Source organism: Ottowia sp., from assembly GCF_047975795.1.
Taxonomy (GTDB): Bacteria; Pseudomonadota; Gammaproteobacteria; order Burkholderiales; family Burkholderiaceae_C; genus Ottowia.
In genome coordinates this window covers 1-56,985 of record NZ_JBKEEE010000028.1, presented here as the reverse complement: position 1 = coordinate 56,985, position 56,985 = coordinate 1, and the positions used below count along the sequence as shown (strand labels likewise).

At 61.0% G+C, this 56,985-nt stretch carries 51 protein-coding genes and 1 pseudogene (1 of these 52 only partly in view); 29 read left to right on the top strand and 23 right to left on the bottom strand.

Going from position 1 to position 56,985, the window contains the following annotated elements; all coding sequences use genetic code 11:
• Nucleotides 1-1,183, bottom strand: the 5' portion of a protein-coding gene (locus ACK5NW_RS04165) for a leucyl aminopeptidase (RefSeq protein ID WP_416925341.1). 356 nt of this gene lie to the left of the window's left edge; 1,183 of the gene's 1,539 nt are visible here — the first part of the coding sequence; the start codon lies at nucleotides 1,181-1,183; its stop codon lies beyond the left edge, outside the window.
• Nucleotides 1,184-1,224: 41 nt separating this feature from the next.
• On the opposite strand from ACK5NW_RS04165, the gene lptF reads away from it, so the two are divergent.
• Genes lptF through ACK5NW_RS04150 form a run of 3 tightly spaced genes read left to right on the top strand, consistent with a single transcriptional unit; the run spans nucleotide 1,225 to nucleotide 3,859 of the window.
• Nucleotides 1,225-2,331 (top strand): LPS export ABC transporter permease LptF, encoded by a 1,107-nt coding sequence (gene lptF, locus ACK5NW_RS04160; protein ID WP_416925339.1) that lies wholly within the window; start codon nucleotides 1,225-1,227, stop codon nucleotides 2,329-2,331.
• Nucleotides 2,328-3,437 (top strand): LPS export ABC transporter permease LptG, encoded by a 1,110-nt coding sequence (lptG, locus tag ACK5NW_RS04155; RefSeq protein WP_416925337.1) that lies wholly within the window; start codon nucleotides 2,328-2,330, stop codon nucleotides 3,435-3,437. The genes lptF and lptG overlap by 4 nt, the downstream gene beginning before the upstream one ends.
• 23 nt (nucleotides 3,438-3,460) lie before the next feature.
• The gene (locus tag ACK5NW_RS04150) at nucleotides 3,461-3,859 is read left to right on the top strand and encodes a sirohydrochlorin chelatase (RefSeq protein WP_416925335.1); all 399 of its coding nucleotides are present in this window, start codon (nucleotides 3,461-3,463) and stop codon (nucleotides 3,857-3,859) included.
• A gap of 74 nt (nucleotides 3,860-3,933) precedes the next feature.
• On the opposite strand, the gene ACK5NW_RS04145 is transcribed toward ACK5NW_RS04150, so the two are convergent.
• From ACK5NW_RS04145 to ACK5NW_RS04130, 4 genes are read right to left on the bottom strand one after another with little or no spacing between them, the layout of a single operon-like run.
• The gene (locus ACK5NW_RS04145; RefSeq protein WP_416925333.1) at nucleotides 3,934-5,496 is read right to left on the bottom strand and encodes an NAD(P)H-hydrate dehydratase; all 1,563 of its coding nucleotides are present in this window, start codon (nucleotides 5,494-5,496) and stop codon (nucleotides 3,934-3,936) included.
• Between the two features lie 40 nt (nucleotides 5,497-5,536).
• Nucleotides 5,537-5,875, bottom strand: a complete 339-nt coding sequence (locus tag ACK5NW_RS04140; RefSeq protein ID WP_416925331.1) for a DUF6616 family protein — start codon at nucleotides 5,873-5,875, stop codon at nucleotides 5,537-5,539.
• An 11-nt stretch (nucleotides 5,876-5,886) separates the two neighbouring features.
• Entirely contained in the window at nucleotides 5,887-6,657 is a 771-nt protein-coding gene (locus ACK5NW_RS04135; RefSeq protein WP_416925329.1) for a DNA alkylation repair protein, read from the bottom strand.
• Nucleotides 6,654-7,148, bottom strand: coding sequence for a MarR family winged helix-turn-helix transcriptional regulator (locus tag ACK5NW_RS04130; RefSeq protein WP_416925327.1), 495 nt, complete (start codon nucleotides 7,146-7,148; stop codon nucleotides 6,654-6,656). The genes ACK5NW_RS04135 and ACK5NW_RS04130 overlap by 4 nt, the downstream gene beginning before the upstream one ends.
• 410 nt (nucleotides 7,149-7,558) lie before the next feature.
• Here ACK5NW_RS04130 and rpsB point away from each other — a divergent pair, with 410 nt between their 5' ends.
• The 16 genes from rpsB (at nucleotide 7,559) to ACK5NW_RS04050 (ending at nucleotide 23,055) form a co-directional block, all read left to right on the top strand.
• On the top strand, nucleotides 7,559-8,317 hold the full coding sequence (gene rpsB, locus ACK5NW_RS04125) for a 30S ribosomal protein S2 (protein ID WP_416925325.1): 759 nt from the start codon (nucleotides 7,559-7,561) through the stop codon (nucleotides 8,315-8,317).
• Between the two features lie 131 nt (nucleotides 8,318-8,448).
• On the top strand, nucleotides 8,449-9,342 hold the full coding sequence (gene tsf / locus ACK5NW_RS04120; protein ID WP_416925323.1) for a translation elongation factor Ts: 894 nt from the start codon (nucleotides 8,449-8,451) through the stop codon (nucleotides 9,340-9,342).
• Between the two features lie 112 nt (nucleotides 9,343-9,454).
• Nucleotides 9,455-10,177, top strand: coding sequence for a UMP kinase (pyrH, locus tag ACK5NW_RS04115; protein WP_416925321.1), 723 nt, complete (start codon nucleotides 9,455-9,457; stop codon nucleotides 10,175-10,177).
• Nucleotides 10,178-10,202: 25 nt separating this feature from the next.
• Nucleotides 10,203-10,763: a ribosome recycling factor gene (gene frr / locus ACK5NW_RS04110; protein WP_416925319.1), complete on the top strand. Its 561-nt coding sequence runs from the start codon at nucleotides 10,203-10,205 to the stop codon at nucleotides 10,761-10,763.
• Between the two features lie 63 nt (nucleotides 10,764-10,826).
• Entirely contained in the window at nucleotides 10,827-11,573 is a 747-nt protein-coding gene (gene uppS / locus ACK5NW_RS04105; protein ID WP_416925317.1) for a polyprenyl diphosphate synthase, read from the top strand.
• Between the two features lie 4 nt (nucleotides 11,574-11,577).
• Nucleotides 11,578-12,456 (top strand): phosphatidate cytidylyltransferase, encoded by an 879-nt coding sequence (locus tag ACK5NW_RS04100; protein ID WP_416925315.1) that lies wholly within the window; start codon nucleotides 11,578-11,580, stop codon nucleotides 12,454-12,456.
• Complete coding sequence (locus ACK5NW_RS04095; protein WP_416925313.1) at nucleotides 12,453-13,631, top strand: 1-deoxy-D-xylulose-5-phosphate reductoisomerase; 1,179 nt, start codon at nucleotides 12,453-12,455, stop codon at nucleotides 13,629-13,631. Before ACK5NW_RS04100 ends, ACK5NW_RS04095 begins: the two co-directional genes overlap by 4 nt.
• Before the next feature lie 59 nt (nucleotides 13,632-13,690).
• Nucleotides 13,691-15,067 (top strand): RIP metalloprotease RseP, encoded by a 1,377-nt coding sequence (gene rseP, locus ACK5NW_RS04090; protein WP_416925311.1) that lies wholly within the window; start codon nucleotides 13,691-13,693, stop codon nucleotides 15,065-15,067.
• A gap of 64 nt (nucleotides 15,068-15,131) precedes the next feature.
• Nucleotides 15,132-17,429 carry an outer membrane protein assembly factor BamA gene (gene bamA, locus ACK5NW_RS04085; protein ID WP_416925309.1) on the top strand — a complete coding sequence of 766 codons (2,298 nt, stop codon included), beginning with the start codon at nucleotides 15,132-15,134 and terminating at the stop codon, nucleotides 17,427-17,429.
• An 8-nt stretch (nucleotides 17,430-17,437) separates the two neighbouring features.
• A complete protein-coding gene (locus ACK5NW_RS04080; protein ID WP_416925399.1) occupies nucleotides 17,438-17,950 on the top strand; it encodes an OmpH family outer membrane protein in 513 nt (170 codons plus the stop codon).
• Between the two features lie 53 nt (nucleotides 17,951-18,003).
• Nucleotides 18,004-18,993 carry a UDP-3-O-(3-hydroxymyristoyl)glucosamine N-acyltransferase gene (gene lpxD / locus ACK5NW_RS04075; protein WP_416925307.1) on the top strand — a complete coding sequence of 330 codons (990 nt, stop codon included), beginning with the start codon at nucleotides 18,004-18,006 and terminating at the stop codon, nucleotides 18,991-18,993.
• Nucleotides 18,994-19,057: 64 nt separating this feature from the next.
• On the top strand, nucleotides 19,058-19,501 hold the full coding sequence (gene fabZ / locus ACK5NW_RS04070) for a 3-hydroxyacyl-ACP dehydratase FabZ (RefSeq protein WP_416925305.1): 444 nt from the start codon (nucleotides 19,058-19,060) through the stop codon (nucleotides 19,499-19,501).
• Nucleotides 19,446-20,297 (top strand): acyl-ACP--UDP-N-acetylglucosamine O-acyltransferase, encoded by an 852-nt coding sequence (lpxA, locus tag ACK5NW_RS04065; protein ID WP_416925303.1) that lies wholly within the window; start codon nucleotides 19,446-19,448, stop codon nucleotides 20,295-20,297. The genes fabZ and lpxA overlap by 56 nt, the downstream gene beginning before the upstream one ends.
• A 16-nt stretch (nucleotides 20,298-20,313) precedes the next feature.
• Nucleotides 20,314-21,516, top strand: a complete 1,203-nt coding sequence (lpxB, locus tag ACK5NW_RS04060) for a lipid-A-disaccharide synthase (protein ID WP_416925301.1) — start codon at nucleotides 20,314-20,316, stop codon at nucleotides 21,514-21,516.
• Entirely contained in the window at nucleotides 21,488-22,123 is a 636-nt protein-coding gene (rnhB, locus tag ACK5NW_RS04055; protein ID WP_416925299.1) for a ribonuclease HII, read from the top strand. The genes lpxB and rnhB overlap by 29 nt, the downstream gene beginning before the upstream one ends.
• 167 nt (nucleotides 22,124-22,290) lie before the next feature.
• Nucleotides 22,291-23,055, top strand: a complete 765-nt coding sequence (locus ACK5NW_RS04050; RefSeq protein WP_416925297.1) for a TrmH family RNA methyltransferase — start codon at nucleotides 22,291-22,293, stop codon at nucleotides 23,053-23,055.
• A 26-nt stretch (nucleotides 23,056-23,081) separates the two neighbouring features.
• On the opposite strand, the gene ACK5NW_RS04045 is transcribed toward ACK5NW_RS04050, so the two are convergent.
• Nucleotides 23,082-23,957 carry a hypothetical protein gene (locus ACK5NW_RS04045; RefSeq protein WP_416925295.1) on the bottom strand — a complete coding sequence of 292 codons (876 nt, stop codon included), beginning with the start codon at nucleotides 23,955-23,957 and terminating at the stop codon, nucleotides 23,082-23,084.
• A 357-nt stretch (nucleotides 23,958-24,314) separates the two neighbouring features.
• On the opposite strand from ACK5NW_RS04045, the gene carA reads away from it, so the two are divergent.
• The 5 genes from carA to ACK5NW_RS04020 all read left to right on the top strand — a co-directional run bounded on the left by carA (nucleotide 24,315) and on the right by ACK5NW_RS04020 (nucleotide 32,131).
• Complete coding sequence (gene carA, locus ACK5NW_RS04040) at nucleotides 24,315-25,490, top strand: glutamine-hydrolyzing carbamoyl-phosphate synthase small subunit (protein ID WP_416925293.1); 1,176 nt, start codon at nucleotides 24,315-24,317, stop codon at nucleotides 25,488-25,490.
• Nucleotides 25,491-25,850, top strand: a complete 360-nt coding sequence (locus tag ACK5NW_RS04035) for a hypothetical protein (protein WP_416925291.1) — start codon at nucleotides 25,491-25,493, stop codon at nucleotides 25,848-25,850.
• A gap of 66 nt (nucleotides 25,851-25,916) precedes the next feature.
• Nucleotides 25,917-26,534 (top strand): hypothetical protein, encoded by a 618-nt coding sequence (locus ACK5NW_RS04030; protein ID WP_416925289.1) that lies wholly within the window; start codon nucleotides 25,917-25,919, stop codon nucleotides 26,532-26,534.
• A gap of 10 nt (nucleotides 26,535-26,544) precedes the next feature.
• Complete coding sequence (gene carB, locus ACK5NW_RS04025) at nucleotides 26,545-29,817, top strand: carbamoyl-phosphate synthase large subunit (protein WP_416925287.1); 3,273 nt, start codon at nucleotides 26,545-26,547, stop codon at nucleotides 29,815-29,817.
• 127 nt (nucleotides 29,818-29,944) lie between these two features.
• On the top strand, nucleotides 29,945-32,131 hold the full coding sequence (locus tag ACK5NW_RS04020) for a TonB-dependent receptor (protein ID WP_416925285.1): 2,187 nt from the start codon (nucleotides 29,945-29,947) through the stop codon (nucleotides 32,129-32,131).
• Between the two features lie 30 nt (nucleotides 32,132-32,161).
• On the opposite strand, the gene ACK5NW_RS04015 is transcribed toward ACK5NW_RS04020, so the two are convergent.
• The gene (locus tag ACK5NW_RS04015) at nucleotides 32,162-32,863 is read right to left on the bottom strand and encodes a type 1 glutamine amidotransferase domain-containing protein (RefSeq protein WP_416925283.1); all 702 of its coding nucleotides are present in this window, start codon (nucleotides 32,861-32,863) and stop codon (nucleotides 32,162-32,164) included.
• A gap of 117 nt (nucleotides 32,864-32,980) precedes the next feature.
• On the opposite strand from ACK5NW_RS04015, the gene ACK5NW_RS04010 reads away from it, so the two are divergent.
• Entirely contained in the window at nucleotides 32,981-33,907 is a 927-nt protein-coding gene (locus tag ACK5NW_RS04010; RefSeq protein ID WP_416925280.1) for a LysR family transcriptional regulator, read from the top strand.
• A gap of 80 nt (nucleotides 33,908-33,987) precedes the next feature.
• Here the strand turns inward: ACK5NW_RS04010 and ACK5NW_RS04005 are convergent, their stop codons facing one another.
• The 15 genes from ACK5NW_RS04005 to ACK5NW_RS03935 form a co-directional block, all read right to left on the bottom strand.
• Nucleotides 33,988-34,245, bottom strand: coding sequence for an NTP transferase domain-containing protein (locus ACK5NW_RS04005; protein WP_416925278.1), 258 nt, complete (start codon nucleotides 34,243-34,245; stop codon nucleotides 33,988-33,990).
• Nucleotides 34,242-34,808 (bottom strand): GNAT family N-acetyltransferase, encoded by a 567-nt coding sequence (locus tag ACK5NW_RS04000; protein ID WP_416925276.1) that lies wholly within the window; start codon nucleotides 34,806-34,808, stop codon nucleotides 34,242-34,244. Before ACK5NW_RS04000 ends, ACK5NW_RS04005 begins: the two co-directional genes overlap by 4 nt.
• A gap of 24 nt (nucleotides 34,809-34,832) precedes the next feature.
• Nucleotides 34,833-35,984 (bottom strand): GTP 3',8-cyclase MoaA, encoded by a 1,152-nt coding sequence (gene moaA / locus ACK5NW_RS03995; RefSeq protein ID WP_416925274.1) that lies wholly within the window; start codon nucleotides 35,982-35,984, stop codon nucleotides 34,833-34,835.
• Between the two features lie 107 nt (nucleotides 35,985-36,091).
• Nucleotides 36,092-36,865, bottom strand: a complete 774-nt coding sequence (locus ACK5NW_RS03990; protein ID WP_416925272.1) for an SDR family oxidoreductase — start codon at nucleotides 36,863-36,865, stop codon at nucleotides 36,092-36,094.
• Nucleotides 36,866-36,937: 72 nt separating this feature from the next.
• Entirely contained in the window at nucleotides 36,938-37,834 is an 897-nt protein-coding gene (locus tag ACK5NW_RS03985) for a transporter substrate-binding domain-containing protein (RefSeq protein ID WP_416925270.1), read from the bottom strand.
• A 72-nt stretch (nucleotides 37,835-37,906) separates the two neighbouring features.
• Nucleotides 37,907-38,776, bottom strand: a complete 870-nt coding sequence (prmB, locus tag ACK5NW_RS03980) for a 50S ribosomal protein L3 N(5)-glutamine methyltransferase (RefSeq protein WP_416925268.1) — start codon at nucleotides 38,774-38,776, stop codon at nucleotides 37,907-37,909.
• Nucleotides 38,777-38,794: 18 nt separating this feature from the next.
• Nucleotides 38,795-39,970, bottom strand: coding sequence for a succinyl-diaminopimelate desuccinylase (dapE, locus tag ACK5NW_RS03975; protein WP_416925266.1), 1,176 nt, complete (start codon nucleotides 39,968-39,970; stop codon nucleotides 38,795-38,797).
• An 8-nt stretch (nucleotides 39,971-39,978) separates the two neighbouring features.
• Complete coding sequence (locus ACK5NW_RS03970) at nucleotides 39,979-41,268, bottom strand: PilT/PilU family type 4a pilus ATPase (RefSeq protein ID WP_416925264.1); 1,290 nt, start codon at nucleotides 41,266-41,268, stop codon at nucleotides 39,979-39,981.
• Nucleotides 41,269-41,311: 43 nt separating this feature from the next.
• Nucleotides 41,312-42,145, bottom strand: coding sequence for a 2,3,4,5-tetrahydropyridine-2,6-dicarboxylate N-succinyltransferase (gene dapD, locus ACK5NW_RS03965; RefSeq protein ID WP_416925262.1), 834 nt, complete (start codon nucleotides 42,143-42,145; stop codon nucleotides 41,312-41,314).
• Between the two features lie 26 nt (nucleotides 42,146-42,171).
• A complete protein-coding gene (dapC, locus tag ACK5NW_RS03960; RefSeq protein ID WP_416925260.1) occupies nucleotides 42,172-43,377 on the bottom strand; it encodes a succinyldiaminopimelate transaminase in 1,206 nt (401 codons plus the stop codon).
• Between the two features lie 237 nt (nucleotides 43,378-43,614).
• A complete protein-coding gene (locus ACK5NW_RS03955) occupies nucleotides 43,615-43,824 on the bottom strand; it encodes a hypothetical protein (protein ID WP_416925258.1) in 210 nt (69 codons plus the stop codon).
• Nucleotides 43,825-43,919: 95 nt separating this feature from the next.
• The gene (gene gorA / locus ACK5NW_RS03950) at nucleotides 43,920-45,305 is read right to left on the bottom strand and encodes a glutathione-disulfide reductase (protein WP_416925256.1); all 1,386 of its coding nucleotides are present in this window, start codon (nucleotides 45,303-45,305) and stop codon (nucleotides 43,920-43,922) included.
• A 50-nt stretch (nucleotides 45,306-45,355) separates the two neighbouring features.
• Nucleotides 45,356-46,225, bottom strand: coding sequence for a bifunctional methylenetetrahydrofolate dehydrogenase/methenyltetrahydrofolate cyclohydrolase FolD (gene folD, locus ACK5NW_RS03945; protein ID WP_416925254.1), 870 nt, complete (start codon nucleotides 46,223-46,225; stop codon nucleotides 45,356-45,358).
• 256 nt (nucleotides 46,226-46,481) lie between these two features.
• Entirely contained in the window at nucleotides 46,482-47,126 is a 645-nt protein-coding gene (locus ACK5NW_RS03940) for a response regulator transcription factor (RefSeq protein WP_416925252.1), read from the bottom strand.
• Nucleotides 47,123-49,609 (bottom strand): PAS domain-containing sensor histidine kinase, encoded by a 2,487-nt coding sequence (locus ACK5NW_RS03935; RefSeq protein WP_416925397.1) that lies wholly within the window; start codon nucleotides 49,607-49,609, stop codon nucleotides 47,123-47,125. The genes ACK5NW_RS03940 and ACK5NW_RS03935 overlap by 4 nt, the downstream gene beginning before the upstream one ends.
• Before the next feature lie 260 nt (nucleotides 49,610-49,869).
• On the opposite strand from ACK5NW_RS03935, the gene aceE reads away from it, so the two are divergent.
• The 3 genes from aceE to lpdA are packed head-to-tail and all read left to right on the top strand — an operon-like array spanning nucleotide 49,870 to nucleotide 56,108.
• Entirely contained in the window at nucleotides 49,870-52,575 is a 2,706-nt protein-coding gene (gene aceE / locus ACK5NW_RS03930) for a pyruvate dehydrogenase (acetyl-transferring), homodimeric type (RefSeq protein WP_416925250.1), read from the top strand.
• 15 nt (nucleotides 52,576-52,590) lie between these two features.
• On the top strand, nucleotides 52,591-54,249 hold the full coding sequence (gene aceF, locus ACK5NW_RS03925) for a dihydrolipoyllysine-residue acetyltransferase (RefSeq protein WP_416925248.1): 1,659 nt from the start codon (nucleotides 52,591-52,593) through the stop codon (nucleotides 54,247-54,249).
• 17 nt (nucleotides 54,250-54,266) lie between these two features.
• Nucleotides 54,267-56,108, top strand: coding sequence for a dihydrolipoyl dehydrogenase (lpdA, locus tag ACK5NW_RS03920; RefSeq protein WP_416925246.1), 1,842 nt, complete (start codon nucleotides 54,267-54,269; stop codon nucleotides 56,106-56,108).
• Nucleotides 56,109-56,343: 235 nt separating this feature from the next.
• Here lpdA and ACK5NW_RS03915 read toward each other — a convergent pair.
• Nucleotides 56,344-56,523: pseudogene (locus ACK5NW_RS03915) on the bottom strand (IS1 family transposase); the annotation flags it as partial.
• On the opposite strand from ACK5NW_RS03915, the gene ACK5NW_RS03910 reads away from it, so the two are divergent.
• Nucleotides 56,470-56,814, top strand: coding sequence for a hypothetical protein (locus ACK5NW_RS03910; protein WP_416925245.1), 345 nt, complete (start codon nucleotides 56,470-56,472; stop codon nucleotides 56,812-56,814). The pseudogene ACK5NW_RS03915 and the gene ACK5NW_RS03910 overlap by 54 nt on opposite strands.
• Nucleotides 56,815-56,985 lie beyond the last annotated feature (171 nt).

Genomic DNA, 56,985 nt, shown 5'->3' with positions numbered 1-56,985 from the left:
GCGCTGCGGCCAGGCCGTCGTCAGCAGTGAACAGGCCCGATCGCAGGTGCCCCAGGGCGATCACGCAGGCCCCCGTGAGGGTGGCGATGTCAACCAGCGCGCGGGGTTTGAAGCGCTCGGCGTAGGTCAACGCATCACACAGCACCAAGCGGCCTTCGGCGTCGATGTTGAGGATTTCGATGGTTTGCCCGCTCATGCTGGTGACCACGTCGCCAGGCTTGACGGCCCGGCCATCGGGCATGTTTTCGCAGGCGGCGATCAGCCCCACCACGTTGACGGCGGGCTTGACCTCGGCCAGCGCGCGGAACACGCCCAGCACGCTGGCCGCGCCACCCATGTCGAATTTCATCTCGTCCATCTCGGGGGCAGGTTTGAGCGAGATACCACCCGTATCAAAGGTGATGCCTTTGCCCACCAGAGCTACCGGTGCGCTGGATTTGGCCGCACCGTTGTAGCGCAGCACGATGAAACGCAGTTCCTGCTCAGAGCCTTGCGCCACGGCGCGAAAAGCGCCCATGCCCAGTTTGGCGACTTCTTTCGGACCCAACACCTCGCAGCCGATGCGGGGCAGTTTGCTCAGTGCGCGAGCGGCTTCGGCCAGCATGGTGGGCGTGGCGTGGTTGGCCGGGCGGTTGGCCCATTCGCGCGCCATCGCCACGCCCCGGGCAACGCCGACGGCCTGGGTGAATGCGGGTTGTATCGAGGCGATGTCAGAGACGGCACCGGGGACACCGATCGTTATTTGGGTCAACGGCGTGCCGTCTTTTTTGGAAGGCTTGCTCTTGGTGGTGGTGTAGGTGTAGGCGGCCTCGGCGGCCCCCTGGACGGCAGCAGCAGCCACATCAGGCGCGGGTGTTTGCGCAAAACACAGAATGGCCGACCGCGCAGGCCCGCCTTTCAAAGCGCCGACGGCGGCGGCCGCTGCCTTGCGCACCTCTGCAGGCGTGGCGCCGCCGGTGCTGGCCAGAACGACGCGCTCGGCTTTGATGCCCGCCGCGCCAAAGCTGGAAAGCAGCTGGCCCGCAGGCGTGGTCAAAAAATGACCGCTGGCCTGCGCGTGCTGGATCAGTGCAGACAAGGCGTCGTCTGCGGGAGAAAACGATGCGGGCACCAGCACCACCAGCGCTGGCGTACGGATGGTGGCGGCTTGCGCAAGGCGCAGGGGTTTGAGCTGAAAGTCCATAATCTCGGCCTGGTGATTGACGGTCTATTGACGATCAAGCAATGTTATTCGATTCCTCTTTGCGCAAGGAGCTGGGCCGCAGCTTTGGGGCGACGCTGGTGGTGCTGATTACCGTGGTCATGACGGTGATGCTGATTCGCACCCTGGGGCAGGCCACGGTGGGCCGCGTCAACCCGTCCGAGGTGGTGCTGGTCATGGGCTACACCGTGCTGGGCGTGTTGACCACCATCCTGACGCTGAGCCTGTTTGTCGCCATCACCGCCACGCTGACCCGCATGTACACCGCCAGCGAAATGGTGGTGTGGTTTTCCAGTGGGCAGGGGTTGGCGGCGTTTGTCAAACCCTTGATGCGTTTTGCCTTGCCCATATTGGTGGTGGTGGCCGTGATGGCGCTGATGGTGTCACCCTGGGCCAACCTGCAAATCCGGGAGCTGCGTGACCGCTACCAGGGGCGCGGCGATATCGAGCGGGTGGCACCTGGTCGCTTTATTGAATCGTCTGGTGGACGGCGGGTGTTCTTCATTGACCGCAATGCGTCTGACGAGCGCAGCGGATCGAACATCTTTGTGGTGTCGACCGAGCACGGCAAGGAATCAGTGATTTCAGCCAAGAGCGGCGAGATCAAGTTCATCGATGACGAGCGCTTCATTGTCCTGAACAACGGCTATCAACTGGATACGGATTTGGCCACGGGCGAAAGCCGGGTCAGCGAATTTGCCCAATACGGCCACCGCATCGATGCGCGAGAGGTGGGGCCATCAACCAATCAGTCGCCCCGCATCAAAACCACGTCGGCCTTGCTGGTCGAGCCAACGCCGCGCAATCTGGCCGAGCTGTCCTGGCGCATCGGGCAGGCGCTGATTGCCTTCAACTGCGTGCTGATTGCGCTGGCGGCCACCCGCGTCAACCCGCGCGTGGGGCGCAGCGCCAGTTTGATCTTTACCTTGCTGGCCTTTGCCGCTTATTACAACCTGATCGGCATTGGCGAGAGTTGGATCACCGATCGAAAAATTGGCGCTGCGGCCTACATGCTGCTGCTGCACGGCGGCATTTTCGCGCTGGCCATGGTGTGGCTGGTGGGGCGGCATGAGGACTGGCTGATGCGCTGGTCGCGCCGCCGCACTGGCAAGCAGGAGGCAAGCGCATGAAAACCATTCGGCGTTTGATTTACGCAGAGATTGTGCGTGCGGTGGGCTTCATCGCGGTGGCTTTTTTGCTGCTGTTCTTCTTTTTTGACCTGGTGGACGAGCTGGGCAACCTGGGGCAGGGCGCGGCGCGCGGCTACAGCCTGTCTTATGTGCTGCTGCACGTGGCTTTGCAGGTGCCCAGCCACTTGTACGAGCTGTTGCCCATTGCAGTGCTGATCGGGGCCATCTACGTCATGGCGCGTCTGGCAGAAAGCAGCGAATACACCATCTTGCGCACCAGTGGCCTGGGGCCGCGCCGCGCGCTCAATACGCTGCTGGTGCTGGGGCTGGGCTTTGTGGCATTGACTTTTGTGGTGGGCGATTACATCGCGCCTGCGGCCAACCGCGCGGCCCAGTCGATTCAGATGCGGTTTGTGTCGGACATCAGCGTGGGCCGCACGGGCGCGTGGATCAAGGACCGGCAAGGTGCCAGCAGTTATTCGGTCAACGTGGGTTCGATGAGCGCCAATGGAGTGATGAATCAGATTCGAATTTTTGAATTTGACGACGCCAGCGGCCGCCCGCTGGCCATCACCAAGGCCGCGCACGGGCGCTTTGATGCGAGCAACACCTGGGCGTTGGAGAGCGTACGCCGCACCAGCTACAACAGTGCCGATGCGGCCGAGCCAACCGTGCAGACCGAGAACCTGCCCGAATGGCGCTGGCCGAACAGCATCTCGCGCGACATGGTGGCGGCGGCCTTGCTCAGCCCCGAGCGCATGCAAACCATTGATTTGTTTCAGTACGTGCAGCACTTGCAAAGCAACGGCCAAAGCGCGCAGCGCCACCAGATCGAGTTTTGGCGCAAGGTGTTTTATCCCTTGAGTTGCCTGGTGATGATGATTCTGGCGCTGCCCTTTGCCTACCTGCACTTTCGCTCCAGCAATATCGCCGGGTACGTGTTTTTGGGCGTGCTGGTGGGCATCAGCTTCTTTTTGCTGAACAACGTGTTCGGCTTTATCGGCAACCTGCGCAACTGGGAACCGTGGATGGCCGCCGCTGCGCCGGGGTTGATTTACACCGGCTTGTCGCTGGGGGCTTTCTGGTGGTTGGTGCTGCGGCAATAGAACAGGCGAGGCCAAGTCACATCATGACCGCAATACCCCGCCACGCCATCATTTTGTTTGCGCACGGCTCGCGCGACCCCGCCTGGCGCGTGCCCATAGAGGCCGTGGCTGCTCGCATGCGCGAGCTTCAGCCGCAAGCTTTGGTGCGCTGCGCTTATCTGGAGTTGACCGCGCCCGATCTGGCCACGGTCATGCATGAGGTGCACGAGGCCGGTGCGCGCGCGGCCACCATCTGGCCGCTTTTTTTTGGCGCAGGCCGTCATGTGCGTGAAGATCTGCCACGGCTGGCAGCGCAATTGCGAACAAACTTTCCCGCGATGCGCATTTCAGTGCAAGCACCGATCGCTGAAAACGCCCAGGTGCTCGAAGTGATGGCGCGTACCGCGCTGCTGTCTGCCCAAAATCAAGAGCAGCCTGTCTAGCAGCCGTTGAGCAGCGGGCTTTGACGACCTGGCTTTTATGCCCGGCTTGTGGTCTGTCACGCGCTTGCAGTCTGTCATGCGCTTGCCAGCAAACTGGCCGTTAATTTTTCTGGTTTTGCCCAACGGTCAGCTGCTGCACCGTGTTGCCATACCGCCGCACATGCTGCCTCGAAAGCGGGCAAGCCCGCTGCCAGCCGCGCACCGATCAAACCGGCCAGCACGTCGCCCGTGCCCGCTGTGGCCAGACGGGCATTGCCGGTGGGGTTGATGTGGGGCACGACGTTGGGTGCGGCAATGATGGTGCCGGAACCTTTGAGCACGACCACGCATTCAAACCGCTCGGCCAGCGCTTGCGCGGCGTGCAGACGGTCGGCCTGTACGTCAGCGGCATTGATGCCCAGCAGGCGTGCGGCTTCCAGCGGGTGTGGGGTGAGCGCGGTGGCGTGGCCGTGTACAGCGCGGGCGCGCAAGCGGGGTTGCAGGTCGGCCGGATCGGCGGCGATGGCGTTCAGTGCGTCGGCGTCCAGCACCAGGCGGGGTGTGGTGTGCAGCACGGCAGGCAACATGCTGGCGACCGACGTGCCGCCGCCGCAGCCGCAGACCACGGTGAGCTGGGCCAGCGGCAGGACAGTGGGAGGGCGGAACATCAGTTCAGGCTGCGCCACGTCGCACGTCAGATTGGGCTGCCCCAACAGACTGACATACACCCGGCCCGCACCGCCGTGCAGCGCCGCGCGGGCGGCCAGCAAGGCGGCACCGGCCATAGCGGTGCCGCGTGTGTGGTCGTTGTGGGCAGCATGGATTTCACCGCCGATCACGGCCACGTCGCCGTGCGTGCCTTTGTGGCTGGCGTGCAGGCGCGGCGCGGGGGAGGGTGCGCCGTTCAACCAGGCGGTGGGTACTTCATCGCCTGAATCTGCGCCCAGATCGTCGAACCAGATTTGCCCGCAGGCATCGCGCCCGTGGGCGGTGAACAGGCCGGGTTTGAGCGTGAGCAGGCTGAGGGTGTGGCGCTGGGGTGATGGGTGATTTGAGTATTTTTGGCCTTTAGCGCTGGTGTGAAAGGCACCGCCAGCTATTGATTCAGGAGTTTTTTGCGGTGATTCAGGCGTATGCCATGCACCGGTGTCGGCGTGCAGCCCGGTGGGCAAATCCACCGCCAGCAATGGGGCAGGCACCGCATGCAGCGCATGCAGCCAGTCGGCCATACGGCCTTCGGGCGGGCGGGTGGTGCCGATGCCCAGCAGGGCGTCGATACACAGGTCTTGCGCGGCCAGCTCCCCGGGGGGAGTGTCGGCAAAGCGCACACCGATGTCCATCGCACGCTGCCACGAGGCGCGGGCATCGGCTGGGGCAGCGTCGGGCGTGCCCAGCCAGGTCACCACGGGTTGCAGGCCCCAGCGCTGCAGGTGCATGGCCGCTTCCAGCCCGTCGCCACCGTTGTTGCCGGGGCCGCAGGCGATCCACACGCGGCGTGCGTGCGGTGCCAGTGCCATTGCCAGCCGTGCGATGGCCAGTCCGGCGCGCTGCATCAGCGTGTGCGGTGGCAGCGCGGCGGCCACAGCTTGCTCCATGCGGCGCGTGGCGGCGGTGTCGTAAAGAGGCAGGGCGCGGGTGATGTCCAGGGTTTGGGGCATGAACGCATTGTGCGCCGCTGGCGGCAACGCGGCCAGGATTTCAAACGGCGATCAGGGCGTTCAGGTGCTGGGCAAAGTCACCTTCTGCGCCTGCGGCGTTCATATGGTCGAAGTAGGTGTACCAGCCGCTGGCCTGAATGCCCGCCAGCAGCGCCTCGCGTGCGGCAGCGTCGGGAAAGCGCCAGATGCCCAGATAACGGTGGCCGCTGCCGTGGTCAGTGCCAAGTTCAATTTCAGTCAGGGTGAGGGCTTGCACGCCCAATTGAGCCAAGCCGCCCATGGCCTCGCCAATGGCGGCCAGAAACTGTTGACGCTGTTCGGTGCTCAGTGCGTGCCAGGCGGCGTTGGGGGTATAGAGTTCAACGAGATAGTGGCTCAAAGGGATCTCCTTTACTTGAGATTGCGCAGCGCGCGTTGGCAGATGCGGTGGGTGGCTTCGGTGGATGGGGCTTGCAACCATTGAGCGCACAGGCTGCGCACCCAGTCAGGCTGGTCTTTGGCAGCGTCGTTGAGCCAGTTGGCCACCGAATCCTGCACATAGGCGGCAGGGGCGGCACGCAGCGGGGTCAGGATGGGCAACGCCAGCTGCGGCTGGCGTTTGAGCGCTGTAATGTGGGCGCTCCACACGCCACGTGGACGCAGCGCTTCGCTGACAAAGCGGCGCAAACGCTCAGATGGCGCAGCCGTCCATGGCACCAGGTGGTCGATGGCCGCTTCCAGCTCAAGGCTCAGGTGCGGGCGCACGGCCATCCAGGCCCATTCGCGCACGCCGAAATGTGCGTCGTCGGCCAGAGGGCGTATGGCGGCCAGGCGTTCGGACAGTGTCAACACAGGCTGTGCACCGATCATGAAGCAGGCCCAGCCGCGCACCGTGTCGGCGTGGTGGGCCTGACAGGTGGCGATGCCGTCGGTGCCCAAAACTTCCAGCAACGCGGCACCGATGTGTTTCATGCGCTTGAGTACGCCCAGCGTGCAGGCGGTGTCGACGGCTTGCAGCGCTTTGGCTGGCAGTTGGGGAAAGACGGTGCGCACCAGTTGGGCTTGGTTGAGCGCCAGACATTCCGTCAAGGTAGCGCTGGCGATTTCGCCGTGCGATAGGGCGCGCAGCACGTCGGCAGGGATGTCGGCGGCGCGGCTTGCGCCTTTGCGGGCCGTGGTCATGGGGCTGCGCCTTGCAGGTTGCGGGCTACTTTGGCCAGCAAGGCCGTCAGTTGCTGGCGTTCTGGGTCGGAGAGGTTGCCGTACAGGCTGGCGATCCAGCGACTGTGCTGTGCAAACACGGTTTTGGCCATTTGCTGACCTTTGCGCGTCAACTGAATGCGCAGTGCCCGGCGGTCACCAGGGGCGGCATGTCGCTCGATCAAGGCTTCGCGCTCCAGACCGTCAAGCAAACCGGTGACGGTGGCGCGCGTGACGCCGGCTTGTTCAGCCAGCGCCGCAGGAGCCAGCCCACCTGGCGCAGCATCCAGCAAAAACAGCAGGACGAAGCGGCCTTCCGACAGGCCGTGCGGTGCCAGCAGGGTCGCGCAATCGCGGTCAATGCGGGCTGCCAGCGAGAGCGTTTGAAAACACAGGCGAATGCCTTCAATGTCAGGCAATTGGCGCTGCTGTGCCTGTTGAAGAAGCGCTTGGTATTTTTGCTCAAGAGCCATGGGTGTGTCAGCGCATGCCATTTAATGTTGCCATATAGTATGGCGGCTAATTTTATTGCAAATGTTTATTGCAAATCAACGACGCGTTGCAAATATCTGCCGGGCAATGGTGGGTTGCGTCTGCGTCGGTGCTGTGACCGGGCGGGGGCATAGATGCAGGTGTTGTGGCTTTAACTACAGCTTTGAATGGTCGAGCATGCTAAAATTCATAGGTTTTTCTGCTTCTGGTTGGAAGGTGTTGGGTAATCCAGCGGTCAACTTTGGAGTATGTGGCTGGCTTTATCGGCTGCCTTAGAGGCAAAACAAATCCCAAACCAGTCCTGACGAGGTGTCGTCACCAGCTTTTATTGCAAGCGGTTGGTGACGATGAGCGGACTGGCTTTCAGACTTAACTTCGACAAGGAAAAACCATGTCCGTGACCATGCGTGAAATGCTGGAAGCCGGTGTCCATTTTGGCCACCAGACGCGCTTTTGGAACCCCAAGATGGCCCCTTTCATCTTCGGCCATCGCAACAAGATCCACATCATCAACCTGGAAAAATCGCTGCCGATGTTCCAGGAGGCGCAAAAGTTCGCCAAACAGCTGGCGGCCAATCGCGGCACCATTTTGTTTGTGGGCACCAAGCGCCAGGCACGCGAAATCGTGGCCGAAGAAGCGCGCCGTGCGGGCATGCCGTTTGTCGATCAGCGCTGGCTGGGCGGCATGCTGACCAACTTCAAGACCGTTAAAACGTCGATCAAGCGTCTGAAAGACATGCAGGCCCAGCAAGAGGCTGGGCTGGACAGCATGAGCAAGAAAGAGCAGCTTATGTTTACCCGCGAGATGGCCAAGCTGGAGCGCGACATTGGCGGCATCCAGGACATGAATGCGTTGCCCGACGCCATCTTTATGATTGACGTGGGTTTCCACAAGATTGCCGTGGCCGAAGCGCAGAAGTTGGGCATTCCGCTGATCGGCGTGGTGGATTCCAATCACAACCCCGATGGCATCGACTACGTGATTCCGGGCAACGACGACTCGGCCAAGGCTGTAGTGCTGTACGCCCGTGGCATGGCCGATGCCGTGCTGGAAGGCAAGGCGAACGCCGTGAACGATGTCGTCAAAGCCGTGCAGGCGGCTGAAGGCGGGGACGAATTCGTCGAAGTTGAGGACGAAAGCGCCGCCTGATATCTGCCTGCATCAGCTAATGTTTACGGCTGATGTCATCGCAAAGGGGGCGCAAAGCCCCTTTTTTTCAAAAATTTTCGGCAAGCATCCCAACAAACTGATGCTTGCCATTGAACCTGACGGAGTTACACATGGCAGCAATTACCGCAAGCATGGTCGCCGAGCTGCGCGCCAAGACCGATGCCCCCATGATGGAGTGCAAAAAAGCCCTGACCGAAGCCGATGGCGACATGGTCAAGGCCGAAGAGTTGCTGCGCGTCAAGCTGGGCTCCAAGGCGGGCAAGGCCGCCAGCCGCGTGACGGCAGAAGGCGTGATCACTGCCTACATGGGCGGAAATACCGGCGCGATCATCGAAGTCAATTGCGAAACCGATTTCGTCACCAAGAACGACATGTTCCTGAACATGGCGCAGGCTGCGGCCAAGCTGGTGGCAGAAAAGAACCCAGCCGACGTGGACGCCATGGCTGCGTTGACTTACGAACAAGACGGCTACGGCCCTACGTTGGAAGATGTGCGCAAGGGCCTGATCGGCAAGATTGGCGAAAACATGAGCTTCCGCCGCTTTGTGCGCAAAACGGGTGGCGGCCAGCTGGCCAGCTACCTGCACGGCACCCGCATTGGCGTGTTGGTTGAGTACGAAGGCGACGAAGCTGCAGCCCGCGATGTGGCCATGCACGTGGCAGCCATGAAACCTGTCGCATTGACCAGCGCGGATGTGCCTGCCGACTTGATTGAAAAAGAGCGCAGCGTGGCGACTGCCAAGGCGCAAGAGTCTGGCAAGCCTGCTGACATTGCGGCCAAGATGATCGAAGGCTCGGTGCAAAAGTTCTTGAAAGAGGTGTCGCTGTTCAATCAGCCCTTCGTCAAGAACGACAAGCAATCCGTCGAGCAAATGCTGAAAGAAAAAAACACCACGGTGAAAAGCTTCACTCTGTACGTGGTGGGCGAAGGCATCGAGAAAAAGGCCGACGACTTTGCCGCTGAAGTGGCCGCACAAGTGGCGGCGGCTCAAGGCAAGGCTTGATACGCTGAACATGTGGTGCCGTGCAGGTGCATGGCACCACGGTTTGCCGAAAGGCCAATAGCGCTTGGGCCGTTAAACTTGCAGCGCTTTTTAATATCCCGACACCCTGCCGATGACCAAAGCCAAACCCGCCTATCAACGTATTCTGCTCAAGCTTTCTGGCGAGGCGTTGATGGGTGATGATGCCTTTGGCATCAACCGGGCGACGATTGAGCGCATCGTGGGCGAGGTGGCTGAAGTTACCCGCTTGGGTGTTCAGGTGGCGGTGGTGATTGGCGGCGGCAACATCTTTCGTGGCGTGGCAGGTGGCTCGGTCGGCATGGACCGCGCCACCGCTGATTACATGGGCATGCTGGCCACCGTGATGAACGCGCTGGCCCTGGCTGATGCCATGGATCAGCAAGGGCTGACGGCGCGTGTGATGTCGGCCATTGGCATCGAGCAGGTGGTTGAACCTTATGTGCGACCCAAAGCACTTCAGTACCTGGAAGAGGGCAAGGTGGTGGTGTTCGCTGCGGGCACCGGCAACCCGTTCTTTACCACCGACACTGCTGCGGCGCTGCGCGGCGCTGAAATTGGCGCTGAGATGGTGCTCAAGGCCACCAAGGTCGATGGCGTGTACACAGCCGACCCAAAGAAAGACCCCAAGGCCACGCGCTACGCCGAACTCAGCTTTGACGAAGCCATGACGCGCAATCTGGGCATCATGGATGCCACGGCTTTCGCACTGTGCCGCGACCAGAAACTGCCGATCAAGGTGTTCTCTATTTTCAAGCCTGGCGCGCTCAAAGCCGTGGTGCTGGGGGCCGACGAAGGCACCCTGGTTCACGCCTGAACATCGCCAGCACTGGAGCCACAACATGAGTATTGCCGATATCAAGAAAAACACCCAAAACAAGATGGATCAGTCCATCGCTGCTTTCAAAAACAACTTGACCAAGATTCGCACTGGCCGCGCCAACCCGGCACTGCTGGACACTATCCATGTCGAGTACTACGGCAACCACGTACCGCTGTCGCAAGTGGCCAGCGTGTCGCTGCTGGATGCGCGCACCATCAGCGTGCAGCCGTGGGAAAAAGGCATGGGGGCCAAAATAGAAAAAGCCATTCGCGAGAGCGATCTGGGTCTGAACCCGGCCAGCATGGGCGATTTGATCCGTGTGCCAATGCCGCCCATGAGCGAAGAGCGCCGCAAGGAGATGACCAAGCTCGTGCGCCAGGAGGGTGAGCAGGCCAAAATCGCTATCCGCAACCTGCGCCGCGATGCCAACGACGCGATCAAGAAACTGGTCAAAGACAAAGAGGCCACCGAAGACGATCAAAAACGCAGCGAGACCGAGATCCAAAAAGCCACCGACAACCACATTGCCGAGATCGATACGCTGGTGGCTTCCAAAGAAAAAGACATCATGGAGGTTTGAGGCGCGGTCTTTTGACCTTTGACCTCAACCGGATCGTCTGATTCGTTGCCCAAGTTCGTTGCCATGGCGAAACCGCCTGCACCAACCATTCCCGTAGTGCCGCACCACATTGCCATCGTGATGGATGGCAATGGCCGCTGGGCCAAGCGCCGCTTCATGCCGCGCGTGGCCGGGCACCGCCAAGGGGTGGAATCATTGCGACGCTGCATTCGCGCCTGTTCGGCCCGTGGGGTGCGTGTGTTGACGGTGTTTGCTTTTTCGTCGGAAAACTGGAGTCGCCCGGCAGACGAGGTCAGTGGTTTGATGGACTTGATGGGCAAGGCGTTGGCGCGCGAAGTGCCTGAATTGCGCCAAGCCGGTGTGCGGCTTTACTTTGTGGGCGAGCGGCAAACGCTGTCGCCCCGTTTGCGTGACGATCTGGTCAAAGCAGAGGCGGCCACGGCGACAGACGATGCGCGCATGGTGCTGAACGTGTGCTTCAACTACGGTGGCCGATGGGACGTGGCCCAGGCGGCGGCGCAGCTGGCGGCGCGAGGCGAACCGATTACGGAACAAACCCTTAACAACGCGCTGGCGCTGGCCCACGTGCCCGACCCCGACTTGCTGATCCGCACTGGAGGCGAGCAGCGCATCAGCAACTTCTTGCTGTGGCAGTGCGCGTACAGCGAGCTGTTTTTCAGCAACAAGCTGTGGCCTGAGTTTGATGAAGCCGCATTGGATGAAGCCTTGATGGCCTATACCAGCCGGGAGCGGCGTTTTGGTTTGACTTCCGCACAGGTGTCCGGCGCGCCAGGTGCCGCAGCGGGGTAAGGGCATGCTAAGACAACGTGTGATCACCGCACTCCTCATGTTGGCTGTGTTGGTGGCGGCGCTGGCGTCTGCATCGCCCATGCCCTTTATTGCATTGGCTATGGTGATGATGGGCGCTGCCGCCTGGGAATGGGCGCGGCTGGCAGGTGTCACCAAAAATGGTGCCGTCGCGGTGGGATGCGGGCTGTTTTTGGCCTGCATCGGCACAGGGATGGCGGGCTGGATAAGCCAGCCTTTTGGCGCTTGGTGGGTGGTGGCTGCGTTGTGGGTCACGCTGGGTGGCACGTTGATTGGCGCGGGCGTGCCTGCATGGGGCAAATTACCTAAAGCTCTGCGCTTGGTGCTGGGCTTGTTGATGCTGTGGGCTGGCTGGCTGGCGGTGGTGCAGTCGCGCCTGCTGGGGGTGAACTATTTGCTGTCGGTGCTGTCGCTGGTGGCGGCGGCCGACATTGCGGCTTATTTTGCCGGACGCGCCTTGGGCGGCAAGCTGGTGGCGCGCAAGCTGGCACCGTCGATCAGCCCCAATAAAAGCTGGGAAGGGGTGATGGGCGGCATGCTGGGCGTGCTGGTGCTGGCGGTGCTGTGGATCGCGTTGGACCGCTGGGCAGCGCCTGCAGATTGGAGCCGTAGCCTGTACACCCAGCTGCTGCAAGCCGGAGGCTGGGTGGCTTTGGTGCCGTGCGTGATGGCCTTGTCGGCACTCAGCGTGGTGGGCGATCTGGTGGAGTCGCTGGTCAAGCGCGCGGCGGGTTTCAAGGATTCCAGTCAATTGCTGCCAGGACACGGTGGTGTGCTGGACCGCATTGATGCGCAGTTGCCGACACTGCCTTTTGCCTTGGCGCTGTTGAGCTGGGTGGCACCCGCAGCAGGGGTGGGCGGATGAAGCAGCGGCTGGCGATTTTGGGTTCTACCGGGTCGATCGGCGTCAACACGCTGGATGTGGTGGCGCGACACGCCGACCGGTTTGAGGTGGTGGCGCTGACCGGGGCCACCCAGGTCGACGCGATGCTGGCGCAATGCGAGCGTTTCTGCCCACGGATAGCGGTGATGGCCAGTGCGCCGCATGCGCAACAGCTGGCTGAAAAAATCAAACAAAAACGCCTTTTGACGCAGGTTGAGTCAGGCGCATCAGCTATTGAAAGCATAGCTGGATCGACCGATGTCGATGCCGTTATGGCCGCCATCGTTGGCGCAGCGGGGTTGGCCCCCTGCCTGGCGGCGGCGCGCGCAGGCAAGCGGCTGTTGCTGGCCAACAAAGAGGCGTTGGTGGTCGGTGGCGAGGTGTTTTTGCGCGCCGTGCGCGAAGGTGGGGCGACGCTGCTGCCCATCGACAGCGAGCACTCGGCCATCTTTCAATCCCTGCCCGAGGACGCTGCCACTTGGGGCGAGCGCGTGGACAAGATATTGCTCACCTCATCAGGCGGGCCGTTTCGCACACGCGATCTGGCCACGCTGCGCGATGCCACGCCCGAACAAGCCTGCGCCCACCCCAACTTTGCGATGGGGCGCAAAATTTCGGTCGACTCGGCCACCATGATGAACAAGGCGCTGGAAGTGATCGAGGCGGGCTACCTGTTTGGCATGCCGCCTGAGCGCATCGAGGTGGTGATTCACCCGCAGCAAATCATTCATTCGATGGTGCAGTTTCGTGATGCATCGGTCATGGCGCAACTGGGTACGCCCGATATGCGCGTACCCATTGCCTACGGCCTGTCGTGGCCTGAGCGCATCGAAAGCGGCACGCCGCGGCTGGATTTCAACACCCTGGCGGCGATGACGTTCGAGGTGCCCGATCCGCAGCGTTTCCCCGGCCTGCAACTGGCCTGGGACGCCCTGCGCGCGCCGCCCGGCACCTGCGCCGTGCTGAACGCTGCCAACGAGGTGGCAGTGGCCGCGTTTTTAGAGCGGGCGATTCGCTTTGACCAGATCCATGCGGTGAACCTGATGACGCTGGAGTGTGTGCAACCTCACGCGCCAGACGGGCTGGAAGCGCTGCTGCATCTGGACGCCCGCGCCCGTGCTGCTGCGCGTGAGGTGGTGCACGGCTTGGCGTTGTGATGGCGCAGCGCCACGCCTGTCATGCCTGAACTTTTGTTGCTGTTCGATACCTGACCCCCATGCTGTTGACTTTGATTGCTTTTGTGGTGGCGCTGGGCGCGTTGATTGCCGCGCACGAATGGGGTCATTACCGCATGGCCGTGGCGTGTGGCGTCAAGGTACTGCGATTTTCGGTGGGGTTTGGAAAAACCATCGCACGCTACAAACCCAAGCGCCAGCACCCAGGCCAGGACACTGAGTTCGTGATCGGAGCTTTGCCATTTGGCGGCTACGTCAGCATGCTGGACGAGCGCGAAGCCCCAGTGCCTGCCGATCAGCGGCATCTGGCTTTTAACACCCAGCCGCTGCGATCGCGAGCGCTGATTGTGGCCGCAGGCCCGGTGGCCAATCTGGTGCTGGCGGCATTGTTGTACGCCGTCATCAACTGGGTGGGCGTGGACGAGCCGCGCGCCATCTTGTCACCGCCGGTGGCCGGATCGGTGGCTGAAAAGGTCGGCTTGCAAGGTGGCGACCTGGTGCGCCGTGCGGCTTTGACGGGCAACGATCTGGCACCTGTGGCGTCATTTGAATCCCTGCGCTGGCTGCTGACCCAAGGGGCGTTGAACGGCCAGGATGTGGTGCTGGAAGTGAGCCGGGGCGAAGATGGTCGACTGCGCGAAATCAGTTTGCCTTTGAGCGCGCTGAGTACGTCTGAGCCTGATGCGCGCCTGTTCCGCGAGATGGGCATCGTCTCGCCGCTGAGCAAACCGCGTATTGGCGAGGTGTTGCCCGGCGGTGCGGCCGAGCGCGCGGGGCTGCGCGATGGCGACATGGTGCTGCGCATGGGCAGCCACGCCGTGCAAGACGGTCAGCAATTGCGCGAGCTGATCCGCGCATCAGGCGCAGGAGGCCAGCCCGCTGCGTTGGACTGGCAGGTGCGGCGCGATGGCCGCGTGCTGTCTATCAAGGTGCAGCCCGATCGGGTGCAGGACAAAGACCAGCACGTCGGCCGCATTGGCGCGGTGGTGGGCAGTGCCCCTGAATTTGTGTTGGTGCGGCAGGGGCCATTGCAGGGACTGTGGTCGGGCGTCAAGCGCGTGTGGGAAGTGTCGGCTTTGTCAGTCAAGCTGATCGGGCGCATGGTGATGGGCGATTTGTCGCTGAAAAACTTGAGCGGCCCGATTGCGATTGCCGACTACGCTGGCAAATCGGCGTCCATGGGATGGACGTATTACCTGGGGTTTATGGCTTTTCTCAGCGTCAGTCTGGGGGTGCTGAATCTGATGCCGGTGCCGGTCTTGGATGGGGGGCACCTGATGTATTATCTTTGGGAGGCCGTGACGGGTAAGCCCGTTGCAGGCGTTTGGCTTGAGCGACTGCAATACGTTGGCGTGTCTCTGCTGGTGGCCATGATGGCCGTGGCGGTGTTCAACGATGTGGCAAGTCGGCTGGGCTAGCGCTTTTCGTGTCTTTCTTGGTGGCCCTTGCGGCCACATCTGTCCTACCTCTCTCACACGATTCATGATTTCCATCGCACAACGATTCCGCTTGCGGACTGTGGCTTCTGTGGTGTCGCTTGCACTGGCGTCGCAACTGGCCTGGGCGGTTGACCCGTTCACGGTGCGCGACATCCGCGTGGAAGGCTTGCAGCGGGTGGAGCCTGGCACCGTGTTTGCATCGCTGCCGGTGCGCGTGGGCGAGGTTTACAACGACGACAAGGGTGCGGCGGCCATTCGCGCGCTGTACAGCCTGGGTGTGTTCACTGATGTGCGCCTGCAGGTGTCGGGCGATGTGCTGGTGGTGGTGGTGCAAGAGCGCCCGACGGTAGCGGCGGTCGAGTTTGCAGGCAACAAGGAATTCACCAACGAAATTTTGCAAGGCGCGCTGCGCGACGCTGGTCTGGCCGCAGGCCGCCCTTACGACCGGGCGCTGGCCGATCGGGCCGAACAAGAGTTGAAACGCCAGTACATCAACCGCAGCTTGTATGGCGCGGAGGTGGTGACCACAGTCACACCGATGGAGCGTAACCAGGTGCGCCTGACCTTCAACATCACCGAAGGGCAGGCAGCGCGCATCAAAGACATTGAAATCATTGGCAACCAGGCGTTTTCAGAATCTGATCTGAAAGACCTGTTTGACCTGGACGACGGCAATTGGCTGTCCTGGTACACCAAAAGCGATCAGTATTCGCGCTCCAAGCTGAACGCGGCGCTGGAAACGCTGCGTTCTTACTATCTGGCGCGTGGCTATTTGGACTTCAAGATCGATTCGACCCAGGTGGCCATTTCGCCCGACAAAGAATCGATCACGCTGACCATCAACGTCACCGAGGGTGACCGCTTCGTGGTTTCTGGCGTGTCGCTGCAAGGCAATTACCTGGACAAAGACGATGAGTTCAAGTCGCTCATCACCATCAAGCCGGGCGAAGCCTACAACGCCGATCAGGTGGCCGAAACCACCAAGGCGTTCACAGACCATTTTGGCAACTACGGCTTTGCTTTTGCGTCGGTGGAAACGGTGCCTGAGATAGACCGGGCCAACAACCGCGTGGCGATGGTGCTGCGCTCTGATCCGTCACGCCGTGTGTATGTGCGGCGCATCAATGTGCTGGGCAACACGCGCACGCGCGATGAGGTGATTCGCCGTGAATTTCGCCAGTACGAATCGTCCTGGTATGACGCCGAAAAGATTCGTCTGTCGCGTGACCGAGTAGACCGTCTGGGTTACTTCACCGAGCTGTCGGTGTCCACGGCCGAGGTGCCGGGTGCGCCAGACCAGGTGGACCTGAACGTGGACGTGAAAGAAAAGCCGACCGGCAACGTGTCGATTGGCGCAGGCTACTCGTCGGCTGAAAAACTGTCGTTCACTTTCGGGCTGTCGCAGGAGAACGTATTCGGCTCTGGCAACAAGCTGGATTTGCAGTTGAACACGGGTAAGTACAACCGTACGGTGGTGGTCAGCGCCACCGACCCGTACTTCACCATCAATGGCGTGTCGCGCACGCTGGACGTGTATTACCGTACGCAAAAGCCTTATCAGGATCAAGGCGGGAACTACACCCTGGTGACGGCCGGAACGGGCTTGAAGTTTGGCGTGCCAGTGACCGAGCTGGATCGGGTGTATCTGGGTATGAACATTGAGCGCACGCGCATCAAGCCAGGCACGGCCATTCCTGCCGCATATCTGGTGTATGCCGAGCGCTTTGGCTATGTCAGCTACGGGTTTCCGTTCACCTTGGGCTGGTCGCGCGACTCACGTGACAGCGCGCTGGCCCCTACGGATGGCCGTTATCAGCGCTTGATGGGCGAGCTGAGCCTGTTTGGCGATGCGCGCTACGCCAAAGCCAATTACCAGTACCAGCAGTTTGTGCCACTGAGCAAGCAATACACACTGGCCTTCAATGGCGAAGCGGGCTGGGGCAAAGGTTTGAGCGGGCAACCGTTCCCGGTATTCAAGAACTTTTACTCTGGCGGCCTGGGTTCGGTGCGCGGTTATGAGCAAGGCACTTTGGGGCCGCGTGACGTGACCGGGGCTTTTATCGGCGGCACGCGCAAGTTCACGGTCAATACGGAATTGATGGTGCCGTTTCCAGGTGCGGGCAATGACCGTACCTTGCGGTTGTTTGGCTTTTTCGACATTGGGGCCTTGTACGGCGAAGGGCAAAGCATTGACAGCGAAGCCTTGCGTTATTCGGCCGGCGTCGGCATGAGCTGGATATCGCCATTGGGGCCACTGCGCTTTGCGCTGGCATTTCCCCTGCGCAAGAAGCCTGGCGATAGAATTCAAAAGTTGCAATTTCAAGTTGGGACATCATTTTGAGTCAGTTGATTTGGCGCACTATTTCAGGCGCAGCAGTGCTAGGCACTGCACTGTTGGTGGGGTCGTCTGCTTGGGCGCAAGAGGCGGCAGTTCGCATTGGTTTTGTGAACACCGACCGCATGTTGCGTGAGGCAGATCCTGCCAAGACGGCGCAAACCAAGCTGGAGCAAGAATTCTCGCGGCGCGAAAAAGAAATCGACGATGCGGGTGCAGCGCTGAAAACGGCATCAGAGCGCTTTGAACGTGAATCGCCGACCATGAGCGAGTCGCAGCGCGTGACGCGCCAGCGCCAGTTGATGGATCAGGATCGCGAGTTTCAGCGCAAGCGGCGCGAATTTCAGGAAGACCTGAACGCGCGTAAGCAAGAAGAGCTGCAACATATTCTTGACCGCGCCAACCGCGTGGTCAAACAGGTGGCTGAAGCCGAGAAGTACGACGTGATCCTGCAAGAGGCGGTGTACATCAATCCCCGGCTGGACATCACCGACAAGGTGCTCAAGGCTCTTAACGCCAGCAAATAAGTGCCAGACGGGTTTGACCAATGCCGTGTGCAGCGGCGGGCGAGGGCAAGACCATGACACTGCGCGCAGGTGACATTGTCGAGTCGTTGGGCGGAGAGCTTTTTGGCGACGCTGATCGCGTCATTGAGCGGCTGGCCTCTTTGGAGCGGGCGACAGACACCGATCTGAGCTACCTCGTCAACCCCAAGCTGACACATCTGCTGGGCAGCAGCCAGGCAGGTTGCGTGATTGTGGGCACTCCTATGGCTGATGCCGCGCGCAGCCGAGGCGACTGCATCGTGGCGGACAACCCGCACCTTTACTTCGCCAAGGTCACCCAGCTTTGGAAGCGTGTGCACGGGGATATGCCTCGCCCAGGCATTCATCCCAGCGCAGTCGTTGAAGACGGTGCGGTCATTGATTCCAGCGCCAGCATCGGAGCCTTGTGCTTTGTAGGCCGCAACGTGCGCATTGGGGCGGACACCGTACTGCATCCCCGTGTGACCGTCGGCGATGGCTGCGTCATCGGTGCGCGCTGTGTGATCCAAAGCGGCGCAGTGATCGGCGGCGATGGTTTTGGCTTTGCGCCTCATGACGGCATGTGGGAGAAAATTGAACAACTGGGCGCGGTGCGTCTGGGCGATGACGTCGAAATTGGTGCCAATACCTGCGTTGACCGTGGGGCGCTCGACGACACGGTGATTGAAGACGGCGTCAAGCTCGACAACCAGATCCAGATTGGCCACAACTGTCACATTGGCAAGCACACAGCCATGGCCGGATGCGTGGGCATTGCGGGCAGCGCGCACATTGGCGCTTATTGCACCGTGGGCGGCGCAGGCATGATTGCCGGTCATTTGACCATTGCCGATCATGTGCACGTCACCGCCGCGTCGGTGGTGCTGCACTCCATAGACAAACCGGGGCAGTACACCGGGTTTTTCCCCACCACTGACCACCGCACGTGGGAGAAGAACGCCGCTACGCTGCGGCACCTTCATGCTTTGCGTGACCGGGTCAAGCGGCTGGAGCGCCTGCTTCCGCGCAACGACGACGTGGCATAAAATCACACGTTTGCCGCCAGTGCAGGGGCATCAACAGCGACCAGAATAGAAGCAAATCATCGCCATGATGGACATCCACCACATCCTGACCAAGCTGCCGCACCGCTATCCCTTTTTACTGGTGGATCGTGTGCTGGATCTGGATATTGACGCCAAGACCATACGCGCGGTCAAAAACATCACTTACAACGAGCCATGTTTTACTGGCCATTTCCCAACCCGGCCGGTGTTTCCCGGCGTGCTGATGCTTGAGGCCATGGCGCAAACCTGCGCCTTGTTGTCGTTTGAAGTCACCGGCATGTCGTTGGGTGATGATTCGGTGTTTTATTTTGTCGGCATTGATGGCGCGCGCTTCAAGCGCCCGGTCGAACCGGGCGATCAGTTGATCATGCACGCTACCATGGACCGCGTGCGTGGCGGCATCTACAAGTTCCAGGCGCGCTCAGAGGTCGATGGCGAGCTGGCCAGCGAAGCCGAAATCATGTGCACCATGCGCCGCGTGGTGTGAGGTGGCAGCGCCCTTGATTCACCCCAAGGCGCTGGTCGATCCTGCGGCGCAGATCGATTCCAGCGTCAGCGTCGGCCCCTTTGCCGTGGTGGGGCCGCATGTGCGCATCGGGCGCGGCACCCAGATTGGTCCCCACTGCGTGATCGACGGGCACACCACCATCGGCGAAGACAACTGCATCTTCCAGTTCGCCAGCATTGGCGCGGCCCCGCAGGACAAGAAATACGCAGGCGAGCCGACGCGGCTTGAAATCGGCAACGGCAACACGGTGCGTGAGTTCGTCACCATCAACACTGGCACGGCGCAAGACGAAGGCGTCACCCGGCTGGGCGACGACAACTGGATCATGGCGTATGTGCATATTGCGCACGACTGCCGCATCGGCTGCCACACCATTTTGGCCAACGCTGTGCAACTGGCGGGCCATGTGCATTTGGGTGACTGGGCTTTTTTGGGCGGCTTGACCGGCGTGCACCAGTTTGTGCGCGTGGGCGCGCACGCCATGGCAGCTTTTCAGACCCGTTTGACGCAGGACTTGCCACCGTTCGTCACGGCGGGCGGCAACCCAGCCGAAGCACAAAGCATCAACGCCGAAGGACTGCGTCGGCGCGGCTATTCGGCCGAGCGCATCACCTTGATCAAGCAGATGTACCGACTGCTGTACCGCAAGGGCCTGACGCTGGAAGCCGCCAGCCAGCAAATCGACGCCCTGCGTGGCGAAGTGGCCGAGGCTGATGCCGATATCGCCCTGATGCAAACGTTTCTGTCCACTGCGGCGCGCGGCATTGTCCGCTAGCGCCCAGTCAAACCCTGTGACGCAACGTTTTGCCCTGGTGGCTGGCGAAGCCTCTGGCGATTTGCTGGCCGGGCATTTGCTGGCAGACATGCGCAGCCGCTGGCCGGAACTGTCGGCGGTGGGTATTGGCGGGGCGCACATGGTGGAGCAGGGCTTTCAGCCCTGGTGGCCGGTCGAAAAGCTGTCTGTACGTGGCTATCTGGAGGTGCTACCGCGCCTGCCTGAGTTGCTGCGCATTCGCCGCCAGTTGGGTGATCGCCTGCTCACCCAGCGACCTGACTTGTTCATTGGCGTGGATGCCCCGGACTTCAACTTTGACCTCGAAGCGCGCCTGAAAAGCGCAGGAGTCAAAACGCTGCATTTCGTCAGCCCCTCGTTCTGGGCCTGGCGCTCGGAAAAACTGCGCAAGCTCAAGACGGCGGCCGATCATGTGCTGTGCCTGTTCCCGTTTGAGCCGGATCTGCTGGCGGGTGCAGGCATCGCTGCCACTTATGTGGGACATCCGCTGGCCAGCGCCATCCCCCTGATGCCTGATCGGGTCGCTGCGCGGCGCGCTTTAGGCTTGCAAGACGGCGACACCGTGGTGGCTTTGTTACCGGGCAGTCGCGCGGCTGAAGTCAAACACCTTGGTCCGAGATTTTTTCAGGCGGCAGCGCAGATCCAGAAAGCACAGCCAGCTATTAAATTCATAGTTCCCGCCGTGCCTTATCTGCTGCCGCAAGTGCAGACATTGGCCCGTGCCAGCAGTTTGGGTGATGCGGTGCAGGTGCTGGCCGGACAGTCGCACACCGCATTGGCTGCGTGCGATGTGACGCTGATCGCCAGTGGCACCGCCACGCTGGAAGCTGCGCTGTTCAAGCGCCCCATGGTGGTGGCCTACGCCATGCCTGCGCTCAGCTTCAGGCTGATGTTTGCCAAGCGCCAGTTGCCCTGGGTTGGTTTGCCCAATATTTTGTGCGCACCGCGCGAATGGCTGCACCGCCCAGCCCACCTGACGGGCCACCAGATGTCTGACCGCAAAGATGCACCTTTTGTCGTGCCCGAGCTGCTGCAAGACGCCGCCACGCCCCAGGCGCTGGCCCAGGCCGTGCTGGGCTGGCTGGACGCGCCTGAGAAAATAACGGCTGCGCAAGCGCGCTTTACCGCGCTGCACCACGAACTTCAGCGCGACACCGCGCGCTTAGCCACCGATGCGATCCAAGCCTTACTCGAGCGTTGAGCAAACCCGTTTGAACTGGGACGTGCCCGGCCTGCTGGCGGGCGTCGACGAGGCAGGCCGTGGCCCGCTGGCTGGCCCTGTGGTGGCTGCGGCGGTCATTCTTGATCCACGCCAACCCATCGCCGGACTGGCAGATTCCAAAAAACTCACCGCCTTGCGGCGCGAGAAGCTGTACGACCAGATTCGTGCCAAGGCCCTGTGCTGCTCGGTGGCTGAGGCATCGGTGCAAGAGATCGACCAACTCAACATTTTGCAGGCCACGCTGCTGGCCATGCAGCGCGCGGTGGCCGGGCTGCGCCTGCCACCGGCTTTGGTGCTGGTCGATGGCAACCGCCTGCCCAAGTTGGCCGTGCGTGCCGAGGCCGTGGTGGGCGGTGATGCCAAGGTGGCTGAGATATCCGCCGCCTCCATCCTCGCCAAGGTGCACCGTGACCGCTGGTGCGCAGAAGTGGGTGCCGCTTGGCCGCAGTACGGTTTTGCGACGCACAAAGGCTACGGCACAGCGGCGCACCTGGCGGCGCTGCGTGGGCACGGGCCGTGCGAGCACCACCGGCGCACGTTTGGCCCGGTGGCGGCGCTGCTGGCCGCAAAGGGGGCGGCACCATGACCGCGCGCCGTCAAAACCTGCGTCAACGGCAATCCCCAAAGTCCACAGACGCTCCAAGTCGCGGCGCAGGCCAGACCATGACCCCCGTGGTCGGGGTTTCCCAGGCCAGTGGGGAGGATCCCTTGCAGGGGAGGGGAGAAACATCGCGCAGCGAGTGGGGCCTGGGGGTGGTCCACATCACTTCGCGCGACAACGCGCTGGTGAAAGATCTCAAGCGGTTGGCGCAAGACAGCCATGCATGGCGCAAGCAAGGCCGCATCTGGGTCGAGGGCGATCACCTGTGCCGCGCCGCACTGGCCCGTGGTCAGCGCCCGCAGATGGCGGTTTTTTCTGAATCGTTTGGGCCTTTGGCGCAAAGCGAGCTTGCGCAAGCAGCGCTCAAAAACATCGTTGTTAGCGATGCGCTGATGGCTCACATCAGCGAATTGCCATCGTCTGCACCGATGGCGTTTGTGCTGGATACGCCGCCTGCGCCATCCCTACAAGCCCATGCACCCACAGTGTTGCTCGATCGTGTGCAAGACGCGGGCAACGTCGGCTCTATTTTGCGCAGCGCCGCCGCCTTTGGCTTTGCGCAGGTGCTGGCCTTGCAAGGCACGGCGCTGCTGTGGTCGCCCAAGGTGTTGCGTGCAGGCATGGGCGCGCACTTTGGCCTGCACCTGATCGAGGGGCTGGTGCCCGCCGATCTGAACGCACTGCAAATACCGCTGCTGGTGACCAGCTCGCACCAAGGCCAATTGCTGCACCGCACCTCCTTGCCCTGGCCTTGTGCCTGGGTCATGGGGCACGAAGGGCAGGGCGTGTCGCCCGAAATCGAAGCCCAGGCCACCTTGCGTGTGCGCATCACCCAGCCGGGAGGGCAAGAGTCGCTTAATGTGGCTGCCGCTGCGGCTGTTTGCCTGCATGCCAGCGCCGCAGGGCAAGGCGGATAGCAGAGAAAGCGTGGTGAATTTTGTGGCTACGACGCTTGTGGGGGATTCAACGCATTTGCCGAAATTAAAACGTACCCATCCAGGTAATTTAGGGTGCTGCCCTTGATGACGTCCTCGGCTGTGCGCAGCCGAAAAACACCCGCAGACAAATCTTTCTGCGCGACCTGCGTCCAGCGCAAAACCGTGCGGGCGTACGTTTTTGATAGGTCGGCAAAGGTCAGCCCCTGAAGCATCAATTCCTGAAGCTCAGCAGCAGAAAGAGGAATTTCCTCAAAGTTCAGCTCACGATATTCGCCCTCAATGACGCCACAAGCACGCAAAAATCGTTTGGCCTGAGGCAGATTACCCATAGCACCAGCCAGCGCCATGATGACCTGGGGAAAACGCAAGAGTTTTTGTGAAGGACGGATGTTCAGCGCGAGAAAGTCGCTGTTGGCGGGGTCGTTGGGTTTGCTGTAAGCGCCAATGTAGCGGTAAAAGTCGTAAAGCCGCTTAAGATCGGCCCATACAGAAAGTGCGGGCAACGCAGCACTGGAAAGCGAATGGGCCAACTTGCAAGCGTCATCAGCGCCGAAGCGGGCGAGAGGCGCATCGGTCAGCCGCAGCGACGGCCACGTCTCATAAAGTGCAAACGGCAATTCGCGTAAAAGCCAGGCCGGTGCGTCATAACCGCTGGTGACCGCAAGGTAGAGGCTGACCTCGTAGAAGCTGGCTTCGTCTTCACCACTTTGTTCACAAAGGTCGATATCAACGCATTCGATCAGATAGGGGCAGCGGCTTGAAGGGCGGTCAAAGCATTCGCCTTCTTCAGAAGAAAACGGCGCTGTCCGGTTGGAGGCGAGAAATCCTTGATGGAGCAACCATTGCGTGATGTCGCGGCGAAATTTTGCGCCTTCAGACATGGTGTGAGTCAGTGCAGGTGATGATGCATGCGTCCATCGTTATCGACAACCCAACCAGTGCGATGAAGAGTTCTCGGTTCATATTGATTCTTTGCATTAATGCGGTGCCGAGAGAGTGTAGGCGATGGGCTTGATGCGAGAAGCCGGGCACGGCACGGGCGCAGTGCACGCAGGGCACCTGTTAGAGGCGGTTTCGGCGTTCATCTCGGTGTGGCTGACGGTTATACTTAGCGGCTTTTCTCGCAACCGCGTCGCCCTGACCGCAGCCGAAGCACATTTCTTCTTCAAACCGCCGCTCGCGACTTGCTAGTTGCGGATTTGCGCGCACGGGCGACCGAAACCAAACCGGAGAACCCTGTGCTTTCGTCTCTCGAGGGGAAATTCCCGCCCGCCATCCTGGCCCTCGCCGACGGCAGCGTCTTTATTGGCCAGTCGATTGGCGCTGTAGGCACCACCGTTGGCGAGGTGGTGTTCAACACCTCGATGACGGGCTATCAGGAAATCCTGACCGACCCCAGCTATTGCCAGCAAATCGTCACCCTGACGTACCCGCATATCGGCAATTACGGCATCAATGATGAAGACGTGGAGTCGGCCAAGGTGCAGGCGGCAGGCCTGATCGTCAAAGACCTGCCGCTGCTGCAAAGTAATTTCCGCAGCCAGCAGACGCTGAGTGACTACCTCAAGGCATCCCAAACCACCGCCATTGCGGATATCGACACCCGTCGGTTGACCCGCATTTTGCGCACCCAGGGCGCGCAAAACGGTGCCATTGTGGGCCTGGCCGAAGGTGAGGCGGTGACGCAGGCGCATATAGACGCGGCTTTGTCTGCGGCCCGCGCCGCGCCTTTGATGGTGGGGCTGGATCTGGCCAAGGTGGTGAGCGTGCCACAGCCCTATGCATGGACGCAGACCGAATGGCAATTGGGCACCGGCTACGGCAGCCAAGAAGCGCCCAGGTTTCATGTGGTGGCCTATGACTTTGGCGTCAAGCACAACATCTTGCGCATGCTGGCCGAACGGGGTTGCAAAGTCACTGTGGTGCCTGCGCAAACGCCCGCGGCGGAGGTGCTCAAGCACACGCCTGACGGCGTGTTTTTGTCCAACGGCCCGGGCGATCCCGAGCCTTGTGACTACGCCATTGCGGCAGCCCGCACCTTGATCGACAGCGGCTTGCCCGTGTTTGGCATCTGCCTGGGTCATCAGATCATGGCGCTGGCCGCAGGCGCTCAAACCTTCAAGATGAAATTTGGCCACCACGGTGCCAATCATCCGGTGAAAGACCTGGACAGTGGCCGCGTGTCGATCACCAGCCAGAACCACGGCTTTGCCGTGGATGAAAAAACGCTGCCCGCCAACGTGCGCGCCACCCACGTCAGCCTGTTTGACGGCACGCTGCAAGGGCTGGCTTATGTGGACAAACCCGCGTTCTGCTTTCAGGGCCACCCCGAGGCATCGCCCGGCCCGCACGATATTGGCTACTTGTTCGACAGGTTTGTGCAGTTGATGCAAACCACCCAGGGAGAAAACTGAATGAAACTCTACGCCTTTCCCCAAGCCGCTTTGGAAAAAGCCATTGCCAAGCGCATGCTGTCTTTGCAGCCGCCACACAAAGAATGGTTTGCCGACCGCTGGTCGCAAAAACCGTATAAAAAATCGTTCATGGAGCACAAAGCCATGCCGCTGATCACGCTGCTGGCCAAAGGCAAGACCTGGACTGATGAGGAGTTCAATGGCGAATTGGCTGCCTGGGCCGTCAAGTTTTACGACGCCGAGGCCCAAGTGCTGCGCCCCATGATCGAGGGCGATGGCCTGGTGCAGTTGATGCAAAAGAACATGCCCGCCGAGCGTGCTGCCGCCTTGTTGGCCAAGCTGGATGAGCGGCATGATTGATGATCGGTGTATCCAGACTGCTTGCAAAGTGTGCGCGTTCAGGAGCACTTTTTGAATCTGAGTGCTATGCGAACAGGCGTCGGGGCCGTGGCAGCGCCTGCGGTGGTGGCCCTGGTATCCGGCTGTGTGCGCCTGCCAGCCGCTGAGTTGCTGGCCGCTCAGGAGAATCGCTTTGCCGATGCTTACATGCAATTGCTGCCCGTGGGGCCGGTGATGGACGCGGCGGCTGAACAGGACTCTCGCTGGCCGCTCGATAAGCGCTCGGCGCTGGTCAGCACGCGGCAACTCAATTGCGTGCGCAGCGGACTCACATCGGCCCAGATCACACCACGCCAGCGTCAGTCTGCACTGGCCTATGCCAAAGCGCATCCTGATACCCTGATGGGCGACCTGCGCGTGCTTGAAAGCGGCGCTGCGCGATTGTTTGGCCAATCGGTGATGCAAGGCGCAGGCGTCGGCCCGGAACCTGTGGCCGCCACATCGCAAGAAAAAGCGGCCATCACTGCGCTGTCCACTGCGCCTGAGTTTGCGCCACTGCGCCGTTTTACAGGCATCGACCAACTGGTCGATGGCGCGGCCCAGGATGCAGGGCAGCGTGGCCGCCAGTTTGGTCAGCGCCTGCTCGTTCCTTACTTAACTGACGCTTTCGTGCGTTGTCATATTCCGGTCAAGCTGCTTTTCTGATTTTTTCGCCATGCCTAAACGTACCGACCTTAAAAGCATCCTCATCATCGGCGCTGGCCCCATCGTCATCGGCCAGGCTTGCGAATTCGACTATTCCGGTGTGCAAGCCTGCAAGGCGCTGCGCGAGGAGGGCTACCGCGTCATCCTGATCAACAGCAACCCGGCCACGATCATGACCGACCCGGCCACGGCGGACGTGACCTACATCGAGCCGATTACCTGGCAGACGGTGGAAAAGATCATCGCCAAGGAGCGGCCCGACGCTATTTTGCCCACCATGGGTGGACAGACGGCGCTGAACTGTGCGCTCGACCTGTGGCGCCACGGCGTGCTGGCCAAACACAACGTCGAGCTGATCGGTGCCACGCCCGAGGCCATCGACAAGGCCGAAGATCGTCTGAAGTTCAAGGACGCGATGACGCGCATTGGTTTGGGCAGCGCCCGCTCGGGCATTGCCCACAGCATGGACGAAGCCTGGGGCGTGCAAAAACACGTCGGCTTTCCGACCGTGATTCGCCCCAGCTTCACCCTGGGCGGCACTGGCGGCGGCATCGCCTACAACCCGGAAGAGTTCGAGACCATCTGCAAGCGCGGCCTGGAAGCCTCGCCCACCAACGAGCTGTTGATCGAAGAATCGCTGCTCGGCTGGAAAGAGTACGAAATGGAGGTGGTGCGCGATAAGGCCGACAACTGCATCATCATCTGTTCGATCGAAAACCTCGATCCAATGGGTGTGCACACTGGCGACTCGATCACCGTGGCCCCGGCGCAGACGCTGACCGACAAGGAGTATCAGTTGATGCGCGACGCCAGCATTGCGGTGCTGCGCGAGATTGGCGTGGACACCGGTGGCTCCAACGTGCAATTTTCGGTCAACCCGAAAGACGGGCGCATGATCGTGATCGAGATGAACCCGCGCGTGTCGCGCTCCTCGGCATTGGCGTCCAAAGCCACAGGTTTTCCGATCGCCAAGGTGGCAGCCAAGCTGGCCGTGGGCTACACGCTGGACGAGTTGCGCAACGAAATTACCGGCGGTGCCACGCCAGCGTCGTTCGAGCCTTCGATTGACTACGTGGTGACCAAGATTCCACGCTTCGCGTTCGAAAAATTTCCCGCCGCCGACAACCGCTTGACCACGCAGATGAAGAGCGTGGGCGAAGTGATGGCCATTGGCCGTACTTTTCAGGAAAGTTTTCAGAAAGCCTTGCGCGGGCTGGAAGTCGGCGTTGACGGCATGAACGAGAAAACGCAAGACCGCGAATGGCTCGAAAAAGAGCTGGGCGAGCCGGGGCCAGACCGCATTTGGTTCGTGGGGGACGCTTTCGCTGCGGGCTGGTCACTGGACGAGGTGCACCAAATCACCAAGATCGACAAGTGGTTTCTGGTGCAGATTGAGCAGATCATCCAGATCGAGCTGGATATTGATCGCCACACCGAGCAGCATGGAGGCGAGGCGCTGGCCAAGCTGTCCAAAGACGAGCTGCTGGCGCTGAAGAAAAAAGGCTTTTCCGACCGCCGCTTGGCCAAGCTGCTGCGCACCACTGACAAGGCCGTGCGCGAAGCACGGCGTGCGCAGGGTGTGCGCCCGGTGTTCAAGCGCGTGGATACCTGCGCCGCCGAGTTCGCCACCAACACCGCCTACATGTACTCCACTTACGAGGAGGAGTGCGAGGCCGAGCCTACGCAGAAGCAAAAAATCATGGTGCTGGGCGGTGGCCCCAACCGCATCGGCCAGGGCATCGAGTTCGACTACTGCTGCGTGCACGCGGCGCTGGCCATGCGCGAGGATGGTTACGAGACCATCATGGTCAACTGCAACCCGGAGACGGTGTCGACCGACTACGACACCTCAGACCGCCTGTACTTCGAGCCACTGACGCTGGAAGACGTGCTGGAAATCGTCGACAAGGAAAAGCCCACCGGCGTCATCGTCCAGTACGGCGGCCAGACACCGCTGAAGCTGGCGCTGGGGCTGGAAGCCGAAGGCGTGCCCATCATCGGCACCAGCCCCGACATGATCGATGCGGCCGAAGACCGTGAGCGTTTTCAGAAGCTGCTGCACGAGCTGAAACTGCTGCAACCGCCCAATGCGACGGCGCGCACCGAAAGCGATGCCCTTGAAAAAGCCGAGGCGCTGGGTTACCCGCTGGTGGTGCGCCCCAGCTACGTGTTGGGTGGCCGCGCCATGGAAATTGTGCACGAGCAGCGCGATCTGGAGCGCTACATGCGCGAAGCCGTGAAAGTCAGCAACGACTCGCCGGTACTGCTGGACCGCTTTCTGTCTGACGCGATCGAATGCGACGTAGATGCGGTGCGTGACACCTCAGGCCGGGTGCTGATCGGCGGGGTGATGGAGCACATCGAGCAAGCGGGCGTGCACTCCGGCGATTCAGGCTGTTCGCTGCCGCCGTATTACCTGAAGGCTGCCACGGTGGATGCGCTGAAGCGCCAGACGGCGGCCATGGCCCAGGCACTCAACGTGGTGGGCCTGATGAACGTGCAGTTCGCCATTCAGGAAGGCAAGGGCGGCACTGACGACACCATCTACGTGCTGGAAGTCAATCCGCGTGCCAGCCGCACCGTGCCTTTTGTCAGCAAGGCCACTGGGGTGCCGCTGGCCAAAGTGGCCGCGCGCTGCATGGCCGGGCAAACGCTGGACGCGCAAGGCATTCAAGGTGAAGTCACGCCGCCGTATTTCAGCGTCAAAGAAGCGGTGTTCCCGTTCGTCAAGTTCCCCGGTGTGGACACCATTCTCGGCCCCGAGATGAAATCCACCGGTGAAGTCATGGGGGTGGGAAAGACTTTTGGCGAGGCCTACATCAAGGCCCAGATGGGCGCGGGCGAGCGCCTGCCGCGCCCGCTCAAAGCCGACGGCACGCCCAGCGGCAAAGTGTTCCTCACGGTCAAAAACACCGACAAACCGCAGGCGGTGCACATTGCGCGCGAGCTGGTGACGATGGGTTTTCGGCTGGTGGCCACACGCGGCACGGCTACAGCCATTGAAGCGGCGGGTGTACCTTGCGAAACCGTTAACAAAGTGACCGAAGGTCGCCCGCACATTGTCGACGCGCTGAAAAACGGCGAGATCGCCATGGTCATCAACACCGTCGAAGAGCGCCGCAACGCCATTGCCGACAGCCGCGCCATCCGCACCAGTTCGCTGCTGGCGCGGGTGCCCACCATCACCACCATTGCGGGTGCTGAAGCGGCGGTGGAGGGCATGAAATTCATGGACAAGCTGGGCGTGATATCGGTGCAGGAAATGCACGCGGCCTTGTCCTGACCTGACGTTGGTTGCGCTGTAGCAACAAGCGTGGCTTTGCAGGCCGCTTTACAGCGGCAGCATAGGGAGCACGTTGCAAATTTGTCTTAAACTTTAATGGTTTTAATTCTTATTTGCATAATTAATCATGCTACCCCATACTGACAAGTTTTCGTTGCGCGCGGGTTTCGACCTGTTTCGCTTGCATTCATTGGCGTTGGCCAGCACTTGCATGCTGATGGCGATCAGCACATCGGCCTCGGGACAGACCACTGATGCCACATCGGCCTCATTGCCTGAAGTTACGGTCAAAAGCCAAGCCGAGTCGCTGTCCGACTTGCCGCCTGCCGTACCAGGGGGCAAGGTGGCTACCGGAGCGCGATTAGGCATCATGGGCAATGTGGACGTGATGGATGCGCCGTTCAACATCACGTCCTACACGGCTGAAGCCATCGAGGATGAGCAAGCCCAAACCCTGGCCGATGTGCTGCGCAAAGACCCATCCGTGCGCACGATGACCAACGAGGGGCATTTGGTTGAGAACTTCATCATCCGCGGCTTTCCCTTGAATTCGGAATCCATCGCCATCAACGGCATGTATGGTCTGGCACCGCTGCAAAGCGTGCCGACTGAAATGTTCGAGCGCATCGAGCTGCTCAAAGGCCCCGGTGCCATGTTGATGGGCGTGCCACCGACAGGTGATGTGGGTGGTGCCATCAATTTGGTGCCCAAGCGGGCAGGACGCCAACCCATCACGCGTCTGACCACCAGCTATTCCAGCAAGTCGTCGTATGAACTGCACGCTGATCTGGCGCGCCGGTTTGGTGAAGAACAGCGCCTGGGCATTCGTTTCAATGGCGCTTATGGTGACGGCGGCACAGCGCTGGATCACCAAAAGGTTCGGCGCACGATCGGCGCTTTGGCCATGGATTACCAGGGCAACAACTGGAAGGTGGCGATGGATGCTTATTCGCTGACCACCAAGGCCCGCGACGGGGTGGTGATGCAGCCGATTTTTCAAGGGGCATGGACAAGCCTTCCTGACGCACCTGATGGATCCACCAATTTCTTCCATGGCGATGACGTGTTCACCAACATGCGCACACGCGGGGTGATCGTGCGTGGTGAAGCCAAGCTGACCTCGCAATGGACGGCGTTTGCCGGCGCAGGCACGGCGCGCCAGTCTTACGACGGTTTTATCTACGGCACGCGCCCGGTATGGAATGCCGCCAATGCGGATACGGGAGCCGCCACCGGCACGGTCTACAACTCGTGGGGCAAGCAGCGCGCGTATGCGTACGAGTTGGGTGTGCGCGGAGAGTTCAGCACAGGTGCCGTGAAGCACGCGTTGACACTGTCGGCCAATCAGGAGCGTCGCCACGGCGGCATTCGTGGCAATGGCACCTGGTCAATCACGGACAGCAACATCTACAACCCCACCATGGTGCAAATGCCTGTGGGCGCTGATGCATCTACTTATCGCGAAACCACCAAGGACGTGAGTTCTGCCCTGTCGGTGGTGGATACCCTCAGCATGCTGGATGACCGCTTGCGCCTGACCTTGGGCGTGCGCCATCAGAAAGTACGCCAGAAGATGGCGGGCTACGATGAATCGGCCGTCACGCCCATGGTGGGCGTTGTGGCCAAGCCCTGGGGCGACGACATCTCTTTGTACGCCAACTACATCCAGGGCTTGAGCGCCGGGCAAGTGGTCAGCGCGCCGTACATCAACGAAGGCGAAACCCTGGCCCCGTACAAAAGCAAGCAGGGCGAGCTGGGCATCAAATGGCGCTGGAATGAGCTGACACAAACCGTCAGCCTGTTCCAGATCACCAAACCCGCCGTCATCACCACCGCCGACAACGCGCAGCAAGCCGATGGCGAGCAGCGCAACCGGGGTGTCGAGTGGAATGTGTTCGGCAAGCTCACGCGCGATGTTGGTGTGCAAGGCGGCGTCACTTACACCAAGGCTGAACACACCAAAACGCAAGGCGGTACCAACCAGGGCAATACCCAATATGGCGTACCCAAGTGGCTGGCCAACCTGGGCGTGGACTGGGCCATTCCTGCCGTCCAGGGGCTGACGCTGAGTGGCCGGGTCAACTACACCGGATCGATGTGGCTGACCACCGACAACCAGGTCAAGCTGCCGTCCTGGACCACCGTGGATCTGGGTGTGCGCTATGCGACTAAAGTCGCCGGGCAGCCAGTGGTATTGCGCGGCTTGGTCACCAACGTGGCCAACAAAAAATACTGGGAAGGGCTGTGGGGCGGCGGACGCGCCAATCTGGGCGCACCGCGCACTTACCACGTGTCGGCCACGTTTGACTTTTGAGTGGCTGTGGGCGATGCAGCCATCGGATGGTCAAACCTTGGCCGCCACAGGCAGTGCCTCAAGCAAGGCTTGAGCCACCAGCGCGGAGGACTGCGGGTTTTGGCCGGTCACTAACTGCCCATCACGGATGGCAAACGGCTGCCAGTTGGCCGCGCCTTCAAAACGCCCGCCCAGATCGCGCAGGCGCGTCTCCAGCATGAAGGGCACCACCTTGTCCAGACCGACAGCGACCTCTTCCGCATCGGTGAAAGCGTTGACGCGCAAGTCCTTGACGATAGATTGACCATCGGGCCGCTTGGCGCTGACTAGGCCCGATGCGCCGTGGCAGACCGAGGCGATCAGTTTGCCCGCAGCAAAGGCGCGCTCAACCGCGCGGGTCACACCGACATCATTTGGCAAGTCCCACATGGTGCCGTGACCACCGGGGAAAAACACCGCATCAAATTGCGCGCCATCCAGATTGGACGCCTTGCGTGTGACGGCCATCCGGGCTTGCAGTTGCTCGTCGGCCAACAGGCGCTCGACGACAGGGTCATTTTCGCCGCGGGGTTTGAGGCTGCCTGGGTCAACTGGTGCAGGACCGCCAGCAGGGGAGGCCAGTGTGATGTCCACACCTGCATCGATCAGTGCGTAATAAGGCACCGCCAACTCTTCAGCCCACAGACCCGTGGGCTTGTCGGCGTTGCCCATGCGGGCGTTGGAGGTGACGATCATCAGGACTTGGGGTTTCATGCGATTTTCCTTTCGTGAACCAAACGCGCCATACAACGCGATGGAAAGGACTTTATTCATTCTTGAAATACAAATAAACTCCAAATATTGAAAATCTTTAATTACATAAAGGAATAAATGAGTCGAGCTTTTGATTCCGTCCAGTTGGGCAGCATTGAATTGTTTTGCAAAGCGGCCGAGCTGGGCGGCTTTACGGCTGCGGCTGAAACCCTGGGGCTGACGCCGGCAGCGGTCAGCCGCTCCGTGGCGCGGCTTGAAGAGCGCTTGGGCGTGCGCCTGTTCACACGCACCACCCGCAGTGTGCGCCTGACCAGCGATGGGCAGCTGTACCACGCGCAATGCCAACAGGCGCTGGAGCAGATTGCCGAAGCCGAGCGCGCCGTGACCGGGCAGCAAAGCGTGCCCAAGGGCGTGTTGAGGGTGAGTGTGGGCACGGTGTACGGCCACCATCGCCTGGTGCCTTTGCTGCCCGGATTTATGGCGGCTTTCCGGGAAGTCGAGGTGGAGATGAACGTGTCCAACCGCAACATCGACTTCGTGGCAGACGACTACGATCTGGCCATCCGGCTGGGTGAGCCGCGCGATTCACGGCTGGTGGCGCGCAAGCTGGAAGACGCCACGCTGGGCGTCTTTGCCTCGCCTGCCTATCTGGCACGCCAGGGACAGCCTCAGACATTGGATGATTTACAGCACCATGACCTGATTCAGTTCGTGCGCCCCAGTACCGGGCGGCCCATGCCGTGGGTGTTTCGCGGCAGCCAGGGCGAGGACATCCCATTCAATTTCAACAGCCGACAGCGCATTCACGAAGACGTGCTGGCGGGCCTGGGCTGGGCCGTAGCAGGCGGCGGGTTGTTTCAGATCTACCACTTTGTGGCTGCGCAAGCGGTGCAAGCGGGGCATCTGGTGGAAGTGCTGCCCTCGCTGGGTGGCAGCACGCGGCCTTTTTATGCGCTGTATCCCACGCGGCAGCATTTGTCAGCGCGGGTGCGCGTTTTTGTGGATCATTTGTTGAACGCGACAGGACCAGAAAATCGCCATTAATCACTATTGTATTGATAGCTTTATACGCTTTATGGTATTGCACCAAGCCCCAAAATGATCCAGATCAAAACGTCTGTTTGTCAAAGTGGCCCAGGGTGTGAGGAACAGTATTGGGTCATAGATCGGCTTGACAGAATGCGGCGGGTCATAGATTGCCTTTTGCTGATCAGCACCTCAGCGGGCGGCAGCGTTTGTGCCCGCAGCCGCGCCAGTGCGTTTTGCGCCAGCGTGCCCCCGCCAAACACCTGCAAGCCCTTGTCCACACCGCCCATGCGATTGCCGCGGCCAACAGTCAGCAGCAGGGCGGTGATAGACGCATTCGCGTGAACGTGTTTCATGCGTCGAGTATGTGCGCTGCATCGTCGGCACGACACATGCGATACAACGCGTGCGGCCTTAAAGGGTGGCCGGGCGGCAGTGCTGGGTGCTCGAATTCACCGTCGTAGCGCATACCCAAGCGGCGCATCACAGCTTGTGAGGGCGTATTGCCTAAGGCGGTGAAGGCCACAACTTCGGGCAAGGCCAGCGATTCGAAGGCATAGCGGAGGGCGCAGCGTGCAGCCTCGCTCGCCAGGCCCTCGCCCCAGTAGGGACGAGCCAAGTGCCAGCCGACTTCAGTCGCAGGGGAAAAAGGCAAGGCATTGTCGACTTGATGCAAGCCGGTAAATCCGATGAAGGTGCCAGTCGCGCGCAACTCCAGCGCCCAAAATCCCCATCCGTGTTGCGTCAGCAAAGCCTGAAGATGATCGGCCAAGATGTTGCTCTCAATGCGGCTGAGCGGGAATGGAAAATAGGCCATCATCTCGGGGTCGGCGTTGAGGGCGGCAAATGGTGCACGGTCCTGCGGCAGCCACGGACGCAGCCGCAGACGGTGTGTACTCAGTTCGACAGGAACGCTCATGTCGGACAGTGCACCCGCATGGCCTTACCCCCCGATATAACTCATTTCCACCCGCCGCATGCCTTCGGTGGCTTCGGGCGGCAGACTGGCGCGCAGTTCGCTGTAGTGGTCGGTGCGGCCTTGCCAGATGGCGGCAATGGCCGCTTCAATGTCTGCATCGGTGGCGGGGGGGCGGCCACCATCGCTGCCGCGCAGCAGCGCCCGCAGGTCGTAACCCTGGCCGGCAAACAGGCACAGAAACAGTTTGCCGTCCATCGACAGGCGGGCGCGGTTGCAGTCGCCGCAAAAAGCCTGGGTGACGCTGCTGATGACGCCGATTTCGCCCAATGCGGGATCGTGCAAGCCGTCGGCACCTGCATAGCTCCAGCGCTCGGCGGTTTCACCGGGGGCGCTGGCTTGCAGGGGCACCAAGGAGAACTTGGTTTGCAGCAAGCGGATGACGTCGGCTGAGGGCAGCACCTCGTCCATGCGCCAGCCGTTGGTGGCCCCGACGTCCATGTATTCGATAAAGCGCAGCACCACGCCGCTGCCGCGAAAGTGCCGCGCCATGGGCAAGATCTGTGCGTCGTTGGTGCCGCGCTTGACCACCATGTTGACTTTGATCGGCGTCAGCCCCGCTGTTTGCGCCGCTTCGATGCCCGCCAGCACTTGGGCCACGGGAAAGTCGACGTCGTTCATGCGGCGGAACACCGTGTCATCCAGCCCATCCAGGCTGACGGTGACACGGTTCAATCCCGCGTCTTTTAAAGCCTGTGCCTTGCGCGTCAGCAGCGCAGCATTGGTGGTCAGGGTGATTTCCGGCGGTTGACCATCGGCGGTGCGCAGTGCGGCCAATTGCTCAATCAGCGTCTCGATGTCTTTGCGCAGCAGTGGCTCGCCACCGGTCAGGCGCAGTTTGCGCACACCGTGCGCCATGAACAGGCGCGCCAGCCGGGCGATTTCTTCAAATCGCAACAGTGCGCTGTGGGGCAGGTAAGCGTATTGGCTGTCGAACACCTCTTTGGGCATGCAGTAGCTGCAACGGAAGTTGCAGCGGTCGGTGACGCTGATGCGCAAGTCGCGCAGCGGGCGTCCGCGTGCATCGACCAGAGTGCCCGCAGGTGAGGGCACTGCCGCGTGCGGTGTGGGCAGCGCTGCGGTGCGGTGGTCCACCAGGGGGATGATGCGTTGGGCCATGGGGGGCAAGCTGATGATTACAAGCCCTTGTTTAGCTTGCAGGTGCTTGCAAAATTATAGCTCTCAACGCAAGTATGACAGGCGTTATGAGTTGATTTGATTGAGAATTAAACGCAACGTGCTCCATCCACCTCGATGCATATGCCGCTGATGAAGGCGGCTTCGTCGCTGGCCAGGTAGAGCGCGGCGTTGGCGACGTCGAGCGCTGTGGAGAAGCGCCCGAGCGGGATGGTGGCGAGGAACTTGGCACGGCGTGCATCGTCCACCGGGCCGCCGGCAAACTCGGCTGACAGGCCAGTGTCGGGGTTGAACACCGGGTTGATGCAGTTGACGCGGATGTTGTCAGGCCCCAGCTCGGCCGCCATGGATTTGCTGGTGACGATGACCGCCGCCTTGCTGCCGTTGTACCAGGTCAGCCCAGGGCGCGGACGCACCCCTGCGGTCGAGGCGATATTGATGAAGCTGCCGCCTGAGTGGTCTGGATTGGCACGCATGACCGGTACGGCGTGCACGGCGCTCCAGTAAATGCTTTTCATATTGACGGCGTAGACCTTGTCGAAATCGGCCTCGGTCACTTCCAGCATGGGGCGATTGCGGTGCGTCCAGCCAGCGTTGTTGACCACCACGTCCAGCCTGCCGCTGCTAAAGTCTTGCGCGGCTTGCACCAGCCGTGCCCAGTCGGCCCCTTGGGTCACGTCGCCCGCTGCAAACTGTGCCTGGCCACCGGCGGCGTTGATGGCCGCTGTGACTTGCTCGCCCAACGTGGGGTTGATGTCGTTCACAAGCACCCGCGCGCCTTCGGTGGCCAGCCGCTGGGCAATGCCTTGGCCAATGCCGCTGCCTGCGCCGGTGACGAGAATGGATTTGTTGGGGATGCGCATGGGGTGAGCTTTGTTCAAAAATGAAACGATGAATGGCTCCAGTTTAGGGTGCTCCGCTGTAGATAGATGGAACTACAAAACGATCCAGTCGGTCACAAAGGGCACGGGGCGCCGAAAGCTGTCGTTCAGCAACTGATCGGGAAAGATATCGAGCGAGTAACCAAGCCCTGGCAGGGGCTGTTGGAACCATTGTTCATACAGCTGCCGTGCTTGGCCCTGGCGGAAAAGATTGTTCATACTGTTAATCACCAGTGTCTGAAGTTCTGGTGAGTTTTTGGGTACCACCACAGACAGCGGCTCAATTGACAAGCGTGGGCCGACTACCTTTAACTGGCCGCGCGAAGCCTTGGCTTGCTCATAAAGCCTGAGGTCATTGGATACAAACGCATCCGCCCGTCCACTCAGGACGGCCTGAGCGCCTTCGACTGTGTTGGGTACGGTGACAATGGTGAAATGATCTCCCGCTTTATTGCGGCGCTGGACAATGATCTGGGCGGTGGAGCCGTTTTCTACAGCGATACGCTGACCTTCCATTTCTGACATTAATTTACGAGGATCATTTTTTTTTACCATCATCTTGGCGCTGGCGTAGTAGTAAGCCAACCCAAAAGCCACGCGTGCACGCCGTTGTTTTGAATTGGTGGTGTCTGCGCATTCCATTTGGATACGACCATCCATGATGCGCTGCAATCCCTCTTCGGCTGTGACGGGCACAAAGTTAGCGTGCAGGACATCCAGTTGCAGATGGCCTTTAATGGAAGAGACAACAGCCCGGCACAGATCAGTGGCATAGCCCAAGGCTTGACCATCTTGACTGCGGTATGACAAAGGCGCTGCTGTGGGGCGGTAACCTATCCAGATAACGCCAGATTGCTGGATCTTGGTCAGTGCAGGATCCAGTGCGATCGCAGGCGTTGCGAATGTCAGGATGGTGCTCAGAAGGCTGATGGAAATAATGTGATGAAGCAAAACAGTTGTTAGTGACGCCGCTGGGGCTGCACTGCGAGGAAAAGGTGGTGTATATAAAGTGTTTTAAGCGTATCAGATAGTAGCCAACTCATCGTAGGTGAGCAGCAGCACCTGGTCATTGCCAGAGCTGTTGTCTAGCCAAACGGGGTTGAGGGCAGGGAAGGCCGCTTCAAAGTGTGGGCACTCGTGGCCGATTTCCAGTACCAGCACGGCATGTTCGGCCATGACGGCAGGGGCGTTTTTGAGCAGGTGGCGCACAAAGTCCATACCGTCATGGCCACCGGCCAGTGCCAGCGTGGGTTCGGCGCGGAACTCAGGCGGTAGCGTGGCCATGCTGGCGGCATTGACGTAAGGTGGGTTGCACAGGATCAAATCGTAGGGGCCGGGGCAGTGCGCCAGACCGTCGCTTTCGATCAGGTGAATGCGGCCAGCCAAGCCATGTTGATTGACGTTGATGCGGGCCACGGCCAGCGCGTCAACGCTCAGGTCGGCGGCATCCACCTGCACTTCAGGCCAGGCCAGAGCGGCCAGCACGGCCAGGCTGCCGTTGCCGGTGCATAAATCCAGCACGCGCCGAGTGCGCCCGGTTAACCACGGATCGATGCCGCCATCGGCCAGTATTTCGGCGATGAGGCTGCGGGGGATGATCGTGCGCTGATCGACATAAAACGGCACGCCTTGCAACCAAGCCTGGTGTGTGAGATAGGCCAGCGGTTGGCGTGAGGTGATGCGCGCTTGCAAAAGCGCGGCTGCCTGCTTCTTTTGAGCCTGCGTCAGAGGCTGGTTGGCGACATCATCTAAAGCCGTATCCAGCGGCAAACCGAGTGCGTGCAGCACCAGCCAGGCGGCTTCGTCGTGGGCGTTGGTGGTGCCGTGACCAAAGCTGACGCCCGCATCTGTCAGCGCTTGCTGGGTGTGCTGCACCAGTTCTTGCAGGGTCACGGCGAGATGAGGATGAATTTACCGCACAGCGGCAGCGGCCAGATTTTCCAGCACGCGGCGGTAGATGTTTTTGAGCGGCTCGATGTCGGCCAGCGCAATGTGTTCGTCGATCTTGTGGATGCTGGCGTTGGGTGGCCCCAACTCGATCACCTGGGGACAAATCTGGGCAATAAAACGGCCGTCGCTGGTGCCGCCGGTGGTGGACAGTTCCGTTTGCAGCCCGGTTTCGGCATGGATGGCCGCCTGCGCCGCTGTCACCAGATCACCAGGTGGGGTAAGAAAGGGCAGGCCGCTCAGCGTCCACTTCAACTCGTAATCGAGTTGGTGTTTTTGCAGCACAGCTTCGACGCGCGATTGCAGCGACGCTGGGCTGGATTCGGTGGAAAAGCGAAAGTTGAAATCAACCACCACCTGTCCCGGAATGATGTTGCTGGCCCCGGTGCCGCCGTGGATGTTGCTGGTCTGCCAACTGGTCGGCGGGAAGAAATCGTTGCCGTGATCCCACTCCATGGCCGTCAGCTCGGCCAGCGCGGGAGCCAACTGGTGGATGGGGTTGCGCGCCAGATGCGGGTAGGCGATGTGGCCTTGAATGCCGCGCACCGTGAGCTGGCCCGATAGGCTGCCGCGGCGGCCGTTTTTCACCATGTCGCCCGTGCGTTCAACGGCGGTGGGTTCGCCGACGATGCAGTAGTCGAGCCGCTCGCCACGGGTTTTCAGCGCCTTGCACACCACCACCGTGCCGTCGGTGGCCGGGCCTTCCTCGTCGCTGGTGAGCAAGAAGGCGATGTTCAGCGGTGCTTTTGGATAGGTGGCCAGAAACTCCTGCACCGCCACCACGAAGGCGGCGATGGAGGTTTTCATGTCGCTGCTGCCGCGGCCGTAGAGCTTGCCGTCGCGCTCGGTCGGGGTGAACGGATCGCTGGCCCATTCGGCCAGCGGACCGGTGGGCACCACGTCGGTGTGGCCTGCAAAAACTATGGTTTTAATAGCTTTTTGTACAGGTGTATCAAGCGTTGCAAGCCGTTTTGACCATAAATTTTGCACCCGGAAATCGCCCGGGCCACTGTCGATGCGTTCGCTCACGAAACCCAATGGAGCCAAATGTTCGGCAATCAGATCAAGGCAACCCGCGTCTTGTGGCGTGACCGAGGCGCGGGCAATCAGGGCTTCGGCCAGGCGGCGTGTGGGGGACATGGGTGCTGTCAGAGATCGCCCACGCGCGAATCAGCCATGCTGCCGACTTTGGATTCTGTGAAGCTCGAATTTCTAAAGCCGCTATGGCCAAATTTTGAACTGCCAAAGCCGCTTTGGTGCACGTCGAGCGAAATTTCGGTAAATGATGCCTCGTCTGTTGCGACTCCTTCGTCGCTGATTTGTCCTTTGTTGTCGGCTTTATAGCGTGTTACATCATTTTGCAAACGCCACAGCAAGTTGGTGGGCGAATCGGCATGGGTCAAACCCTCGTTGCGCTCGATCTGACCAGCGACGATCAGGCGTGCCAGATCTTCCTCAAAGGTTTGCGAGCCTTCGGCGATGGAGTTGTCCATGGCGTCTTTCACGCCAGTGAAATCGCTTTTCTCGATCAACTCAGCCACCAGCTTGGTGTTGAGCATCACCTCGACAGCGGGGACACGCCCGCCATCCACAGTGCGCACCAGGCGCTGCGACACGATGGCTTTCAGCGCGGACGACAAGTCGCCCAGCAGGGTGGGGCGCACTTCTACCGGGTAGAAGCTCAGTACGCGGTTGAGTGCCTGATAGCTGTTGTTGGCATGCAGCGTGGCCAGGCACAGGTGACCCGACTGGGCGTAGGCGATGGCGGCGGTCATGGTCTCGCGGTCGCGTATTTCGCCAATCATGATGACGTCGGGGGCCTGGCGCAGGGCGTTTTTCAGGCCTACCGCCAAGGTGTTGGTGTCGGAGCCGACTTCGCGCTGGTTGATCACCGATTTGCGGTTGGTGAACACGTATTCGATCGGGTCCTCAATCGTCAGGATGTGGCCGGTGGCGTTGTGGTTGCGATGGTCCAGCATGGACGCCAGTGTGGTCGATTTGCCCGCACCGGTGGCACCCACCATCAAAATCAAACCGCGCTTTTCCATCACCAGCCGGGTCAAGATGGAGGGCAGGTGCAGCGTATCGAGTGTGGGGATGTCCGGGCTGATGAAGCGAATCACTGCCGCATACGTGCCGCGCTGGCGCATGGCTGACAGGCGGAAGTTGCCCACGCCGTACATGGGCAAGGCCATGTTCAGCTCGCCGGTTTCCTTCAACTCCTCGATGCGGTTGGGCGGCAGCATGTCTTCGAGCAGATTGAGCGTGGCATCAGGCGGCAGCGGCTGGTTGTTGATGGGGAAATACTGCCCGTTGATCTTGATGGTGGCCGGCGCATGGGCCGACAAATAGACGTCAGAGGCTTTTTTGTCGGCCATCAGGCGCAGCATGCGCTCGAGCATGGATGCGGGCAAAGCGGCGGGTCTGGTGGTGGTCATGGCATTGATCCGTCAAGTCAAATGAGGGCGGGCTGAGGGCTGTTCAGGGGCGCAGCAAATCGTTGATGCTGGTTTTAGAGCGCGTTTGTGCGTCCACGGTTTTCACGATGACGGCGCAGTACAGGCTATACGGTTGGCCATTGGCGGCGGTTTTGGGCAAGTTGCCGCTGACCACCACACTGCCCGCAGGCACGCGGCCAAAGCTGGTTTCGCCCGTGGCGCGGTTGAAGATGGGGGTGCTCTGGCCGATGTAAACACCCATACCCAGCACCGAGTTTTCTTCCACGATCACGCCCTCAACCACTTCGGAGCGTGCGCCGATGAAGCAGTTGTCTTCAATGATGGTGGGGTTGGCCTGCAACGGCTCCAGCACGCCGCCCAAGCCCACGCCACCCGACAGGTGTACGTTCTTGCCCACTTGTGCGCAACTGCCCACGGTGGCCCATGTGTCGACCATGGTGCCTTCGTCCACATAGGCACCGATGTTGACGTAGCTGGGCATCAGCACTGCGCCTTTGCCAATAAAGCTGCCATGTCGCGCCACGGCAGGCGGCACCACACGCACGCCACTGGCGCGCATGGTGTCGTCGTCCAGTTGGGCGAATTTGGTGGGGACTTTGTCAAAAAAACCCAGATCGCCAGCGCGGATAAATTCGTTGTCTTTCAGGCGGAACGACAGCAGCACCGCTTTCTTGATCCACTGATGCACTGTCCATTGACCTATGCCTTCGCGCGTGGCCACGCGTAGGCGACCTGCGTTCAGATCTGCAATCACGTGCTCTACGGCGTCGGCCACTTCCTTTGGGGCGGCGGTGGTGGAAATGCTGGCGCGGTTGTCCCAGGCGGTGTCGATGATGTGTTGCAGTTGCTGGCTCATGGGTGTTTTAAAAATGATCAGAAAAATCAGGAGGTGAATTGGATGAACTGGACGATGCGCTGGGCGGCTTGCACACACTCCGCAGGCTCGGCCACCAGGGCCATGCGCACCCGGCCCTGACCGGGGTTGGCACCGCCTGCCTCGCGCGCCAGATAGCTGCCGGGCAAAACCGAGACATTGTATTGAGCCAGTAACTCGCGTGCGAAGTCGGTGTCGCTGCCATTGCACACTTTGGGCACGCCAGCCCAAAGGTAAAAAGCCGCATCGGGCAGCCTGACGTCCATCACCGGCTCCAGCAAAGGGATGACTTTGCTGAATTTTTCACGGTAAAGCTGGCGGCTGTGTTCCACGTGCGCCTCATCGCCCCAGGCAGCGATGCTGGCGGCTTGCACGACCGGACTCATGGCGCTGCCGTGGTAAGTGCGGTAATGCAAAAAGGGCTGAATCAAATCGGCATCGCCCGCCACAAAGCCCGATCGCATGCCCGGCACGTTGCTGCGCTTGGACAGGCTGGTCAGCATGATGAGCCTCTTGAAGTCGCTGCGCCCCAGTTGGGCTGCAGCTTCCAGGCCGCCCAGTGGCGGCTCGTCACGGAAATAAATTTCGCTGTAGCACTCGTCCGAGGCGATGACGAAGCCGTAGCGGTCGCTTAATTCAAACAGCAGTTGCCATTCGGCCAGCGGCATCACCGCGCCGGTGGGATTGCCGGGCGAACACACATACACCAGTTGCGTGCGCTGCCACACGCCGTCAGGCACCTGATCCCAGCGCGGTGCAAAGTTGCGCGCCGGATCGCTGGCCACGTAGTGTGTTTGTGCACCCGCCAGCAAAGCCGCGCCTTCATAGATTTGATAGAACGGGTTGGGGCAGACCACGGTGGCACCCGCGCGCGTAGGGTCAATCACGGTTTGGGCCAGCGCAAACAAGGCTTCGCGCGTTCCCAGTACAGGCAGCACCTGGGTGCTGGGGTTGAGCATGACGCCGTAGCGCCGTGTCAGCCAGTCGGCGCAGGCTTGGCGCAACTGGGGCGATCCCGCTGTGGGCGGGTAACCCGCCAGTCCGGTTGGTAACTCGGCCGCCAGTGCGTCTTGAATGAACTGGGGTGTAGGGTGCCTGGGTTCGCCAATGCCCAAACTGATGGGGCGTAACTGGGGATTGGGCGTGACGTTTTCCACCAGCTTGCGCAGGCGCTCGAACGGGTAAGGGTGGAGCTTGGACAGCAGGGGATTCATGGGGCCAAATTATCGCGTGCGGGCGCTAAGAAGTACGGGCGAGGTGGGTATCGTGGACAACAACCGCCACCTGCGTCACGTATTGCACGCCAAAGCTACTACGTGACGACGCATGAATACGCAGGCGACCATGACGACTATGCATGCTTGGGGAAATGAACTGCTGGTGGGGCTGCGAGTGCTGCTTAACGTGGCGGACAATTGAGGCATGGGTTCAGCGTGATGGCGCTGCAGATTTCACGCGTCTTTTGCACGAGCGATTGCCAGGGCGACCGCAGCCAGCAGCTCAGTTACCACGGCCAAAAGGATGCCGGGACCGACGTGTCCAGCCCACAACTCACCCAGGCCCAGCGTGGCCAGAACGAGGCAAAACAGGACCACGCCGTTGATGATGGCTTGCCGACTGGCCGATGGCGTAGTGCAAACCGTTTCAAAACGAAGCGTCATGAATAGAAAGAAGAGCAGTTTCTTGGGTGAATCAGCAGGCTTTGGCGCGACGGTTCTCAGTTGTCAACACGGGTGATTGAACATCACCGGTTGATTTAGCGTCGCGCGATTTGTCTGAGCGTGACGAACTCTTCCGCACTGGTGGGATGCACGCCGATGGTGGCGTCAAACTGCGCTTTGGTCGCGCCGCATTGCAAGGCCACGGCAAAGCCTTGCACGATTTCGCCCGCATCGGCTCCCACCATGTGCAGGCCAACCACGCGCTCAGAGGCGTCGTCCACGATCAGCTTGACCAAGGTGCGTTCGGTGCTGCCGGACAAGGTGTGCTTGAGCGGTTTGAAGTCACTGCGATAGACGCGGATGGCTCCAAAGCGCTCGCGCGCCTGGCCTTCAGTCAGCCCCACGGTGCCCACGGGCGGGTGGGTGAACACGGCGGTGGGGATGTGGTCGTAATGCATTTGCCGGGCCTGCTCGCCGGGTGCGGGGCCGAACAGGTGATCGACCAGCGCCATGGCTTCGGCCAGCGCCACGGGGGTAAGTTCTTTGCGGCCCACCACGTCGCCCAGGGCGTAAACGCCGGGCACGCTGGTGGCAAAGTGTTGGTTGATTTCAATGGTGCCGTTTTTGCCTTGCCGAATGCCCACGTCGGCCAGCCCCAGATCGGCCACGTTCGGCTGACGGCCCGTGGCGTACAGCACCACGTTGGCGCTCAAGGTGTGGCCGTCGCTCAAGTGCACGCGGCGGTCAGAGCCGTCGGCTTCAATATGGGCTACATCAGTGCGAACACGCACGTCCAGGCCGTGCTTGCGCAGTTCATCAGCCACGAAATCGCGCACCTCGTCGTCAAAGCCGCGCAGAATTTGCTCGCCGCGGTAAACCAGTGTGACCTCAGCGCCCAGCCCTTGGAAGATGCTGGCCATTTCGCAGCCGATGTAGCCGCCGCCCACCACCACCAGGCGGCGCGGAAATTCAGGCAGGTCGAACATGTCATCCGACGTGACCACCAGTTCGCGTCCCGCGACTTCGGGCACAAACGGTCGCCCGCCCGTGGCGATCAGCACATGGCGTGCACTCAGGCGCTGCTGCTGGCCGTCAGACGCGGTGACTTGCACCGTGCGCGTGTCCAGCAGGCGGCCATGACCGTGCAAGCGTGTGACCTGGGCGCTACTCATCAACCCCTCATAAATGCCGTTCAGGCGGCTGATTTCCTGCGCGCGGGCGGTTTTCAGGGCAGGCCAGTTGAGTGTGGGCGTGTCCACCAGTTGCCAGCCAAAGCCCCGGCTTTCATCAAAGCCTTCTGCGTAATGGGCGGCGGTGCTGTACAGCTTTTTGGGGATGCAGCCGACGTTGACGCAGGTGCCGCCCATGGCACTGCTTTCCACCAGCGCCACGCGTGCGCCGCGTTGGGCCGCAAAGCGTGCAGCACGCACACCGCCTGAGCCGCCGCCAATAACGCAAAGGTCAAAATCGTGGGTGGACATGCTTGATCTGCGCGGTGATGGGCTGGGTTGGACTGGTGGGCTGGAGTATTTCAGCCCTTGATATGTTCTGCCGCTTCAATGGTGTTGACCAGCAGCATGGCGCGGGTCATGGGGCCGACGCCGCCAGGCACGGGGGCGATCCAGCCAGCGATGGCTTTGACGCCTTCAAAATCGACGTCGCCGCACAGTTTGCCCGCGCCTTCTTCGCCTTCAGGGATGCGGTTCATGCCCACGTCGATCACCACCGCACCGGGTTTCACCATGTCGGCCGTGAGCACCTTGCGCTTGCCCACGGCAGCAACCACCACATCGGCTTGCAGGGTTTGCGCCTTCAAGTCGCGCGTGCCGCTGTGGCAGACGGTGACGGTGGCGTTGGCTGCCAGCATCATCATGGCCATGGGCTTGCCGACGATGTTGCTGCGGCCAATGACGACGGCGTGCAGGCCTTTCAGATCGCCCCAGCCGATGGATTCGAGCATTTTCATGCAGCCGTAGGGCGTGCAGGGGCGAAAGCCGGGCTGGCCGGTCATCAGCGCGCCAGCACTGGCGACGTGAAAGCCGTCCACGTCTTTTTCAGGCGCAATGGTTTCGATGACGCGGCTGCTGTCCATGTGCTGCGGCAGCGGCAGTTGCACCAGAATGCCGTGTACGCTGGCATCGGTGTTGAGCTGGGCGATGCGGGCCAGCAACGTGGCTTCAGTCATGTCCGCCGGGTAACGCTCCAGCGTGGCTTTGAGGCCGGTTTGCTCGCTGTCGGCGACTTTGTTGCGCACATAAACCTGGCTGGCCGGGTCTTCGCCCACCAGAATCACGGCCAAGTGCGGTTCAATGCCGCGGGCTTTCAGCGCCTGCACGCGGTGGGCCACGTCGGCACGTACCTGGCGGGCTAGGGCGTTGCCGTCGATCAGTTGGGCTGTCATGAGTTTTGTGACTAAAAAGTGGCGTTAACGCAGATCCATCAAGCGCTAACAGCTATTAAAAGGTGAGCTTCAGGATTTTGGAGCGTGTTCAAAGTCTCAGCGTGAGGGGAGTGGGATGCGGATCGGGATGGGCTGCAAGGCGCAAACCGCAGCGATACCTGGCGGTATCGCGAGGATTTGCAACGCAGCAGACCGCCCGGGGCCGCGCCCACACACCCACGCAGAGACTTTGAACACGCTCTTAGGCCGCAGCATTTCAAAGTGGCGAAGCTGCCGTGTCTTGCGGGGCGTTCTGGCCCAGGGCAATCTTCAGCAGATCGGCCACGGTGTTGGCACCCAGTTTTTCCATGATGTTGGCGCGGTGGGCCTCCACCGTTTTGATGCTGATGCCCAGATCGTCGGCAATCTGCTTGTTCAGGCGGCCCGCCACAATGCGGCCCAGCACCTGGGTTTCGCGGGCAGTGAGCTTGGCCAGTAGCGCATCGCGGCTGGCCGCTTGCTGGGCGTCGGCAAAGCTGGTGCGCGCCTGCTCCAGCATGCGCTCGACCAGGGGCACGAGCTGCTCTTCCTTGAATGGTTTTTGGATGAAATCCATCGCGCCTTTTTTCATGGTGCTGACGGCCAGGGGCACTTCGCCATGGCCGGTGATGAAGGCGATTGGCAGCAGGGACTTTTGTTCGATCAGCTTGTCTTGCAGCTCCAGCCCGCTCATGCCGTCCATGCGGATGTCGACGATCATGCAAGCGACTTCGCGCGGGTCGTAGCGCGACAAAAAAGCCTCGGCCGATTCAAAGCAACGCACGCGAAAGTCTTGGCCTTCAAGCAGCCACTGAAGGGAGTCGCGCACGGCTTCGTCGTCGTCAACCACGTAGATCGTGCCGCGCTTAGGGATCAGGCTCATGGGTTTGCTACCTTGCTGCTGTGGTCTGACTTGTCGTCATCCGTGTTGATACTGGGGCCGACTGGAATCCAGAAGCTGAACCGGCAGCCAACCACGCTGTCGGCATTGTAAAGATTGTCGGCTTCGATGCGCCCCTGGTGCGCTTCGACGATGGATCGGCACAGGTTCAGACCAATGCCCAGCCCTTCGTTTTTGGTGGAGAAAAAGGCTTCGTAAAGGCGGCGCTGCACTTCGGGCGGCAGGCCGCGGCCGGTGTCGGTGACGGCGAACTGAACCGCAGGCATGCCATCAATATCGCGCTGGGTTACGCGCAGATCGACGGTGCGGTTGCCGGGCGCACGCCGGGCAGTGTCGATCGATTCGGCGCTGTTTTTGATCAGGTTGATCAGCACTTGCTCGATCAGGATGGGATCGACGTGCAGGGCGGGCAAGTCGCGTGCGAGATGGTGGGTCAGCCGCACCTGACGGCGGCGCAGCTCGATGTCGGCCAGCTCCAGCACCTGCTCGACGATGACGGCAATGTCGGCCCATTCGCGGCGCGGCTCGCTGCGCCGCACAAAGCTGCGGATGTGCTGCACCACTTGTCCGGCTCGTTGCGCCTGGCGGGCGGTTTTTTCCAGTGCGCCCAGCAAAGCATCCTCGCTGATCTGGCCACTGCGAATGCGCGAGATCATGCCGGTGCAGTAATTGCTGATGGCTGTCAGCGGCTGGTTCAGCTCGTGCGCGACGCTGGAGGCCATCTCGCCCATGGTGATCAGGCGGCTGACGGTCTGGGCACGCTCGGCCTGGGCAGCGGCCATTTCCTGCGCCTGATGGCGCGCGGTGATGTCAGTGGCAATCACCATTTGGGCCAGGCGACCGTCGACCCAGTTGAGGTAGCGCGAGCGCACTTCCAGCCATTTGCCCAGGCGCTCTATGTAGACCTCGGACTGGTCGGCTGCCAGCGTGCTGGACAGGCTGTCCAGCGGCAGCCCCGCGAATGAGTCGATGGTGTCCAGGCTTTCGTCTGAAGCTGCCACTTCCAGCGTGCCCGCGCGCGCCACCAGCTTCAGGTGGCCATCGGTGGTGCCCCCAAACCATTGGCGGTACAGCCGGTTGGCGAACAGCAGTTCGATGCTGCCTAAAGGGGCCACCGACACCGAGGCGTCCAGCGCTTCCAGCACGGTGGTAAATCGTTCGTACGAGGCTGACAGTTGCTGGCGCACGCGGTTGGGTTCGGTGATGTCGGTCATCGATGCCATCCAGCCGCTTTGCTTGCCGGTGGCGTCGATCAAGGGCGAAACGTACAGGCGCGCATCAAACAAAGTGCCGTCTTTGCGCTTGACCCGCATCTGAAAGCCGGTGGGGTCGGCAGCGCCGCCCAGCTCTTCATTCAGGCGGGTGGACAGCTCGTCGCGGTCTTCGGCAGGCCAGTACGTAAAGGGTTCGGACTGGCCCAGAAGTTCGGCCTCGCTCCAGCCTGTCATCTGGCAGAACGCGGGGTTGACGTAGCTGATGCGGCCTTTCAAATCCAGTGCCCGCATGCCGGTGAGGACCGAATTTTCCATCGCGCGGCGAAAACTGGTTTCGGTCTGCAAGGCCAATTGGGCTTGCTGGCGGCGCTGGGTCTGGCGCCAGTTGGCCATCAGCATCCAGCCGGTCATGACGGCCAGCACGACCACCAGCCAGATCAGCGTGCTGCCCAGCACGCCTTGCGATGTGCGCCACGCCTGCGCGCGCAGGATCAAACCATTGCCAACCGGAGAAACGGGGGCATCGAACGTGTTGACCTTGTCGGCCCAGGCCAGTTGCGCGGTCAGGCCGATGCGCTCAGGAATGGTTTGGCCAGCCAGCAGTTGCCCCTTGCTGTCGAGCAGTGCCGTAGCGTACTTGGCCAGAATTTCAGCCGGTACGCCATAGCGCAGTAAAGCGTCTATCGAATATTCGGCCAGCAACTCACCGGCAAATTTGCCTTGCAGCACGATAGGCACATGCAGTTGCAGGCGCGGATCTGTGTTTTTGACGGCAATGGGTTGGGAATACACGGGCTGCAAAAGATCGCTGGCCAAGCGGTAACCGGCCTCTAGGTCATTGGCGTTCAATGCCTGGCTGTTGACCCATTCGGGTTGCGGGTAAGTCGCCGGTGAAGCTTCGGCAGCGAGCACGTGGCGCTGCATGTCGATCCATCCCAGAGCCTGAAGCTCGGGGTATTGCGCCACCATGGTTTCGGCTCGCACTCGAAATTGGCCAGTGCCTACGTCCTGATTGGCAATGTCGCGCGCCAGACGCATCAGTTGTTCTTGCCGCTCCAGCAAACGCAGGCGCAGGCGCTGCTGGCTGTACTCCACATCGCGCTTGACGGCTTCTTGCTCGCGGCGCACCTCTTCCATGCGCAGATAAGCAAACGCCGCCACGATGGCCGCCAGAAACAGCGCAACAGCTGCCAGCGGGGCCAGATGTACCCACCGCTCGCGCCCTGACGTCGGCAACGCACCACCCAACAAAGGGTGCTGCTGCGGATTGGAAACTGTGCTCTCGGTCAAAGGAAATACAAAGCCCACGGATAAAAGACCGAGTGTAGAACGGGGGCAGATAACGCGTGCGCGCGCCGTGCATGCGGCGTGGTTCAATCAAAATGGCAGGTGATTAAAATTCATAATACAAAAAATTAAATCATTATTTGAAATAAATGACATTCTGTGGGATGATGCACAGTGATCGGTCACAATGGCCTTCATTACTAAACCAAGAGGAGACAAAAAAGATGTCCGCAGAGTCGCAAATACCGGCCAGTCCTGATGTCGATGCGCAGGAAACCCGCGAATGGAAAGATGCACTGGCCGCCGTGATTCAAAACGAAGGCCCCGAGCGTGCGCATTACCTGCTTGAACAGTTGCTGGAACACGCCCGCCAGCATTCCATTGATCTGCCGTTTTCAGCTACCACCGGCTACGTGAACACGCTGGAGCCTGACCAGGAAGAGCGCTGCCCTGGCAATATCGAGATGGAAGAGCGTCTGCGCGCTTACATGCGCTGGAACGCCATGGCCATGGTGGTCAAGGCCAACCGCCTCAATCCTGATGACGGTGGTGATCTGGGGGGACACATTGGCTCATTTGCCTCGCTGGCGCACATGTTTGGCGCGGGTTTCAACCACTTCTGGCACGCCGAGAGCGAGAACCACGGCGGTGACTGCCTCTACATTCAAGGCCACAGCGCGCCCGGCGTGTATGCGCGTGCTTATCTGGAAGGCCGTTTGACCGAAGAGCAGTTGCTCAACTTCCGGCAAGAGGTCGATGGCAAGGGCATTTCCAGCTACCCGCACCCCAAGCTGATGCCCGAGTTTTGGCAGTTTCCCACCGTGTCGATGGGCCTGGGGCCGCTGATGGCGATTTACCAGGCGCGCTTTCTCAAATACCTGCATGCGCGTGGCCTTGCCGACACCAGCCGCCGCAAGGTCTGGGCCTTCATGGGCGATGGCGAAATGGACGAACCCGAGTCGCTGGGGGCCATCAGCCTGGCCGCACGTGAAGGGCTGGACAACCTGATCTTCGTCATCAACTGCAACTTGCAGCGCCTGGACGGCCCGGTGCGCGGCAACGGCAAGATCGTGCAGGAGCTGGAGGGCGAGTTTCGCGGCTCTGGCTGGAACGTGCTGAAAGTGCTGTGGGGCAGCAACTGGGATCCGCTGTTGGCGCGCGACAAAGACGGCGCGCTGCGCGATCTGATGATGAACACGCTGGACGGCGACTACCAGAGCTTCAAGGCTAACGATGGCGCTTACGTGCGCGAGCATTTCTTTGGCCGCGACCCACGCACGCGCGAGATGGTTGCCAAGATGAGCGACGACGACATCTGGGCGCTGCGCCGCGGCGGGCATGATCCACAAAAGGTCTATGCGGCCTACCACGCAGCCGTTAACCATAAAGGCCAGCCCACGGTACTGCTGATCAAGACCATCAAGGGCTTTGGCATGGGCAAGGCGGGGCAGGGCAAGATGGCCGTGCACCAGACCAAGAAACTTGCCGATGAGGACATCAAGGAGTTTCGCGACCGCTTCAATATCCCCATTCCCGACAGCGAGTTGTCCAAGCTGCCTTTTTACAAGCCTGCCGACGACACGCCGGAGATGAAATACCTGCACGAGCGCCGCAAAGCGCTGGGTGGCTATTTGCCGCAGCGCCGCACCAAGGCGGACGAGCACTTCACCATCCCCTCGCTCGACACCTTCAAGGCCGTGCTGGAACCCACCGCCGAAGGGCGCGAAATCAGCACCACCCAGGCGTTCGTGCGCTTTCTGACGCAACTGCTGCGCGACAAGGCGTTTGGTCCGCGCGTGGTACCCATTTTGGTGGACGAAGCGCGCACTTTCGGCATGGAAGGGCTGTTCCGCCAGATCGGCATTTACAACCCCAAGGGCCAGCTTTACACCCCGGTCGATAAAGACCAGGTGATGTACTACAAGGAAGACAAGGCCGGGCAAATCCTGCAAGAAGGCATCAACGAAGCCGGCGGCATGGCCAGCTGGATTGCGGCGGCCACCAGCTACAGCACGAACAACCGCATCATGATGCCGTTTTACGTGTACTACTCCATGTTCGGCTTTCAGCGCTTTGGCGATCTGGCCTGGGCGGCGGGTGATTTGCAGGCGCGCGGCTTCTTGCTGGGCGGCACTTCGGGGCGCACCACGCTCAATGGCGAGGGCTTGCAGCACGAAGACGGCCACAGCCAGGTGCTGGCAGCCACCATTCCCAACTGCGTCAGCTACGACCCCAGCTTTGCGCATGAAATTGGCGTCATCCTGCACCACGGGCTGAAACGCATGGTGGAAAAGCAGGAAAACGTCTTCTACTACATCACGCTGCTGAACGAGAACTACCCCATGCCGGGCCTGAAAGCCGGTACCGAAGAGCAGATCATCAAAGGCATGTACCTGTGCCAGCCCGCCGACAAAACGGCCAAGGATGGCTTGCGCGTGCAACTGCTCGGCTCAGGTGTGATCTTGCGCGAATCGCTGGCCGCACAAGCGTTGTTGGCCAAAGACTGGGGCGTGCAGGCCGATGTGTGGAGCTGCCCCAGTTTTAACGAACTGGCGCGTGACGGGCAGGACGCAGACCGCTGGAATTTGCTGCACCCGACCGAAACGCCGCGCGTGCCGTTCGTGGCGCAGCAACTGGCGGGCCACGACGGCCCGGTGATTGCGTCCACTGACTACATGAAGTCGTTTGCCGAACAGGTTCGCCCCTTTGTGCCCAAAGAGCGCACCTACCGCGTGCTGGGCACCGACGGTTTTGGCCGCTCGGACTTCCGCACCAAGCTGCGCGAGCACTTCGAGGTCAATCGCCACTACATCGTGCTGGCCGCGCTGCGTTCGCTGGCCGACGAAGGCAAGCTGCCAACGGCCAAGGTGGCCGAGGCGATTGCCAAATACGGCATCAAAACCGACAAAATCAACCCGCTGTACGCCTGACGGGAGGAGACACACATGGCATTGGTAGAAGTCAAAGTCCCGGACATCGGCGACTTTTCAGAAGTGGCGGTGATCGAGGTGCTGGTCAAACCCGGCGATACCGTCAAGGTGGAACAAAGCCTGATCACGGTTGAAAGCGACAAGGCCAGCATGGAGATTCCCTCCAGTACCGCTGGCGTGGTCAAGGAACTCAAGGTCAAGCTGGGCGACAAGGTCAGCGAAGGCACGCTGGTGCTGATGCTGGAGGCAGACGGCGCTGCCGCTTCTTCTTCAACATCAAATGCGGCTCCAGCGCAGTCCACACCTGCACCATCAGCTCCCAATACTGAAGCTAAAGCGGCCCCGGAAGCTGTTGGCGCGGCTGGCCCAGTGAAGGTGCTGGTTCCCGATATCGGCGACTTCAAGGACGTCGCGGTGATTGAGGTGTTCGTCCAGCCAGGCGATGCCGTCAAAGTCGAACAAAGCCTGATCACGGTCGAAAGCGACAAGGCCAGCATGGAAATCCCGTCCAGCCACGCGGGCGTGGTCAAGGAGATGAAGGTCAAGCTGGGCGACAAGGTGAACATGGGTGATCTGCTGGCCGTGCTGGAAGGGGCGGCTGGTGCGGCCCCTGCTGCCACATCGGCTTCTGCTCCAGCCGCTCCGGCCCCTGCGCCGACCACAGCGCCCGCCAGCGCACCAGCGGCTTCCGGCACGGCCTCTGCCGCCGCGCCGCACGACCCGACCAAACCCCCAGTCGGTCTGCCCCACGCCAGCCCCTCGGTGCGCAAGTTCGCGCGCGAGCTGGGCGTGCCGCTTGATGAGGTCAAGGGCAGCGGCTCAAAAGGCCGTATCACGCAGGAAGACGTGCAGAACTTCACCAAGGCGGTGATGAGCGGCACGGCACGCACCAAAGCCCAGGGCGCAGGCGGCGTGGGCGGTGGCGTCACCGGCGGCGGCGAGCTGAACCTGATTCCGTGGCCCAAGGTGGACTTTGCCAAGTTTGGTCCCATCGAGCGCAAGGAACTCAGCCGCATCAAGAAAATCAGCGGTGCCAACCTGATGCGCAACGCGGTGATGATTCCGGCCGTCACCAACCACGACGATGCCGACATCACCGACCTGGAAGCCTTCCGCGTGGCCACCAACAAAGAGAATGAAAAGAGCGGCGTCAAGGTCACCATGCTGGCCTTTTTGATCAAGGCCAGCGTACACGCGCTGAAGAAATTCCCCGAGTTCAACAGCAGCCTGGACGGCGACGCCCTGGTCTACAAGCAGTACTGGCACATCGGCTTCGCCGCCGACACGCCCAATGGCCTGGTGGTGCCGGTGATCAAAGATGCCGACAAAAAAGGCGTGATCCAGATCAGCCAGGAAATGGGCGAGCTGGCCAAAAAAGCGCGCGACGGCAAGCTGGGCCCCGCTGACATGAGCGGTGCCACCTTCACCATCAGCAGCTTAGGGGGAATCGGCGGGCGTTACTTCACGCCGATCATCAACGCGCCTGAGGTGTCGATTCTGGGCGTGTGCCGCTCGGCCATTGAGCCGGTGTGGGACGGCAAGGCATTCCAGCCGCGCCTGATGCTGCCGCTGTCGCTGACGTGGGACCATCGCGTGATAGACGGTGCCGCTGCGGCGCGCTTCAATGCCTACCTGGGCCAATTGCTGGCGGACTTCCGCCGCGTGTTGCTGTAAACGGAGGGCTTTCAAAGATGAGTGAAGTGCAAGTCAAGGTGCCCGACATTGGCGACTTTTCCGATGTGGCCGTGATTGAGCTGCTGGTCAAACCCGGCGACACGGTGGCGGTGGAACAAAGCCTGATGACGGTTGAAAGTGACAAGGCGTCGATGGAAATCCCGTCCAGCCACGCGGGCAAGGTCAAGTCGCTGGCGATCAAGCTGGGCGACAAGGTGAGCGAAGGCTCGCTGATCCTGGTGCTGGAGGCCGCTGCCGCTGCCGCCGCTGGTTCTGAATCAAAACCTGCGCCAGCGCAGGCACAGCAAGCGCCATCAGCGCCTGTTTCAGCAGCGCAAACCGCGGCCCATGCAGCCACAGCACCGGGCAGCAGCTACACCGGCGCGTCCGATCTGGATTGCGACGTGCTGGTGCTGGGCGGCGGCCCCGGTGGTTATTCGGCCGCCTTCCGCGCCGCCGATCTGGGACTGAAGGTGGTGCTGGTCGAGCGCTACGCCACGTTGGGTGGTGTGTGCTTGAATGTGGGTTGTATCCCGTCCAAGGCGCTGCTGCACGTGGCAGCGGTGATGGACGAGGTCAGCCACATGGCCGCGCTGGGCGTCGACTTTGGCGCGCCTAAGGTTGATATTGGCAAGCTGCGTGCGCATAAAGAAAAAGTGGTCGGCAAACTGACCGGCGGCTTGGGCAGCATGGCCAAAATGCGCAAGGTCGCCACCGTGCGCGGGGTCGGCAGCTTTGTCGGCACGCACCACTTGGCGGTGGAAGAAACCAGCGGCACCGGCCAGGAAAAGACGGGCGGCAAGAAAGTGGTGCAGTTCAAGCACTGCATCATCGCTGCCGGCTCGCAGGCGGTGCGCCTGCCGTTCATGCCGGATGACCCGCGCGTGGTCGACTCCACCGGCGCGCTGGCGCTCAAAGCCGTGCCCAAGAAGATGCTGATCCTGGGCGGCGGCATCATCGGTCTGGAGATGGGCACCGTCTACAGCACGCTGGGTGCACGGCTGGACGTGGTTGAGATGCTCGACGGCTTGATGCAGGGGGCCGATCGCGATCTGGTCAAAGTGTGGCAAAAGATGAACGCACCGCGCTTTGACAACATCATGCTTAAAACCAAGACCGTGGGTGCCAAGGCCACACCGCAGGGCATCGAAGTCAGCTTTGAAGGCGAGGGCGCACCGCCGCCTCAGGCATACGACCTGGTTCTACAAGCTGTCGGCCGTAGCCCCAACGGCAACAAGATCGGTGCCGACTTGGCGGGCGTAGCCGTCACTGAGCGCGGTTTCATCAACGTCGACGTGCAGATGCGCACCAACGTGCCGCACATCTTTGCTATTGGCGACATTGTTGGCCAGCCCATGCTGGCGCACAAAGCCGTGCATGAGGCGCACGTCGCCGCTGAAGTGATTGCCGGCGAGCTGCAAGGCAATGCCGAGCTGGCGACCGCTGCCTTCAACGCCCGCGTGATCCCCAGTGTGGCCTACACCGACCCCGAAGTTGCTTGGGTGGGCCTGACCGAAGACCAGGCCAAGGCGCAGGGCATCAAGATTAAAAAAGGCGTGTTCCCGTGGTCGGCCTCAGGCCGTGCCATCGCCAATGGCCGCGACGAAGGCGTGACCAAACTGCTGTTTGACGATTCGCCAGAAGCACATGGTCACGGCAAGATTTTGGGCGGCGGCATCGTCGGCACCCACGCAGGCGACATGATCGGTGAAGTGGCCCTGGCCATTGAAATGGGTGCCGATGAAATCGACATCGGCAAAACCATCCACCCCCACCCCACGCTGGGCGAAAGCATTGGTATGACAGCGGAAGTGGCGCACGGTAGCTGCACCGATATGCCGCCGCAGCGCAAGAAGTAAAACGCTTTTTAAAGTGCTATAAAAAGGGCGGTCTCAACTCTGAAGTGCACCACCGCTGGTTGAAATTAAGAGTTAGCGGAAGTGCTGATCAGTGAATGGTAGCCTTTTGCTGCTGCCCGATGATCTGCATTGTTGGAACCGATTCAAAACTGATCAGGCGGGCCGGTTCAATTTTGACCAGGAGCCAGCACCGGTTTTTTATTTGACGATGATGCTTCTTGGCGGTCAGCTCAGGGACCAGTTTCACCAGTTCTTCAATGCTCCAAACATGATCCGTCACGTCTGCGTCCATAGCTGGCGTCACACGCAGTGACTTGTGAATACGGTAGAAGTTGTAATGCATGCAGTGCAGCGACACCGCATGTTCCAGGTTTCCCACCTTCTTGCTGAACCCGTTGGTCAGGCGCGTGAAACCCTGCTTGACCGCGAGCTGTTCATCGACGCGCTGCGCCACATGATTGAGGAGGATTTGCGCTACCTCAACCGTATGGTGGTGGAGCGGCTGAACCTGCTCATCCAGGCCAAGAGCACGGTGGCACTGGTGCAGTTTGCCGAGGGCGACCGGGTGCAGTTCACCACGTCGGAGGGCGTGGTCAAGCGTGGCGTGGTGCTGCAGCTGAACAAGAAGACCGTCAGCCTGCGCACCGAAGAAGGTCAGCACTGGAAGGTGTCGCCGGGGCTGCTGTGCAAGACGCCCGGTCAATGAGCTGCGCCGGCATGGGGCAGTAGGTTGGTCGCAGCGTTAATGGAATATACTATTAGGGAAGGTCTGCACAACCCCCGCTGCAGGGCGAGGTGACGCGTGAATGTTCACATGGCGAAACGAGCGTTGAATTTCTCATCGTTTTGCGCTGTTTTTGGTTCGCTTGACCCTGAT

Coding starts and splice junctions, on each gene's coding strand:
- ACK5NW_RS04150 (WP_416925335.1), top strand. CDS start 3,461: ATGACCGCAATACCCCGCCACGCCATCATTTTGTTTGCGCACGGCTCG.
- ACK5NW_RS03955 (WP_416925258.1), bottom strand. CDS start 43,824: ATGACGCTTCGTTTTGAAACGGTTTGCACTACGCCATCGGCCAGTCGG.
- lpxA (WP_416925303.1), top strand. CDS start 19,446: ATGGCGAGCTGGCCAGCGAAGCCGAAATCATGTGCACCATGCGCCGCG.
- gorA (WP_416925256.1), bottom strand. CDS start 45,305: ATGTCCACCCACGATTTTGACCTTTGCGTTATTGGCGGCGGCTCAGGC.
- ACK5NW_RS03970 (WP_416925264.1), bottom strand. CDS start 41,268: ATGACCACCACCAGACCCGCCGCTTTGCCCGCATCCATGCTCGAGCGC.
- ACK5NW_RS04010 (WP_416925280.1), top strand. CDS start 32,981: ATGAGTCGAGCTTTTGATTCCGTCCAGTTGGGCAGCATTGAATTGTTT.
- lpdA (WP_416925246.1), top strand. CDS start 54,267: ATGAGTGAAGTGCAAGTCAAGGTGCCCGACATTGGCGACTTTTCCGAT.
- ACK5NW_RS04100 (WP_416925315.1), top strand. CDS start 11,578: ATGCTAAGACAACGTGTGATCACCGCACTCCTCATGTTGGCTGTGTTG.
- ACK5NW_RS04035 (WP_416925291.1), top strand. CDS start 25,491: ATGAAACTCTACGCCTTTCCCCAAGCCGCTTTGGAAAAAGCCATTGCC.
- lptF (WP_416925339.1), top strand. CDS start 1,225: ATGTTATTCGATTCCTCTTTGCGCAAGGAGCTGGGCCGCAGCTTTGGG.
- frr (WP_416925319.1), top strand. CDS start 10,203: ATGAGTATTGCCGATATCAAGAAAAACACCCAAAACAAGATGGATCAG.
- ACK5NW_RS04145 (WP_416925333.1), bottom strand. CDS start 5,496: ATGCCCCAAACCCTGGACATCACCCGCGCCCTGCCTCTTTACGACACC.
- pyrH (WP_416925321.1), top strand. CDS start 9,455: ATGACCAAAGCCAAACCCGCCTATCAACGTATTCTGCTCAAGCTTTCT.
- lpxD (WP_416925307.1), top strand. CDS start 18,004: ATGACACTGCGCGCAGGTGACATTGTCGAGTCGTTGGGCGGAGAGCTT.
- ACK5NW_RS04095 (WP_416925313.1), top strand. CDS start 12,453: ATGAAGCAGCGGCTGGCGATTTTGGGTTCTACCGGGTCGATCGGCGTC.
- ACK5NW_RS04000 (WP_416925276.1), bottom strand. CDS start 34,808: ATGAGCGTTCCTGTCGAACTGAGTACACACCGTCTGCGGCTGCGTCCG.
- aceF (WP_416925248.1), top strand. CDS start 52,591: ATGGCATTGGTAGAAGTCAAAGTCCCGGACATCGGCGACTTTTCAGAA.
- bamA (WP_416925309.1), top strand. CDS start 15,132: ATGATTTCCATCGCACAACGATTCCGCTTGCGGACTGTGGCTTCTGTG.
- rpsB (WP_416925325.1), top strand. CDS start 7,559: ATGTCCGTGACCATGCGTGAAATGCTGGAAGCCGGTGTCCATTTTGGC.
- moaA (WP_416925274.1), bottom strand. CDS start 35,984: ATGGCCCAACGCATCATCCCCCTGGTGGACCACCGCACCGCAGCGCTG.
- ACK5NW_RS03940 (WP_416925252.1), bottom strand. CDS start 47,126: ATGAGCCTGATCCCTAAGCGCGGCACGATCTACGTGGTTGACGACGAC.
- folD (WP_416925254.1), bottom strand. CDS start 46,225: ATGACAGCCCAACTGATCGACGGCAACGCCCTAGCCCGCCAGGTACGT.
- ACK5NW_RS04045 (WP_416925295.1), bottom strand. CDS start 23,957: ATGTCTGAAGGCGCAAAATTTCGCCGCGACATCACGCAATGGTTGCTC.
- ACK5NW_RS03990 (WP_416925272.1), bottom strand. CDS start 36,865: ATGCGCATCCCCAACAAATCCATTCTCGTCACCGGCGCAGGCAGCGGC.
- carB (WP_416925287.1), top strand. CDS start 26,545: ATGCCTAAACGTACCGACCTTAAAAGCATCCTCATCATCGGCGCTGGC.
- lptG (WP_416925337.1), top strand. CDS start 2,328: ATGAAAACCATTCGGCGTTTGATTTACGCAGAGATTGTGCGTGCGGTG.
- ACK5NW_RS04015 (WP_416925283.1), bottom strand. CDS start 32,863: ATGAAACCCCAAGTCCTGATGATCGTCACCTCCAACGCCCGCATGGGC.
- fabZ (WP_416925305.1), top strand. CDS start 19,058: ATGATGGACATCCACCACATCCTGACCAAGCTGCCGCACCGCTATCCC.
- ACK5NW_RS04020 (WP_416925285.1), top strand. CDS start 29,945: ATGCTACCCCATACTGACAAGTTTTCGTTGCGCGCGGGTTTCGACCTG.
- ACK5NW_RS03910 (WP_416925245.1), top strand. CDS start 56,470: ATGTTCCAGGTTTCCCACCTTCTTGCTGAACCCGTTGGTCAGGCGCGT.
- ACK5NW_RS04130 (WP_416925327.1), bottom strand. CDS start 7,148: ATGGCTCTTGAGCAAAAATACCAAGCGCTTCTTCAACAGGCACAGCAG.
- dapE (WP_416925266.1), bottom strand. CDS start 39,970: ATGTCCCCCACACGCCGCCTGGCCGAAGCCCTGATTGCCCGCGCCTCG.
- aceE (WP_416925250.1), top strand. CDS start 49,870: ATGTCCGCAGAGTCGCAAATACCGGCCAGTCCTGATGTCGATGCGCAG.
- ACK5NW_RS04005 (WP_416925278.1), bottom strand. CDS start 34,245: ATGAAACACGTTCACGCGAATGCGTCTATCACCGCCCTGCTGCTGACT.
- tsf (WP_416925323.1), top strand. CDS start 8,449: ATGGCAGCAATTACCGCAAGCATGGTCGCCGAGCTGCGCGCCAAGACC.
- ACK5NW_RS04135 (WP_416925329.1), bottom strand. CDS start 6,657: ATGACCACGGCCCGCAAAGGCGCAAGCCGCGCCGCCGACATCCCTGCC.
- ACK5NW_RS04030 (WP_416925289.1), top strand. CDS start 25,917: ATGCGAACAGGCGTCGGGGCCGTGGCAGCGCCTGCGGTGGTGGCCCTG.
- dapC (WP_416925260.1), bottom strand. CDS start 43,377: ATGAATCCCCTGCTGTCCAAGCTCCACCCTTACCCGTTCGAGCGCCTG.
- rseP (WP_416925311.1), top strand. CDS start 13,691: ATGCTGTTGACTTTGATTGCTTTTGTGGTGGCGCTGGGCGCGTTGATT.
- dapD (WP_416925262.1), bottom strand. CDS start 42,145: ATGAGCCAGCAACTGCAACACATCATCGACACCGCCTGGGACAACCGC.
- uppS (WP_416925317.1), top strand. CDS start 10,827: ATGGCGAAACCGCCTGCACCAACCATTCCCGTAGTGCCGCACCACATT.
- rnhB (WP_416925299.1), top strand. CDS start 21,488: ATGCGATCCAAGCCTTACTCGAGCGTTGAGCAAACCCGTTTGAACTGG.